Source organism: Niallia sp. Kr1, from assembly GCF_050389805.1.
Classification (GTDB): Bacteria; Bacillota; Bacilli; order Bacillales; family Cytobacillaceae; genus Bacillus_BD.
This window is the reverse complement of sequence record NZ_CP130945.1, coordinates 337,501-395,171: the sequence shown is the minus strand read 5'-3', so window position 1 is coordinate 395,171 and position 57,671 is coordinate 337,501. Positions and strand designations below refer to the sequence as shown.

Genomic DNA, 57,671 nt, shown 5'->3' with positions numbered 1-57,671 from the left:
CACTCCGAATCTACCCGCACGTTCTGCACTCTCAGGCGTACCACCAACACCAATCCAAACAGGGATTTGATCATGGAGTGGTCTCGGAGAAATATCGGCATTGTTTAAAGAAGAACGGAATTTCCCTGACCAAGTAAGCTTCTCATTTTCATTCAGTTGTAAAAGCAAATCCATATGCTCTTCAAAAAGTTCATCATAATCATCAGTGTTATATCCGAAAAGAGGAAATGATTCAATAAATGCCCCTCTCCCAGCTAAAATTTCAGCGCGACCATTTGAAATCAAATCTAAAGTCGCAAAGTCTTCAAATAAGCGAACGGGGTCAAGTGTAGTTAACACACTTGTCGTACTAGTTAATTTAATCCGTTTTGTTGAATTGGCGATTGCTGCCAGAACTACCGCAGGAGATGAGACAGCATAATCAAGTCGATGATGTTCCCCGACTCCAAAAACATCTAATCCAGCCTCATCCGTTAACTGGGCAGCTTTGATGATTTCCTCTATTCTTTGTTTAGCACTTACTGTTTGACCAGTATGAGGATCTGGTCCAATATCTGCAAGTGTGTATACTCCGATTTCAAATTCACTATCATTTCCTTGTTTCAATATGGTTCCCTCCCAACTTAAACAGCAAGTTCAATGGTATTTCCAGAAGGATCATGGGTGATAAATATATTTTTTTCTTCGGTAACCATAGCCCCCATTCTCCGCAAAGCATCGATCGCTTCTTGACGTACTTCTTCGTTTGCATAAATAAGGGTAAAAGCTTTAAGTCCTACACTATTTTCTTGTGGCTTTGGAACTCCAACTCCATTCCAAATATTTACGGCAACATGATGATGATACTTTTCATCAGACATGAAAAGCGCCTGACCAGCAAATCGATTCACCACATCAAATCCAAGACCCTTCACATAGAATTCCTCCGTCTTTGCTAACTCTGAAACATGTAAATGGATATGCCCCATTACCGTTCCCTCTGGCATCCCGCTCCACGACTGACCTGCTACTTGACACATTAGTAAATTTTCAATATCGAGTGGGATCGTTGTCATCTCTACTTCATGATCGATCCAGTTCCATTTAGAAGGATCGCGGTCTGTATAAATTTCAATTCCATTTCCATCTGGATCATATAAATATAGCGCTTCACTTACTAGGTGGTCGGAAGCTGCGAAACGAATTCCCTTTTCTCTAAAATGAACGACAATATTAGCCAAATCGGATCGTTCTGGTAAAAGGATCGCAAAATGATACAAACCCGATGTTCTCCCTTGTTTTGGAACTACATGTTCAGGTTGTTCTAGTGATAGAATGCTTGTTTTCCCATCAGTTGTAAGCCTAGCCGATGACGATGTTCTTTCTAAAATCTTAAAACCGATGACCTCCTCATAAAACGTTATGGATCGTTCCAAATTTTGCACTTTAATTTTGACATGTCCTACAAATGTAGTTGGTTTCATATGAAATCCCATTAATCAATTCCTCCTAGAATGCATTCTTCCTATGATTGATATCATTTCCTTTCCCATCAAATTCATGTTAGCAGAAATGAGTTCGTTAATATAAAGATTACAATTCAAAACTTTTTATTTTCCGTTACTAAGATAAGAAGATTTGAAACAATCATTCTCTATTTTATTAAACAAAAAGAAGTAACATTCACAAGTTTTGTCATCAAGGTTTCAAATAATGAAACTCAATGACTATTTTTTGAGAATACCGTATAAAACATCTATACTTTTGAAGAACGAGGCGATTAAAGTAGTCGTTTCTCATAAGAGAAAGCCAATTTAATAGATTCCCTCGTCAATATTTAACCTTTGGAGGTCAACAACATGAAAGTCGTAGCTATCGTAGGAAGCATTCGTAAAGATTCATATAATTTACAACTGGCAAAACACGTTAAAAAACGTTATGCTGATCAATTTGAAGTCGAGATCTTAGACTTAGCTCCACTGCCAATGTACAACCAAGATATTGAATTAGATGCACCACAAGAAGTTCTTGATTTCAAAGCAAAAGTCAAAGAAGCTGATGCCGTTCTTTGGGTAACTCCAGAATATAACTCTTCGATTCCAGGTGTATTGGGAAATGCAATTGATTGGTTAAGTCGTGTAGACAAAGTCATGAATGGAAAACCATCCATTATTATGGGATCTTCTATGGGTATTTTAGGTTCAGTAAAAGCACAAATGCATTTGCGTGATATTTTATTTGCTGCTGGACTTAACTCTCCAGTTCTTGGTGGAAATGAAGTATATGTCGGTGCCGTACATGAGAAATTTGATGCAGAAGGAAACTTAACGGACGAAGAAACCATCGCCTTCTTAGACAGTGTGATCGCAAACTTCCAAGAATGGATGAAACAATACATTTAATGAATATGGCACCTCTTCAAACACATGAAGAGGTGTTTTTAAAAGGAGAATAAAAAATGAAGGAAAACTACCAAAAACTTTTTCAAGATTTTACATTTAAAAGTGGTGTTCATGTAAGAAATCGACTTATGATGGCGCCCATGACTACTTTTTCTTCTGACGAGAATGATTATGTTTCCCAGGAAGAACTTGATTATTACAAAGAACGAGCAAATGGTGTCGGGACAATTATTACAGCGTGTGCCTATGTTTCAAAAAACGGAAAAGGTTTTGATGGACAAATGGGGATTGATCATGATGGAACCATTGAAGGTCTTTCCAAATTAGCACAGGTCATTCACTCTGGTGGCGCTAAAGGTGTTGTTCAACTTTATCATGGCGGTCGTTTAGCTGTGCCAAGGCTTATTCCAAATGGTGAAACCGTAAGTGCGAGTGCCGTTACTCCTCTTGGAGATCGTGGATTTTATAGCGTTGAGCAAACACCTCGTGCATTAACAACAGAAGAAGTATATGAAATCATAAAAGAATTTGGTGAGGCCACACGTCGCTCAATTGAAGCCGGATTTGACGGGGTGGAATTACACGGTGCAACAGGTTATTTACTTCAACAATTTGTATCACCTCATTCCAATCAGCGAAAGGATGAATTTGAGAATCGTTATTTATTTGCAATAAAACTCATTGATGAAGTGAAGCGTGTGATTAAAAAGTATGCCACAAAGCCGTTCTTAATCGGCTATCGTTTTTCACCAGAAGAACCGGAAACACCAGGAATTACGATGAAAGAAACCTTTGAGTTACTGGATGTATTAATTCAAGCGAATCTCGATTATATTCATATTGCGACAACAAACGCTTGGGCAAAACCACGGCGAGGGATCGTCAGTGAGAAATCACGTACTGAATTAATCTCCCAACATATTAACGGTCGTGTACCAGTCATTGGGGTTGGAAGTATTCATACTCCTGATGATGCTGCACGCTTATTAGATAAGGGTAAAACAGATTTTGTAGCCATTGGACGAGCACTTGTTGTTGATCCCCACTGGGTAGAAAAAGTAAAGAATGATCAAGAAGGAACCATTTCTCAACAATTAACTCAAAACGATCAGCATCAAGCAGTTATCCCAACTCCTTTATGGAGATTAATTTTAGAAGTTGAAGGTTGGTTTCCTGTACAACGATACTAAAAAAAGTAGCTTAACGAGCTACTTTTTTAGTATCGATATATCTTTTTGTTAACTATTTTTAGTTAATTACTTTACCAACCCTTTAGTGATCTCAGTAAGTTTATCGTTAATAGCAAAGATTTTTGTATTGACATTCGTTATCCCAAAGCCCGCTAATCGTTTAGAATGCATATCAAAATATTGTTCAGCGGTTTCTTTTGTTTCAAAAAGATAAATTCCACCCGCTTCATTTGTTTCAGGACTCTCTGTCCAGATTTTCCTAATAAACCCTTCTTCCTCATTGATACTTCTAGCTAGATCAGAAAACGCCTCTGCCATTTCATCTCCAAATGGTCCATCCATTTTAAAATCAACTTGTAATACGTATGCCATTGTTATTCTCCTTTATTTATAGATGTAGTTTGAGCACCTTGACTTGAAACAATCTGTTGATACTTCTTAAATAGAATAAGAACGAATATCAGATGATCCAACATCTATTATTTGTTTCCTCATTAAATTTTAATTCATAATGAAAATCATTAATACCAATAGATCTCTAGATTTGTTGTTTATACAACACTTTAAGGAAAATGTTTAAAAAGTGGCAGTGGAAATAAAATACCCTATTAAAGATTGGCACCGTACACATAAATCTACTTGAAGTCTAATCCCGCATAAAATAAAGTTGTTTTTTGCAAAACCTAACACATTTCGCGAAAAAAATGACCAAATATGCAAAACAATCATTTGAGCTTTTGGAAAAAGAAAGAGGAAAAAATAAGGCGCGCTACTATTTTTCATATAGCATTTTTATAATAAACGTAGATGTTTGCAACAAAATAATCCTTAATTTTACATCACATAAAATTATATTGTCAATAACAAATTTGTGTTTTTTCTAAAAATATGTTACTGTAATAGTAAAGCTATTATTTTAAAGGTCGTATTCAAATTCTTATGTAATCTTTTGCAGAAAGAATTTGGATGCTTTTTTTATATCCAATCTTCAAATCAAAGAGAGTTCGGCTTCAAACAATAAAAGATTTAATCTCAAAGTTAGTTAAACGTAGCTAACAAGTGACTCTAATAGAGTGAACCAACTTTAAGCAAAACAAGGAGGACTAAAGGAATGAATCTAATTAATAAAGAAGTAACGCACAAGCGATTTGGAGAGGGAAATGTTGTAAAGCATGATGGTTCTGTCATAGAAATAAATTTTGCTACGGAAAATAAAAAGTTCGTTTTTCCCGATGCATTTGGAAAATACTTAAAGCTTCATGATAAAAGTGTTGCTCATTCACTTGAAAAGGTTATACAAAAAAAGGAAATGGAACGAGAAAAGCAAGAACAAATAATAGAAGAGAGAAAACTACAACAACGTAAAGAACAGCAACTTCGCTCGGAACATGAAAAACTTATGAAGAATCATAAACTTCATTCCCAATCACAAATGGTTTTTTGGTGTGACTCCGAAGAGCTAAGCAAGGTTTTTACAGAGTGGAATATTTTCACTGGCACAATAAATAGTGGTACTAACAAAGGAAAGCCAAAAAAACCTACTCGTTTATATAAAAATAGTGTTTGCCTTTTAACAGCAAGAGACTCCGCTATCCCTGAAAAAGACAGACGTATCATAGGTCTATATATGGTGAAGGAAGATTTTATCGGTAAGTTTTGTGAGGATGGATATATTCCTGCTCATTCAGAATACAGACTACAACTTACAGAAGAGGAATCCAATAAGTTGCTCTTCTGGAAATACTATGTTAGTGAAAAATCCCCACATAGCATGACTTGGAATACAGGTAAATACCGTTATTTTGATAATGAATGGGTAGCACAAATTCTACGTGATATTGTTTCTTTAAGAAGTGACATGCAAGAACAAGAACTAGCACAGAGCTTTTTTGACCATTTTTGTATCATGAATCAAATCAGAAAAGAAGAATTACCAGAGCCTACCGGTGCATTAACGCGGATATAATTGAAACCTTTGCCGCTAAGATGCGCTCAGTTGTTGAAACATTCATACAAGAATATTTACACACAGACGTTGCCGAAAGGTGTTTTTAGTCTGTGTTCATTTTTTGGGATCTTTACTTGAAGTGTTTCTCCTACCTACTTTTCATCATTTCTAAGCACCTTGATGAACGGGGGTACTGCCAGTTAAGACGGATTAATAAGGTCAAAAAAGGTCACGAGAATTACTCGTGACCTTTTAAAATCAGCATGATGTTTATAAAATAAACTTAAATACTCAACTCTCAAACAAGGAAAATGAGTGCTATCGTTCGCTGTATTTCTTTTTGATTTTGGCTCTACTCCTCGATCTCGATTTCATCGGCCACCCTCATCTCGACTTCGTCGATGCCCTCGACGACGTTTTGGACCATACTGAGGTCCTCCCCAGCATCAATCCTGATACCATTGGCAGTCTGTCGAATGACATTATGCTCGATCCTGATGCCCGATGGGATCCCTTTACCCCGTCCGTTAGTACCACGGTCTTTACTTAGCCGGATGGCCCAGAACCCGTCAGTCCCTCCAGTAATGTGATTACCGAACAACTCCGTACCCGGTGCATTACGGAGTTCAATTCCAACCTTCGAATCCTCCCCGGCGGTGATCCTGTTGTCCTCGATGAGGGTGTCAGGAGTCCCCAGGATAACAAGGATTCCCTGGCGGTTTCCAATCAGGTTGTTGGAGTGTACCCAGTTTCCTGGTCCTGAGGCATCGTGCTTGTTCTTGGTTCCACCGGAGTTGCCCAGTGCGATACCTGCCCGCTTCCCTCCAATGACCGTGTTGTCCCGGATCTCGTTCAGGTATTCACCCTCGCCGTGCAGGTCGATGGCGTCAAGATGGCTGCCGACAATCGTGTTCTCCGCCACAAGATTGTTATGAGTGGGGAACTGCAGCAGAATGGCATGCCGCAGATGCTTGCCATCAAAGGTATTGCCGATAACAACATTATGCCGGGAATCGTTGGTGGCATCCGGATCGTGCTGATTCGCTGAGCCCTCGATTGCAATTCCGTAGCCCTGTCCACCGGGACCGACGGCAGTTGCCTCACTGACATGGTTTCCAGAGAGGGTCACTTCACGGCTGGCCTTAACAGAGATCCCGTGCCTCTCGAACTTGCGGATACCTACATTCTCCACAAGGACTCGAGAGCTAGCCTTCCCTTCTTTGGCTCCGATGTAAATCCCATACATCGGACCTCCACCCGCTTTTCTGTTGTCGGGATCGTCGCCAAGTGGTCCCTCATGACGGGAGGAAATGGTAAAATCAGCGACAATGACATCGTAGACACCGGAGCCACGAATCACCCGACTGTTATCCTCACCGTCGAGGGAGGTCAGCAGAACAGTTTTTTCCTGACCCTCGCCACGCAGATCCACGCCGCTGCGTAACACGATGTTCGTCGACCCGTCGGCTGGGTCAATGGAGCGCAGGTCATACGTGCCGGCCGGCATCACGACCTCATCACCTGGCTCCGCAGCATCTAGTGCCTTCCTGATGGCTGGTGCATCGTCGTGTGAGTCTGGATCTGGATCTGCACCGAAGTCCGTAACGTCCCAGCTTCTACCAGTGACCGGACCTGGCTTCTGCACTTCGATCGGTGCGCCGGACCGATCCACCAAGCCGGGGGCCTCCCAGTCTCCGTGCTCGGACGGTGCTGATCCCTCAGTGTTATCGCCCTCTACAGGACTATCGGATCCCTCGGGGTTATCGCTCTTTATCGACCTGTTGGATCTCTCGACGTTATTGCCCTCTACAGGACTGTCAGATCGTTCGATGGTGCACGCGGTCAAGAGGACCACTAGAACGAGGATCGCCCACCACATATGTGCCGAACTTCTCCGGCTGTTCCGAATGGATTCTTTCATCAGACTTTTCACATCCTTCCTGACTCCTTTCTCGTCTCATTATTACCTATGAAATCATCGAGGAAAAGCAGTGAGCCCACGGACCTCGGCTTGATATGCCGAGCCCGCGGGCTCACTATCTTCGGGATGCTTGACGACCCCTACCGGGTCACAGTCGTCATCCCATGTCCAAAGGTTTAACGTTGGGAGTTATTGTTTCTATTATTTCCCTTTGTTTCCTTTATTACTATTATTTCCGTTTCCTTTGTCCTTACTTAGTTTGAAGTTCAATGGGACGTCCTTTTCTAGTGGCGTGTCTGCCGAAGAACCACCGACATGTACGCGGTACTTTCCATCAACAGTTTCCCACTCACCGTCAGCCCAGTTCGCAAGGTTATCCGGCTCTTCCGGAATGAAATAGGAGAACGGATGGTTAGAGTCAGCTTGGTTAATCTGTACAGTAACTCGCTCACTCTCACCAGGCTCAAGATCAACCTTTTCGAAGTTAACAAGACGCTTAGTCGGCTGTCCTGCTTCGTCTGGTAGAGTCAAGTAGACCTGTGCCGCTTCTTTACCAGCAACATCACCGGTGTTTGTGACAGTGAAGGATACCTCAATACCAGACAATGAGCCGTTGTTGCCTTTTCCTTTACCGCGAACTTTCTTCACCTTGAGATCATCATATTCGAAAGTTGTATATGACAGTCCATAACCGAATGGGAAGATCGGCTTCTTGTTGTTAGCCTCGTACCAGCGGTACCCCATCTCAAGGCCCTCTGTATACTGAGCAATTAACTGATCGGAACCATCACCATAAGGACCCGGACCACCTGGCTTACCGGTGTCTTGACGGGTTCCAGGGAACTGTACCTCGGTTGCGTAAGCTGCCTCACGCTCAGTGGCACCAAAAGTCATAGGCAATTTACCAGAAGGATTGACTTTACCGTAGAGTAAGTTTGCAACGGCATTTCCATCCTCCATGCCTGGGTACCACGCTTGTAGTACTGCAGGGACCTCATCTAACCACGGCATAAGCACCATACCAGAGGTCTTCAGAACCATAACAGTGTTCTCCGCATTCGCTTTTAGAACCGCGTCGATTAGCGGCTCCTGCTCTACCCAATCCTCTCGTTCCTTGTCCTTGTCAAGGTCGATAGCTGGGAAGCCTAGTGTATCACGGTCCACGGTCTCATGTGGGTTGTCACCGACCATGAGAAGTACGACGTCCGACTCAGCAGCCAGTTTTGCTGCGGCCTCTGGGTCACGTCCATCGTTGTACGTCACTTCGGTATCGTAGCCTAGTTCCTCGATAACATTTTCTAAACCTTCTTGTGGTGTGACCATGTAAGGGGTCACAACGTTCTCATTGTTATCACGAACGGAGCGTGGAGACATCTTAGCCTCACCAGCAAACCACTCGATGCCGATTAGTGCAATTGACTTCGGCTCGCCATCTAGTGGCAAGAAGCCGTTATCGTTCTTCAATAGCACGGATCCTTCCTCGGCTATCTTTCGTGCGCTAGCGCCATTAACCATCGGATCGACAATCTCAGGCAAGAACTTATCGTATGGCTCATCCATATGGCCGTACTCAATCATTTTGATATATCGCGGACGAAGTAGATTGTCAATGTCATCCTCAGTCACCTGACCTGAATCAAGTGCCTCCTGGATTTTCTCTTGAGTGTAGTATTGCGGTGCCCAGTCGAGCTCAACATTCGTGCCCGCCTTGATAGCAGCCACCGTATCGTGAATCGCACGACGGTCACTCATAACATAACCGTCAAATCCCCAGTTATCCCTTAGTGCATCTTGTAGCAGTTCAGAACTGTCACAGGCATAGGTACCATTAACATCCGGGAACGAGCACATCACAGAAGCTGGATCAGCATCTTTGACAGTCATCTCGAATGGTAGCATATATAACTCGTTCATGGCCTTTGAAGGAACCTGAACACCCATCGTCCAACGCTCGGTCTCCTGCTCGTTACCAGCAAGATGCTTGAGCTGAGCTTGTACCCCTTGATCCTGTATACCCTTGACTTGCTCGGTCGCCAGAATACCAGTCAGGTATGGGTCCTCACTGAAGTACTCATAGTTACGACCACCGTACGGATGGCGAATAAGGTTCATACCTGGTCCGAGTAACACGTGATGCGCGAAAGCGCGTGTTTCTTCGCCAAGAATTCGACCGACCTCATAGTTCAACTCGCGGTCGAAGGTCGCTGCCATAGCTGGAGTGGATGGCAGACCAGTCGCCACCGGGTCATTGCCACATGATCCACCCTTCACACCCGTACCACCGTTGGTCATACGGATTGTGGGGATACCGAGTTCCTCGATCCCACGGATTTGTCGACCAGTGTCCTGCCACTCGCATCCGGGCAGGGTACCTTGGGGCGCAAATTCGCCATTCTGGTATTTGCTAGTACCGCCCTTGTTGATGACGACCGTGTCACCAGTGTCGTTCTCATTGAAGCGCGAGATAGCGATTTGCTGTATCTTCTGTTCCATCGTCATCGCATCGAGAAGTAGCTCGGTGCGTTCCTCAGCAGAGAGCTTGGTGTTCATCCAAGGGAGAGACCCTTCCGTTCCACCGTTCTCTGCACTAACAGGAATGACTAACGAAGACATGAAGATGATTGCTGTTAAAAAAATTAAAGTAATTCGTTTTTTCAACTTAATATCTTCCTTCCTAATCTATTTGTATATTGTCTATTAGTAATGAAATAATTCGTTTTATCATCTTCATCACTTCCTCACTACCAGACTAGTATGCTAGTATACAGATAAAATATTGCACTCGTATAATCGGTTGATTAAAAAACGGTAACAAAAGACACGAGAATAGTTGTGCCCCTATAGTCCTGAAAGTGACATTAAAACTCTGCAGCCATCAATGACTTTCCATGTAAATATCCAAGGATCAATCAGTTTAAATGGGCATTGCACTTCATTATTCTGAAACATCATGTAAGAAATTCTATCTAGTAAAGAAGTTCTTACTACAACAAGATTTTAAAATCCAATCGAAGGAAGCGTGTAATAAATGAAATAGTTATTGACCTTATTTGTATAATTTTGTCGAAAAACCTCACTTACTTGTGAGGCGACCAAAGATGACGTTCTCTTGTATAAAACCCACTGCCTTTTAAATAAGATTCCTTTATTGAGTAACCAGCAAAAGTAAAATAAGCGGAGACTTTTCGGGTAGATGAAAAATGGAGCTAGTTTCGTGGTATATAGGAGGAGGTTTTCCGATTATGCAAATCAAAATCCCCCATATTCGAATTTTTCTAGTCAACAGACGGACTCTCTTCGTCTATTTAAGCCATTTTTAATATTAGTTTTTTATTAAGTGGAATTTTTCCCTCTATATTATAAGGATGGGTGCTTAACCTGATCCCCAATCGAAATGTGTGGACCCTTATCTTAGTTACAAGTAACAGATGTTGTAAGTTAATAAAAGTTTCGTAGAAACTTAGATAAATAAAGAAGACGTATGCCAATTCATACGCCTTTTAATAAGAAAGCACCCGAAAACGGAACCCTTAAGGCGGGGACAATGGGTGTTTCATTTATTAATAATATTCATGTAAAGATATCGTTAAAATGCAATTTTACAAAAACAGCAGGGCATTGCCTCAAACCCAAGTTCACTCATGTTGTTTCATTAATGGAATAGAATAAAGCTCCCGTTGGACCAGAATAATTATACCTTTAAATAGGAATCTCCAAGATAATCTTTGTTCCCTTTTCTTTAATTGAATTAATGCTCAGTGTTCCTCCTACAGCTTTCGTTCTTTCCTCCATACTAAATATTCCCACACCTCGAGAGATGGTTTCTATGTCAAAACCTTTTCCAAAATCCTCTATTACCACACGGATTTCTTCCTCCATTTCCCGAATCGTGACAGAGGCCTCTTCTGTTTGGGCATATTTTCGAATGTTTGTTAATGCTTCTTGAATGATACGATAAATCGTAACTTCTTTATTTGAATGAAGCCTAGATTTTAAATAACAGTCAAAATGAACATCGATTTGAGTATGATCTGAAAATCGGATGAGATAAGATCGTATCGCCGGAATTAAGCCTAGGTCATCTAAAACGGATGGGCGCAGTTCCCACGAAAGGTCCCTAAGTTCCTCAATAATTTTTGTCGTTTCATCCTGCATCTGATCTAATAGAGGATGGCTTATTTCAGACTGAAGCCTGTTAACGGTAATTAGATGACTGTAAAGATTTTGTCCAATACCATCATGAAGCTCACGAGAGATGCGTTTCCGTTCATCTTCCTGTACATCAATCATTTTGGTCATCATTTTATTAAGTTCTTCTTCGGCATTCTTTCGCTGAGTAATTTCATGGCGAATTGCCAGATACTGGTAAGGTTTCCCCCATTCATCTAGAAATGGGACAATGGTGGTGTCTACCCAATAATAAGTACCATCTTTTGCTCTGTTTTTGATTTCGCCATTCCAAACCTTTCCCTTAACAATGGTCCTCCACAATTCTCCGAAAAACTCTTTTGAATGATAACCAGAATTAATAATGCGATGATCCTGCCCGATTAATTCTTCTTCGGTATACTTGGATATTCGGGAAAACTGTTTATTTACATAAGTGATTGTTCCATATTTGTTTGTTATGACCACAATGGAAGAGGCATCAAGAGCAAACTTAATGTCCATCAGCTCTTGTAATGAACTTTTTAACTCCTCTACAACTTGCTTGTATTCTGTAATTTCTTTACGAATGGCAAGATATTTATATGGCTTTCCAGTTTCATCTAAAAACGGAACAATCGTCGTATCTACCCAGTAATAACTGCCATCTTTTGCCTTGTTTTTTATTTCTCCCCGATAAATTCTTCCGCTTGAAATGGTTTTCCAGAGGTCCCTCATAAATTCTTTTGAATGATATCCTGAATTTATGATTCGATGATCCTTGCCAATTAATTCTTTAGCAGCATACTTAGAGACCTCACAAAACTTTTCATTTACATATTTAATTTTACCTCTTTCATCGGTAAAGGCGACAATGGTTGATTCATCCAAAGCAAAATTCAAATCCACAAATTCATTCAACGGATAGGATTGATGCTTATTTAATCGGGACTGATCTTTTACATGATGGAAGACAATAAGGAAAAAAAGCGTTTCTCCAAGGATAAAGGAATTTAATCTAAAGAACAGTGAAAAGGTATGTCCGTCCCGATGTTTTCCATATTGATGTATGACCTTACCTTCCTCTGTTTCCCAAAGGTTTGCTTCCGGCATCAATTCAGAAAATCCTTTTCCGTTTAATTGATTTTCTGTATACCCAAAATTTTCACATGCTAATTTATTCCCATAAGAGATGATACCAAGTTCATTGACTAAAAAAGTTGCATCTTTGGAATCGGAATTAAACTTATTCCCTTTGATAAAATGTGTATTCCTTTCCACTTTACATCCCCCTAACCATCTTCTCTTCCAAATATTTCGCAGCCTTTAGGACTGCACGCTGCTCACTTTTAGAAAAAGGCTGATTTGTCCTTTTTCCTACTAATAAAACTCCTTTTGGAAGACTGTTAAAATGGATAGGAACAGCAAAAGCAGTCACAAGTTTTTCCGCCAACATAATCGGATATTCAAGCGGTTTACCCAAAATCTGCTGAGGAAAACCTTCAACTATCATAGGACTTCCTGTTGCTATTACTTTTCCCGCTATTCCTTTTCCGTAACGGACTGTAATTCTCATATATTTATTATTACTGTTTCCGGCAGCATAGTGCCATTTAACATCTGGTCCATCATTATTTTGCAAAGCAAGACCAACAAAATCACAATTTATTTCAATTAATACTTTCTCGCAAAACTTCTTAGGATGAAAATCGGTTCTCTCATGACCCCAATCTTTATATTCCATAACCTAATAACCCCTTTTTTAAAGCAAATGCTACAAGCTCCGGTCTTGTTTTCATTTGAAGCTTTTCCATGAGATTGCTTTTATGGGTTTCAACGGTTTTCACACTAATAACCAACTTCTCGGCAATTTCTTTATTAGAAAATCCCTTTGCAATTAATGTTAGAACCTCTTTTTCTCGATCAGATAAAAGATGAAAGGTATCAGAATTTCCCTGTTTTACACTTCCGATATACTCCTCCATTAATCTTTTCGTTGCAGAAGGATGCAAGTAAGCATTTCCATTTGAAACTGAGCGAATAGCACCCAATAGTTCTTCTTGTGGTGCACTTTTTAAAATACATCCTGAAGCGCCTGCTTGAATGGCCCGAAATAAATACTCTTCATCATCATGCATGGTCAAAATAAGGATGGCTACTTCAGGCATAAGTTTCTTAAGTTCCCCTGTTGCAGTTAAACCATCCTTTCCGTGAGGCATACTTAAATCCATAATAACCACATTTGGCTTGAGCTCCTGTGCTAGATGAATGGCTTCATCTCCTTCAGAGGCTTCTCCGATTACTTCAATATCTTTATTGTTATTTAACAACATTTTCAAACCCATTCTTACAACGGCATGATCGTCACAAAGTAAGATTTTAATCAAGCCAGTTCCCCCTATTTTCGTTCACAATTAATTATGAGTTCATATTAAAATAAAAAAGGGATTGCGATCAGCTAATCCCTTATTTCCACTATTATTATCTTATTATATTTAATATATTAACGGAAGGGCAATTTCTATCGTTGTCCCTTCATTTATTTGGGAAGATATTATACATTTTCCATTAATTAAGTACATTCTTTCTATTATAGCAGACAAACCAGTTGCCTTACTCAATGCCTTGCCTACATCAAAGCCACTACCAAAATCCTTTATCACAATTAATAACCTGTCATGTTCCCAAGTAACAGTTAGTTTGGCCTTTGAAGTATCTGCATATAAGGCAATATTTGCTAGTGCTTCCTGACAGACGCGAAATAAGGTAATATTCTCCTTTTCGGAGAGTTGAACTTCATTCCCTAAAACCTCAAGGTCCACCTCAATTCCGTAAGTTGCTGTATAGATAGTTAAATAACTTTTCATAGCAGAAATGAACCCGAGTGTTATAAGGGTAGGAGGATGCAATTCTACAGCCAACAGCCTAACTTCCTGAATCGTCTTTTCCAGTATATGGGTCATATCTTCTACATACTTTTTCATTTCTGGCTGGTCTATTGCACTTTCAATAAACTGCATACCAGAATATACGCTATAAAGAGTCTGACCCACACCTTCATGAAGTTCAAGAGCAATCCGTTTGATTTCTTGTTCCTGCGATTGAATAATATAGGAACTGATTTTATTTTTGTCCGGCTGCATTTTAATCCATCTCTCTTTCCCCATAGTTAACTGCTCAATTACAACATCAATTCGTTATATTTCTTTATCATTCCGATCTTGATATATCACTGAACATCGCAGCGTATTGGACAACCTCTCCAGCATCATTTTTAATGGAGCTAATGGTCAACCATTGACGGTAATTCTCTCCATTCTTCCGGCGATTCCATATGTCACCTTGCCAAAATTGATCTTTTTCGAGCGATTTCCAAAGATTATTGTAAAACTCTTTTGATTGAATTCCTGATTTCAATATATTTGGTTTTTTCCCAATTACTTCTTCTTCTTGATAACCAGTGATTTCATTAAAAGCAGGATTTACGGAAATAATCTTACCGTTTGTGTCAGTAACCATTATTCCTTCGACAGTATGCTCAATTATTTCTTTTGCTAGTCCTACCTTTTGTTGAAAATACATCCAGATCACTAATATTAGACTTGCTAGAGCAACCTGTGATAATGCCATAAAACCAATCGCATAATGACCCGTAACATTAAACAACAATGATAAAAGGATTGGTGGGAAAAATCCTCCTAACCCTCCCATTGCCGATACAATTCCATTTACAATACCAGCCTGTTTTTGGAAATACATGGGTACTAATTTAAAAATAACTCCGTTCCCTACCCCCGCACAAAAAGCAATGGTTAAACATCCTACTGTATAGCGATGGCGCAAACGATAGAATGATAGCTGAAATCGTATAAATTCCAAAGGTGAACATAAGTAGAATTAAAGAATGGAAGCGATCCGCAAGCCAGCCTCCAATTGGTCGCATAAGAGTCGCAACCACGATAAAACCAGCAGTTCTTATCCCTGCATCCACTTTATCTAATTCAAAATTTGAGACTAAAAAATTAGGTAAGTATACGGTAAATGCAACGAATGATCCAAAGGTGATGAAATAAAACAAACTTAATAGCCAGAGCTTTTCATTTTTATAAACCCCTTTTATTTGTTCTAGGAAAGGAGTTTTTACTTTCGGTTCTCTTTTATCCCCTAAGAAAAAGTTTAAGAGGATAAAAATCGCTAAGATAACAAGATAGAACTGAACAGTAACGGTCCAGCCAAATTTTGTAGCTAAAATGGGAGCTGCAAATGTTGAAACAGCTGTTCCTAGATTTCCGGCACCATAAATTCCATTTACAAAACCATGGCGTTCCTTTGGATAATACTTCGGTAGGGAAGTTACTCCAACAGAGAAAACGGCTCCTCCGACTCCAAGAAATAAACCGCCAATCAGTAAATCTATGAGTGAATTGGCAATACTAATATAATAAACTGGGAATAAAAGGAGAATAAAGCTCAAAAGAAAGAGCATCCTTGCCCCGAACTGATTCGCATAAAACCCAAGTGGAATCCTAAGAATAGAACCGAGAATGACTGGAACCGCTGTAACAAGGGCCAGCTGACTTTCAGGGATCATAATATCTTCTTTAATAAATGGAAGCAGGGAAGATATTAATACCCATATCATAAATCCAACAATAAGATTCATGGTTTGTAAGGGAAGTTGAACTTTTTTAATCATGATTTTCACTCTCTTTTCTAACTACATATCGCAATCCTGATTGTTGATCAAAAGCCGACCACTCATTTTCATTTCTAGAAACGGTTGATGTCAGCGGGATGGCAAAAAAGGTACGAGAATCAAAATAAATACGCAAATGAGTGTGATCTGGGCACGGTTGGATTTTTTGTATCGTTTTTGAAATAAAAGGTGCTTGCTCTTCACCATCTTTATCTAGGATCGCAACCTGCACCTTCTCTAAAACATAAGTTTGTAAATCTTCTATCTTAACGGGATCCACAGCTACCGCACCCTCTCTTTGGAGGATATATATACATCTGATACCCTTGCAAATATTCCCAGAATTTTTCTTCTGCATGCTGTTCAATAAATTCAATCGTTTCTTCTTCAGATCCCCATTTACTCATGCCTTTCACTTCAGCGACAACAATTTCGACTCCATCTTTCTTTTTTTCATCTAAATACCAGTTTAGACGAATATCTTTAAAAAGGTCTGTAAGGATCTTATGAATTTCAGCAGCAAAATCACCTTTAGCACCTCTTACAAAACAAAAATCAAGATATGTTTCACTGTTCATTTTCTTCACGCCTTTACGTCTTTTGTTTTTTTGTACACGTAAATTGACACAGGGAATAAAAGGATATTTAATCCCCCAAAGATTAACGTATTTACATAATTTTCGTAGTAATATTGATGAACCATATACTGAGTAAAAATAATATTAAGCATTAAGATGGCACAAAGAATAACGACTCCTGCAACTCTAAGCTTCATATCGTTTCACCCTTACTGCATACACTGCTCCATTTTCTACTTTCACTTGAACTTCAGGAAGTGGACGTCTAGGCGGTCCAGCAGTTGGTACACCTGTCTCGACATTGAATTTACCATGGTGGCACGGACAAACCATTTCCCCCTGTTCTTTTACCCAAAAAACAGGACAGCGAAGATGTGTACAGGCATTTTGATAGGCAACGTATTTATCTTCGGCTAATCGAATCAAAATCGCATCATCGTGCTCTCCAGGGAACGTAAACTCTACTGCGTCCCCAACCGGCAATTTACTAACATCTGTAATTTTTTTATGGGGATATTCTTTATCTCCAAGCCCCATCAATTCCTTCGCTGCTACAGCCCCCCAGGGCAGAGAAGAAACCGCGAAAAGCCCTGCAGCACCGACTAACGTTTTCATAAATCCACGTCTGTCAAGCTTTCTTTCATTATTCCGCTCAATATTATGTGTATAATTATCCTCGTTAAAGGGAACTTGATTATTTTTATCTGACGGCACTGGAATCCCTCCTAAAACAACTTTGTTGTTCCCTGTAAAATGCCAGGGAGATTTACTTTCACGTTTGTTTCGCCTTCAAGATACGGCAAACTTGTGACCCATTTGCCATTATCTAGATTGTATTGCTTCTTCTTGTTTTCAATTTCTTCTTCAGTCAACCATTGAAGGGTATTAGTCGGACAAACACTCGCACACATTGGCGGGATGTTGTCTTTGGTTCGGTCGATACATAGATCGCATTTATACATTAAGTTTTGTTCTGTATCAAATTTCGGGATGCCGTATGGGCAAGCAATGGTACAGTTTTGACAACCGATACATTTTTCCACCAATGCTGATAAAACTGCCCCTGTTTCATGAATTTGAATTGCCTGAGCTGGACAACTTCTTGCACATGCCGGGTTCACACAATGAAGGCACATGAGTGGCATCGTTTGTCGGTTAACAAGTGGATTTACATCATACACATAGTTTCGATTACGTTGTTCATGTCCTCCACATTGTGTACATGCCGCTAGACATGAACGACATCCAATACAGTTTTCTAATTCGATATACAACCTCTTCTGCACTTAAAGCACCTTCTTTGTTTCAACTTTTTCGATTTGAGCGGCACATGCTTTGAATTCCGGCATACGCGACATTGGATCAAGCGCTGCTATCGTTAATAGATTAATAGATTGCTCGTGACCGAAATGATATGGGACAAAGACCGTGTCCTTTCGGATCGCTTCTGTCATTTTCACTTTATAAATAGCCTCGCCTCTTCTAGTAAAAAGACGGACTCTTTCTTCATGTTCAATCCCATACTTTGCTGCTGTTTCCGGATGAACTTCGACATACGGTTCTGGACACATATCACGAAGAAACTGGATTCTTCTCGTTTGGTTTCCTGATAGATAGTGATAAACAACACGTCCCGTTGTTAAACGAAGGGGATACTGTTCATCAGGCTCCTCTGCTGGAGGACGATATGGCAATGCACAGATTTTAGCCTTTCCATCCGGATGATAGAATTTTTTATCTAAGAACATATGAGGAGTTCCTGTATCGTTTTCATCTTTACACGGCCAGAATACGCCGTCTTGTTTGTCAATCTTATCCCATGTAGCACCATAGTAATCGGCGTAACCGCCTTTACTTGCAAGTCTGAACTCATCTGCTACATCTCTAGCTGTTTTCAGATGAGAGAAGTATTTACCTCTGCCTAGGCGTTCTGCAAGCTCTACTTGCATTTGCCAATCTGGCTTCGATTCTCCTATTGGTTCTTGGGCTTTGTTAATTTTTATGATTCGACCTTCAAGATTCGTTACTGTTCCTTCATCCTCAGACCAAGTAACAGAAGGGAGAATTACATCTGCAAACTCGGCAGATTCAGATAAATAAAAGTCTGCACATACCATAAAGTCTAAATTTTTTAAGGCTTTTCTTACAAAATTAAGATTTGGTGCGGAAACCGCAGGGTTTGAGCATAATAGATACAACCCGCGAATTGTTTTTTGTTCCATTAGTTCAAACATTTCGTAAGCTGAAATACCTGGCTCTGGCATTTCTTCTGGAGTAATTCCCCATACCTCACAAACTTCCTCAACATGTTTTGGGTTTGTAATTTTTCGATAGCCTGGTAATAGATCAGACTTTTGACCATGCTCACGCCCACCTTGACCATTTCCCTGACCAGTGAAGGTTGCCACTCCTGCTTTTGGACGTCCGATTTTACCTGTAACTAAAGCCATATTGGTATAGGCTGAAACATTATCAACCCCTTTATGTTGCTGTTCAATTCCACGAGCAAACATCACGACCGCATTTGGAGCTTTACCGTAAATCTCTGCAGCACGAATGATTTTTTCAGGATCTACCCCTGTTAGCTCACTCGTATATTCAGGTGTAAATTCCTTCACTAGTTCTTTTGTTTCTTGGAAACCATTTGTATGATTATTTACAAAATCTTCATCAGCGTACCCATTCTGAATTAATAGATTCAAAATTCCATTTGCCAGTGCAAGATCTGTCCCCGGCATTAAATCTAGATGGACATCTGCTCTTCTTGCCAATGGTGTTTCACGAGGATCGGCAACAATAAGATAACCTCCTCTTTCTTGTACGTTCCACACACGGAACATCGAGGTTGGATGGCATTCCGCCGTATTGCTTCCGGCAATAAATAAGCAGTCTGTTTCATGAATGTCCGTCCAAGGTAATGTTGAACCTCGATCAACGCCGAAAGAACGAAGAAACCCACCAGCGGCACTTGACATACAAAAGCGACCATTATAATCGATATAGCGTGTTCCGAGAGCTACACGAGCAAACTTCCCTGTTAGGTAACATTTTTCATTTGTCATCGAAACACCACTGAAAACAGAAAGGGTGTCTTTTCCATATTTAGTTTGAAGCTCAGTAAATTTGTTTGCGATTAATTCATATGCTTCATCCCAGCTAGCCTCACGAAATCCCTCTTTCGTTCCTTTTAGAGAAGCATCATTCCGAATAAGTGGTTTTAAAATCCGATCATCATGGTTTGTCTGTTGATAAGCTGTAACTCCTTTTGGACACATTTTCCCAAGTGTTACGGGCCAGTCATAACGAGGTTCAACCCCAATGATTTGATTTGTTTTAGTATCGACTCTTAAGTTCATCCCACATTGCATTCCACAGTAGGAACAATGCGTTTTAACTAATGTCTCATTTGGATGTCTTACATTCTCTATTTCTCTAAAAAACTTATCCCTTTGCATTCTGGTTTGCCTCCTTAACTTTTACCTCATGGGTCGCGAAACCGGAGAATTGCGCAATCCGGTATTTTCTTCGGCATGGAAGGCATAGCTCTGCAAGATGGAAGCCTTCCTTCGTTTTAAATTCAATATCGTTCTCTCCAATAACATCAACAACGTCTTTTGATTGTTCGATTGAAACAAATTCATCTCCGCAAACTTTACAATTTTTCATCGATTGTTTGCTATAATGCTCTCTGTAATTTCTAGCCAAAACACTCATTGGACGGAATGGAATATGTGCAAGTTTACCAAATGGAAGATAGATTAAAGTAATAATGACAGACCATTGGTGGATTAACGACATGGCTGGCTGCCCTGCGCCGTGTAAAAAGATATTCATAAATGTAAGTGCTAATCCTGTAATGCTCACTAACAACAGCATATATAATGGAAGAAAGTCATATAGAAATTTTTGTTCCGCTCTTGCCTGCATGTTTTTCAATCGTCGGTAAAGAGCCATACTCACACCCGTGATTACCATCACAGCTGAGATATTCAACGCATTGTATGATAGATTAGCAATAAGGCCATCAGCCTTTACCGTCATAACTTGCATACCTAGCATGATAATGTTGTAGTAGCCATTATCCTCCATTGTGAAGTACATCCAACCGAACACAAGTGGGAAGGTTACTAATATAGCAAGCACACATCCCCAGCCAATTAACACGTGCTGTGTCCATCGGTAAATTCCCCTATTCCAAATAAATCTGTATGTAGCCAGGTGCTCTACTGATGTTTTCGGTGTAGATTTTCTAAATAACAGTTTGATTCCTTTTTTAATGATTAATTTTGTCGGCGGTCTCTCCGCCCAGGCAATAAAGCGATAGAAAAATCCTCCTAGAAAGACAATCGTTCCAACCATATAGCCATAAAGGTTTAGATCGATATGCGTAAACATCCTCGTACCAATAAAAGACAAGATTGCTAGACCACAAACGGCCAAAAACATAGACTTGGCGAAACGGGATGCGAAAGCTTGATTAAGCGATTTTTTCTTTTTTTGATTTGTTTCAATATTTACTTGCATGACGTACCCTCCCAATCACAACTCTTATCCTTATTGTAAGACCCAAGGCATCTTATATATATCGGGGGAACTCCCTATTATGAAAGTGAAATCCCCTTATTTTCATAAATTCAGCCCATGCTCTGTTACATATTGAGCTATAACCAATTATTTGAACCCTTTCAAGCAAAAAAGTAGATTGCAGAAGGCAATCTACTCTATAATTAAAAACTTTCTTAAATAAAAAAATCGTTTATATTTCAGTCAGGGGTTAGATCACTTAGATACATAGGATCATCTAATTTTGTCGATATTTCCCGGGAATTAGTAGAAATTTGAACTTTTATATGATAATAGCGCCACCAAGCTATTTAACAAAACAGAAACAGGTTGGACTCTGTTATTTAGAGGAAATTAGAAGTGGACCAAATAATTAATGTAAAGAAAAAGACCTCCCTCCAGTTTTATTTAACTGATGAAAGGTCTTAATGTTTGTAGCGAATAATAAGCAAGTTTGTATTAAACGAATGGTAAAAACAGGTAGAAAGGGTGAATTTTAATCCGCTTTATGTTTTGTTTGGCCCGTCTTCTCCATTTATTTAATCCTCTTATCCTTCAAATAATTGACTTAGAAAACTAGTACCATGATGTGGCATTTTTACCTTAAAGTTATCTGCGACAGTTGCTCCTAAATCGGCAAAAGTTTGAAGTACTCCAAGGTCTTTGCCGCCTTCTAAACGTTTCGAATAGACTAAGAGTGGTACATATTCACGAGTATGATCTGTTCCTTTATAAGTTGGATCATTCCCGTGATCAGCTGTGATGATCAGCAAATCGTCGTTCTTCATTTTCTCAAAAACCTCAGGTAGGCGAGCATCAAAGGCTTCCAATGCATCACCATATCCAATTGGATCCCTGCGATGACCATACAACGCATCAAAGTCAACTAAGTTTGTAAAGCTCATCCCATGGAAATCACAGTCTAGACATTCTATAAATTTGTCCATACCGTCCATATTGGATATCGTCCGAATCGCATCGGTTACCCCTTCACCATCGAAAATATCAGAAATTTTCCCAATTGCGATAGAATCTAAACCACCATCCTGCAAATGATTCATAACAGTCGGACCAAAAGGTTTGAGTGCATAATCATGACGATTTGAAGTACGTTGGAAATTATCTGCACTAGTACCAATGAAAGGTCTTGCAATGATGCGCCCTAACATATAAGGATCATCACGTGTAATTTCGCGACAGTATTCACAAATTTTATATAATTCATCAAGCGGGATTTTTTCTTCATGAGCAGCAATCTGAAGAACGGAATCAGCTGAAGTATATACAATCAATGCTCCTGTTTTCAGTTGTTCTTCACCTAGTTCTTTAATGATTTCCGTACCGCTTGCTGGTTTATTTCCAATCACTTTTCGACCAGAAAACTCTTCAATCTGGTTGATCAACTCTTGTGGAAAACCATCTGGAAAAACGCGAAACGGCGTATCAATGTATAGACCCATAATTTCCCAGTGCCCTGTCATCGTATCCTTGCCCGCAGATCTTTCCTGCATTTTTCCAAAATAAGCCATTGGCTTCTCCGTAACAGGAACTCCTTCAATTTTACGAATATTGGATAAACCGAGCTTTGCCAAGTTCGGTAAATTTAGTCCTCCCTTTTCTCTAGCTATATGTCCAAGCGTATCAACATCAATGTCATCAAATTGAGCCGAATCAGGTGCCTCACCGATACCAACCGAGTCCACCACAATGACATGAATCCGTTTAAATGAATGTCCCATTTGTTAATCCTCCTATTAGCTTGATTTGAGTATATTTTTCGTCCTACACCAAAAATGTCATATATATAATAATGAATAAAAAATACATACATTTTCTTCAAATGTATGTACATGTATTGAGATAGTCCAAAGAGGTACTTGGCATTCCGAAAAATAGATAGCAGTGGTGTGCTTAGTACCTCTACTTTGAGGGATACCTCAATTTTTTTATTATTTATTATTCAGAAACAATCGCAATTCCTGAACTTGCACCAATTCTTGTTGCACCGGCTTTAATCATAGCCAAAGCGTCTTCTTTTGAATGAACACCGCCTGATGCTTTTACTCCTACAGTTTCTCCTACTGTTTGACGCATTAAAGCAATATCTTCTACTGTTGCACCACCTGTTGAGAATCCTGTAGATGTTTTTACAAAGTCAGCCCCTGCTTGAACAGCTAGAGTACAAGCCTTTTTCTTTTCTTCATCTGTCAATAGGCATGTTTCAATAATTACTTTTACCAAAGCTTTTCCCTTAGATGCTTCAACAATGCCAGCGATTTCATCCTCAACATAGTCGTACTCTCCATCTTTTAACTTACTTATGTTGATAACCATATCTATTTCTTCTGCGCCCTTGGCAATCGCATCTTTCGTTTCAAATATTTTCGTTTCCTTTGTACTAGCACCTAATGGAAAGCCAATAACGGTACAAACCTTTACACCCGTACCTTTTAGTTCTTGTGAAGCTAACTCTACCCATGTTGGATTCACACAAACAGAAGCAAAATGATAGTTCTTCGCTTCCTCTATTAACTTAAGGATATCTTCTTTTTTCGAAGATGCCTTTAAATTTGTATGGTCAATTATTTTTGATATTTCCATGAAATACTTCCTTTCTTACCGTTCTTATTTCATTATAATTTTCTTTTGAACACATGTAAAATTCATCGATACTATTTATGTCCAATTGTTACTAATAATTCTCTTTATATAAATATCTTTTCCCACTATCGGCTTGCGAATTAATTAGTATTTTCACTCATGTTCCGAGTTTATCTTTTACAAACGTTGAATAACATGGTATATTTCTTCTTTAGAAAAAATATCGGAAAAGAGAGAATGGTTTCTAGTAAAACAACTTACATATATCACCATTATAAATTATGTAATAACTTTTTCACAGTTTCCTAAAACTAATCATTGATACCAGAATACCTTCTCTTATTTCTCCATAAAAATCAAAAACAAAATACAAGGAAGTGTTATTTATGAGTACACATATCGGAGCAAAACCAGGCGATATTGCCGAAACCATTTTACTTCCAGGTGACCCTTTACGGGCAAAGTATATTGCTGAAAATTTCTTAGAGAATGTCGTTTGTTATAACGAAATTCGCAATATGCTTGGATTTACAGGTACATATAAAGGTAAAAGAATTTCTGTGCAAGGATCAGGGATGGGGATTCCATCGATTTCAATTTATGCAACAGAATTAATGAAAGATTACAACGTTCAAAATTTAGTCCGTGTGGGTACTTGTGGAGCCTTTGAAAAAAGTGTTAAGATCCGCGATGTCATTATCGCAATGAGTGCTTCGACCGATTCACAAATGAACCGAAAAATCTTTGGAGCAATGGATTATGCTCCAACAGCTAATTTTGATTTATTGAAAAAAGCATATGACGTCGGCACCGAAAAAGGACTGAATTTAAAAGTCGGTAATGTATTCAGTGCAGACATTTTTTATGACGAATATGCAGAACACGAAAAATGGGCTCAATATGGAATTTTAGCAGTTGAAATGGAAACTGCCGCCCTCTATACTTTAGCAGCAAAATATGGTAGAAAAGCTCTGTCCATTTTAACTGTAAGTGACCATATTATAACAGGTGAAGCGACTTCTGCTGAAGAAAGACAAACAACATTTAACCAAATGATTGAGGTTGCTTTAGATGCTGTCATAAAAGAATAAAGAGATAAAAGGAAAGCTAACAGAGTTAGCTTTCCTTTTATCTTTCTTTTCTCTGATGAGAGAACCCCCAAAAACCTACTTAGAAAATTTAATCTATCTCTTTCCTTTATCATAAATCTCACCTAATGCTCTCGGAGCACGATTTGATTTAGAGAAAAAGATTAATAACAATAACGTTAATACATACGGTAGAGTCATGAACAAATCGGTGAAACTACTTGGTAATGCCATTGACTGAGCAATAAATGCTCCCCCGGATTTTGCAAAACCAAATAAAAGACAAGCCACTAAAGTAGGGAGAATTCTCCAATTCCCAAAAATTAGTGCGGCAATGGCTAAGAATCCATATCCCAAATAAATATTTGAAGAAAAGTTAGCTGAAATCGAATAAGCAAAACACATGCCGCCTAAACCTGATAATAGTCCTGAAATAAGAACCGCAGAAAACCTAATTTTCGCTACATTTACACCTGCTGTATCAACTGAATGAGGATTTTCCCCACTCGCTCTTAGGCGCATGCCAAATTTAGTTTTATATAAAAGATACCACGCAAAAAAGGCTATCACGATGATAATCACTTCGAACGGATATACATTCGTAAAGACCGCTCCGATCACTGGAATGTCAGCTAAACCTGCAATCGTAAATCGCTCCGATACACCTAATTGAAACTTATCTGAAGCTGTTCCAAACACAAGTGCATTGATTTGTGTCGTTAAGAAAGTCGTTAGTGCTAACGCTAAAATATTAATTACGACACCACTGATCACTTGATTTGCCTTAAACTTAATACTTAGTAAAGCATGGATGATGGAAAAAAGCATTCCGCCAATCATCGAAAATAGTAACGCCACGTAAAATAGATTCTGAATATCAATACCCGTAGCATTTGCAATTAAAACAGCTGATAGCGCTCCAATGAATGCACCAAAACCTTGGAATCCTTCAAGCGCTAAATTGATAATGCCACTTTTTTCACTATAAATCCCACCAATGGCAATAATAAACAGAGGCAGAGCAAAGGATAATCCATCAATAATTACTGTATCCATTATGATTCACTCTCCTTTCGTTCCACTTCTTTTTCCTTTACCCGACTGACTTTATGCTTCAAGTATTCACCACATGCACTAAACAAAAGAATTAGCCCGATGATAACAGAAGATATTTCTTGTCTAATTCCAGCCTGTGAACTCATATACGTGCTTCCTTGATCAATAATCGATACTAAAAATGATGAAAAAATAACACCTATTGGATGAGAGTTTCCTAATAGTGATACAGCAATGGAATCAAAACCGATACTTGATAATACTTTTGGTTGGATGGAAGAAAAATAACCTAGATAATAGGTGACACCTGCAAGACCTGCCAAACCTCCTGAAATCACCATGGCTAACACGGTATTTCCTCCGACATTAATTCCGGCATATTTTGCTGCATTGCGGTTGTTCCCTACCGCTTTAATTTCATAACCAACCACCGTTTTGTCCATGACAAACTTTAGTATAATAGCGATTATGATCGCTATTATAAAGCCCAATGGAATATCCATTTTCAAGTTGGCTATTTCAACATTGACTAAAGTTAATCTTGCCTCTTCTGAAATATATTTGGATTGTCTAGAAATCGGATCAACATAATACATTTGAATAAAAAAGCTTATAACATATTGAGCAATATAATTTAACATAATCGTGGAGACTACTTCATTGATGTTAAATTTATATTTTAGCCACCCCACTAATCCTCCCATTAATCCTCCAGCGATTATTCCGATTAACAGCACAAGAGGCTTTGCAATTACGGCATCTAAGCCACTGTAACCGACAATAACCGTCGCCAAAAATCCGGAGACGAGCATTTGGCCTGAAACCCCAATATTAAAGAGCCCTGCTTTAAAAGCAACAGCCACTGCCAAGCTGGCAAACACTAGCGGCGTCATGGCATTTAGTAGACTCAAAAAATCAGTCAGCATGCTTTTATAGCCAGCATATGAAGGCTTAGGCAAGATTCCTGACCCTTGTAATAAGTTATAAAATGCCTGCAAAGGGTTTTTACCAATAATCAAGATGACAATAGCTGCAGCAATAAAACTTATTAATATAGAGAATAATGGAAGTGTGATAGGTTGCCACTTCTCATTACTTATTGGTCGAATAAGATTTTTACTTAAGATATTTTTTCTTTTATCTTTATCCATGCTTTGCCCCCATCATATATTCACCGACTTCATTCGTCGTTAATGATTCACTACTAGCAATTTTTGAAGTTGACCATTATAGATAACGCCAATCGTATCCGCTACATTCATAATCTCATCTAATTCTAATGAAACAAGTAAGATTGCCTTTCCTTGATCTCGTTCTTGAATCATCATTCTATGAATATTTTCAATCGCACCAATGTCTACTCCTCGTGTTGGCTGTACGAAAATCATAAGCGGTGATTGTAATTCGATTTCGCGTGCAATAATGGCTTTTTGCTGATTACCACCACTCATTGAGCGAACTTGCGTCTTAATCCCTTGTCCACTCCTAATATCATATTTATCGATCAGCTTACTGCCAAACTGCTCAAATTCCTCTTTGTTTAAGACTCCCTTTCTAGAAAAGGGCTCCCTATAGTACTGTTTTAGTGCTAAATTAGTTGATAAATCAAAATCCAATACTAATCCAAAGCTTTGTCTGTCTTCAGGTATATAGGAAATTCCAGCCTCTGTTCTTTTTCTAATACTTTCATTCGTAATGTCCTTACCCTCAAGGAATATTTTCCCTTCACTAACCTTCGTTAATCCTGCAATGGCATCAGCTATTTCAACTTGACCATTATCAGCAACCCCGGCGATAGCAAATATTTCACCACTACGGATGGTAAAAGATACATCTTTGACTACTTCAAATCCATCTTCATTTCTAATGGTTATATGTTCAACCTTCAATACTTCCTCTTTAAATACAGCAGGGGCTTTTTCAGATTCGAAGTTCACTTCTCTTCCGACCATAAGTCGGGCCATTTGCTTGGTAGAGGTTTCCTTTACATCTAGTACATCAACCAATTTACCTTTGTTTAATACCGCACATCGATCGGCTACTTTCTTAATTTCCTCTAGCTTATGTGTAATTAGAATGATTGTTTTTCCACTGTTGCGCAAGCCTTCAATAATACCGAGTAAGTATTCAATTTCTTGCGGTGTTAAAACAGCCGTTGGTTCATCAAATATAAGGATTTCCGCTTCACGATAAAGCACCTTTAAAATTTCTACCCGTTGCTGCATAGAAACGGTAAGATCAGCTATTTTTTTCGTAGGATCCACTTCTAAACCAAAGTTCTTAGACAATTCTTCAATTTTTCGATTAGCATTTTTAATATCTACGTATGGAAAAAGACCTACTAATTTTTTGATAGGCTCTATCCCTAAAATGATATTCTCTGTAATCGTATAATCAGAGACGAGCTTGAAATGCTGATGGACCATTCCAATATTAAGCTTAGCCGCGTGGTTAGGTGAACTAATTTGCACTTTCTCTCCCCGAATAAAAATTTCTCCCTCATCCGGTTCATACATGCCACTTAGGATACTCATCAAGGTTGACTTACCTGCACCATTTTCCCCAAGCAAGGCAAAAATTTCTCCCTTTTTAATACCAATGGTCACATCGTCATTTGCCACTATACCGGGAAATCGTTTGGTTATATGCTTCATTTCTACAATATAATCAGACATCATTCGTCTCCTTATCTAAAAAATAGGAAAAATAATTTAAAAGAAGTTTATCGTTCCCTATTATACATAAACTTTAGGAAACGATAAACTTCTATAGGGTCAAATTCTATCTTGAGTTAGTATCCCCTATTAACGAGATACAAGACTTCCCTTTGAAGGAAATTCACATTATTTACTTATTGTAACCCCGGAAACTTTTCAGGAGTATGGCCATTAAAATTAGATGCTGGTACGATGGTACCATCTTTAACTAACTCGTAAGCTTCATTCATTTTAGTAAGTGTATCCTCTGATAATTGATGACGACCTTCTTCTTTTATGAAACCAGTTGAATCTGTATCTGCATGAAGAACGACATTTCCACCTTTAAAGCTTCCATCAACAACAGAGTTTAATGCTTTTTCAATATTCATAGCCATAAATTTTACCGCAGATGTTAACACGATATTTTCAGAACCATTTGTACCTTCATCGAATTGGTCAACATCCACACCAATTACTTTGACATCGCCTTTAGCTTCCTTAGCTGCTGTGAATACACCATTTCCAGTACCACCTGCTGCCGGGAAGATAATATCAACACCTTTATCAATTAATGCATTCGCAATAATCTTACCTGTTGCTGGATCTGCAAAAGAACTTGCGTAGTTACCACCTACATCTTTACCTTCTACATCTGTCCCTGCATAACCTGATAATTCTACAACTTCAACATTTTTCCCATAAACCTTATTGGCATAATTTACACCAGATTCAAAGCCGAATTGATAATTTACGTTTGAAGGATACGCTATCCCATTTACAACCGCTACTTTATTGGATTTTGTTTCAAGTGCTGCGGCCATTCCTGCAAAAAATCCACTTTCTTGTTCAGCGAAATTCATCGCATAGATATTATCGAATTCTGTTTGATCCCCTACAGGTGCAGGCTGAGAGTCATTTATAATAAATTTTTTATCAGGGTTTTCTACAGCAATACTAGAAACTCCAGCAAATTGAAACCCAGGTGTTACAATGACATCATAATCAGCTACAATATCAGCAACAGCTTGTACAGCCGCAGCAGGATCACCTGATTCTTCTTTAATTGCCTTCACTGTCGCTGTTGGATGATTTTCAATAAATTTTAATATACCGTTATAGTTATCTTCATTAAAGTTACCATCGTCAACGCCTGAAGGACTTGTCACAATGGCAATTTTTAATCCGTCTTTACTTGTTTCATTTTCTTTAGCTGAGTCATTTCCACATGCAGCTATAATAGCAGTCATGAAAGTAATGATTAATACCATTAACATTCTCTTAGTGCTTTTTTTCATTGAATTAATCCCCCAATATGATTTATGTTGAAATAGATTCCTGTAAAAAAAGAAAAAGCCCCGAGATATACCGGAGCTTGACTTTAGGTAGGTAAATAACAAGAATAAATCATACGTTTATCTCTTTTTATTTACAAAACCTCGTAGTCAAGCTATTTAAGGCAGCTTGGTAGAAACTTTTGGGCCATATCCCCAGGATTATACGAGACTGAATTTAATTTTTACTACCCCATATTAACAGCAGAAATTCCTACTGTCAATAAAACACGAATACTTTTTTAAAAAAAATAATCTAATGTTCGGTAATTGAGTGAGTAGTGCAAATTATTGACCACTAATAAGTCCATCCCGTATCTACATATTAGTATACTCAAAATTTTATATCCTAATATAATGATGGACTAATCAAAAATTTCCCAAAGCGATTCTTCACTTTTCATTTCAACTCACCTAATCAATTACCTATATGAATTTTTGGAAATGGTCCTAAAATTAGATCCCATTTTCCACTAACCATTTCATAATGGTTTCTTCTCTTAGCCTCATATCGTCTTGCAGTGCATCAAATTTACTCATTCTCTTCTGTGCCACAATTTTTCCATCTACCATAAATAAGATTCTTTCCGTTTTTGCTGCTACCTTTACATCATGGGTAACGAGCATTACGGTTGTCCCCTTTTTATTAATTTCTGCAAGGATGGACATGATCTCATCTGTCGATTTGGAATCTAAGGCTCCAGTCGGTTCGTCTCCAAATAAGATATCCGGGTCATTTATTAATGCTCTACAGATGCCGACTCTCTGCAGTTGTCCGCCAGAGCCTTGAGTGATAGTATTATTTGCAAGGTTTTCAATCCCTGTCATTTCCAATAGTATTTTTGCTTTTTCATATACCCTATTTTTATCCGCATCTCTTCGTGCAAGAGCAGGAAACATCACATTGTCAATCAATGATAGGTTTTTTAAGAGATTAATATCCTGAAAAATAAATCCCATGTTTTTCAAACGAAGCTGAGCCAGTTCTTCTTCTGTCAAGCTGGCAATTTCTCTTCCTTTAAATGTCACACTACCAGAGGTCATTCTATCCATACCGCTTATATTATATAGCAGCGTTGATTTCCCACTTCCAGATGGTCCCATAACCGAAATAAATTCGCCTTCTTCTATCTCCAAGTTTACATCCTTTAAGATATGAAGCTCATTCTCTTTTCCTAATTCTACTTTTTTGTTTAAACTTCTTGCTTCTATTATATGGCTCATCTAAATTCCTCCCATGCTAAATATAATAACCAATTCTATTTCCTCAGAGGGCTGGAATGCCTTTTCAAGAAGAAGTAGTTAATGTCTATACCCAGAAGATTTATTCCAAATCAGCAGAAAAAATCCCATCCTACCCGTACCTTTCAGTACTGTTAGCTTCTTAAAATGACAGATAAATCATCTTTTACAGCGATCTTACAGGACATAAATATCGTCAATCCAACTGCTATAATCAGAGCTAACGGACAAAGCAACCAGGTCTGCCAGATAATATGGATAAATTCAATTTTTGCTGCTCCCATCGAGGACATGACCATACTTATCAGAAACTCTCCTAGATAATTCGAAACGAGTACACCAAAAATAATTCCCATTACCAGGACCATCATTGTTCCTGTCATATATTGATGACTAATTTGTTTTGAAGTTAACCCCACGCTTCGCATGATAGCAATTTGAGATATATCCTTTGCTAATAACATTCGAAGGAATAATGTCGTAATTAATACAGCTATAATGATCGCGATGGCGATTCCGCCTATCACTACAGTCCTCATCTGCTCTATGATATTACCAAGCGTCTGCTGCGTATATTCTTTGATATCATTTACTTGCGCCGAGCTATAAGCATGCTGGTAGTGGCTCATCTTTTCATGAATATCAACACCTTGAGCCAAATCCATGCTCACAATGTACCAAAGAACAGCCTCTTCATTTACCCTAAGACTATTATGCGCTTTGGCGGTTTTCCCCCCATTTGTTATATCCTGATAAATACCCGTAACGGTTAATGTATGTTCTTCCCCTCCAACCCTGACAGTTACTTCATCTCCTACTTTCTTGTTTAATCCGTCTTTTCCGGCATTGGCAAAGGAAAGCGAGATTTCTCCTTCACCAAGCGGTGCCCTGCCTTCCAGATATTTTAATGGAAATACGGAAAAATCTCCGATTTCAATATTTATATAGTCCCAGGAACCTTCCACATTTTTAACCTGATAAGAACTTGTAATGTAAGCTGCAAACTTTTCAATATCAACATCATTTTTCAACTCTTCTTGCAGTTTTATAAAATCCTTTGTAATATTATCGGTTCTTCGAAGGTCGATTCTCATATCGTGTTTTCCTATTCCCATATACGTGGAAAATTCCGGTGATTTCATGGTGTTATAAATATTCACAGGGAGTATGACAATAAACGTACAAACAATAAAAATAACAAACAGCAGCCTGTATAATTTAAATCGTTTCCATACATCCCTAAACCCCATGTAAATATTAGTGCTGAAGAGTTTGTTCTTTAGCAGCGGAAAACTGTATTTTCGGTTGTCTCCTTGCTTCATAGAATCTTTTCGTAAAGCTTCCACTGCAGAAATCCTATCAATTCCTTTCAATACATGCTTGCAGTACACCACAATCATAAAATATACAAGAAATGGAGCTACAAGAGATAATACATATTTTAAGTTACCTGATAAATCGGAAGATATATAAAGTCTCAAATTATCGTTTAACAGATTTACCGCTGTAAAGGACAAGAGATAACCGATCATACCTGCTACTATGGAAATGACTCTATATTTATTAAAATAGATTTTTTTTATATCTTTTTTGGATATCCCCATTGCTTTCATAACGCCAATTTCTCTCATATCTTCATCAATCGTTGCTAAAAATGTAAGTCTGATACAAAGTGAAGCAATCGCAATGAGCAGAATGCTGATAAAAATAATAACAATTGCAACGGCCATATCAGACATGGCATTAAACATCGTAAATATCTTACCTTCCATTATAGGACCGTTTGAAGGTAGTCCTGCTTCGTGATAGGCAGTCTGAATAGCAGCAGAGTCCCCGTTTTCATGCAACTTGAATTCAATCAGATATTCTAGTTCCCCAGTATGCTTTTCTAGCATTTGATCATAGTCATTCTGATTGATCACAAACCGTTTTGAAGAAGTAATGGAAGAGTTCATTTCATAATCTCTTGCATAATCTGAAATGACAAAATCCTTCTCATACTCTCCGCTTTTCACCGTAATCGTATCACCTATACTTAAGTCATATAGTTCCATAAAATAGATCGGGACGGCAACGAAACCTTCCTGTATATCTAGCTTTTCATTATTTAGATCCAATATAAAATCAAATTTTTTATTTTGTACGACAAATGAAATATCCTGAATCGTTCCAGCCATCGTTTGATCTTTATCAAACTGAATATTGCCCCCATCTATATTCTGAAGAATCATCGTTTCCTGCATTGCTATATGGTTACGGTATTGATCTGTGAATAGGTCAATTTCAGATTGGTTGTATTCTCCAGCATGCATTACCGTTATATCAGATGGTGACGCACTCTCCTGAAAATCTGACATCCCCTGAATCAAATTACCCATGTTGTTAATAGCACTCGCTGCTAAAATAACGGCCATCGTGATAAATACAAATACGGTCATTGTTACAATCTTGTTTCTGAGGAAATCATTCTTGACTATTTTCAAAAACATTATTTTCTCCCCCTCCCCAAATCATAAAATTCTGATTATTCGACCCTTGTTGTTATCCATCTTTGTCGTTTCTTCAGAAGGATCATTTCCATCTGCTTTTTAAATGAATAATATTCTTACATTCTCGTGTATTATTAGACTTGAATTGAATGATTATTGGACTTACTAGAGTAATCATACAAGATGACACTGGCTAAATTAACCATCTAGAGCCTAACTCGTTACTACGTCCGAAGCCCTATTTTAGCAGATTCACTATAGGGGGATATTAGAGAGAAATTGATTTCAAGGGAGGAAATAGAAAGAGTAACAACAACTGCATGAGGCAAGCCTGATGGAGGGAAACTCGAATTTATTGAAAAATTTTACATGTAAATTCATAGGACACATCCAAGATGAGGAAACATACAAAAGAGACCACTCACAAATTTTTTCACCTTATGAGAGGTCTCTTTTTACTATTCGCTATAATGGCAAAATATTAGTATTTCACTCTCATCTTACTCATAAACCCATTCATATTCAGACTATATTTTAATTCTTACTGTAACATTTTTAATGGGAATATTCTGTTGTTATGTAACCCATTAACCACTATTTGATAAAAAAGGATTTTTCTCGCAAAAATAATTTATGGTATGATGGTTGGGTTGTGTATCTACTACGTAACACATTTACATGCATCTAAGAAAAGAGGTATTTATGCACACCACAAGATTATCCAAGCGACATTGGTTGCTCATTTTAACACTTACTTTATTAACATTTGTTCTTGGGACAAGTGAATTTATTATTGTCGGAATCTTAACAGATATTTCGTCAAGCCTTCATATGACAAATGCAAAAGCAGGCACACTCGTTTCAGCGTTTGCAATTACGTTTGCCATTGGTACACCTATCGTGATGTCAGTAACCAGTCATTTTCCAAAGCGTAAATGGATGTTATGTTTGATAGGAGCTTTCATCATCCTGAATGCTTTATGCGTAATCTCGACGAGCTACATCATGCTCCTTGTACTTCGGATTATGACGGCGATTGTAACTGGGGTATTAATTTCTCTAGCCATGATTGTTGCAAGTGAAACTATGCCGATCGAAAAACGTGGACTTGCTATATCATTTGTTTTCGGTGGTTTCACACTAGCAAATGTCGTTGGAGTGCCCATTGGCACTGTCATCGCCGAATGGTACGGCTGGAATGCCACTTTCATACTCACTACTTTCCTAGGAGGATTAGCATTTTTTGCATCCTTTTTCGTCTTGCCTAATGGACTCAGCCAAATGCGCAGTTCGATACGGGATCAGTTTTCTTTATTGACCAAGCCTCGAATTTTGATGGCTTTTTTCATTCCTGCTCTCGGGTTTGGTGCGACCTATACCGTCTTTACGTACCTTGTTCCTATCTTGAAGGAAATGGAAGCACCCAATCACTTCATTAGTTTAATCTTATTTGGTTACGGATTTATCTCGATTTTCAGCAACATCCTCGCTGGTAAAATTGCCAGCCACAATGCAATCGGTCGCCTCCGGTTTGTTTTTCTCGTTCAGGCAGTTGTTCTAACAGGCTTATTTTGGACTACAAATCATTTTATTTTAGGACTGGTAAACATTGGCTTGATGTCGTTAATGGCCATCCTCTTAACAACATCTACTCAACTTTATTTAATAGACCTTGCAAAAATTTATCAGCCAAAAGCAACAGGACTCGCCGCTTCACTTATGCCAGTGGCTAGTAACGCAGGGATCGCCTTTGGTTCTGCATTAGGCGGAATTGTATACCATCAAGGAAGTTTAATGAATGTAGCCTGGGTCGGTGGGGTAGTTGCAGTATGTGCAAGTCTGCTAACTTTCTTTAGTCATGTTTTAGATCAAAAACAGAAGAAATTAGCATAAATGAGAAGCAACAAACGTTTAGCATGCTTCTTATGGTATCTCCAGAAGGACAAAAATCTTTCCATGCTATACTTAATGAGATTACAGTAATCCCTTTATAAAAAATTAAAAAAGAAGTATCAAGACATTAGTAGTTCTCTGATACTTCTTTTTTAATTACTGACTATTTGCTTACTAATGGTTGGGTTTCGCTTTTATATTAAAGGATCTCTGGTACTAGGGTCGTCACAAAACAATTATTCTTCCATAGAATAGCTTATAAGAAGCATAGAATGGGAGTGGAAAATGTGCCTTCAGTCATCAATTTAGGAGTATTCAATGTCAATTCTCCCCAACCAAACTCAGTAGTGCAAGTAGGCGAATTAGTCGTTAATGGTATGGATGCCAACAGAAAACAAAACCTAAACCTTGGTGGTACGTACGGTTTTGGCAATGCCATCACTGGAAATCTTAATAATATTTCAGATAGCTTTGAAGCAGTAGACGGAGCAATCTTTGATCAAGATATTAAACCTAATTTTGGAGGAAATATCTAAGCTATATGAAATATACATTATTCATCGAATCTAAAAACAACAAACCCTTTCATCAGCCAAGGGTTTGTTGTTTTTTTGTATTTTTATGAAGGTCTGGGTTTATCTTTTGTTCCTGTTGTTTTTTTGATGTTGGACTTTGCTCGTATTTAGATAGTGATGCTTTCATATGAGCAAGGTTATTTTTATCACCATGAATATTTCCAAGTCCCTGGTTATGCTGTTTACTATTTTGAAAGTCTTCAATAAAATTGTTACCGATGCTAAAACACGAGGCACTTTCAATTACCCCAATATTAATCGTTCCAATCTGGAATGTTGGAGATAAAATAGCTGGTTCCAATTATTTATTCTCCCTTCCATTCTAGAATATTTTTAACCCATTTATTTTTTATCACTGTATTTTCCCTGCCAGATAAGTCTCCAACAACTTCAGTGATCACTTTATTTGAACGAAAATTTTTATGTGTATTCGTTTCACCTATAAAAAAACCAGAAGTATCGCCGAGACTTGTTACTACAATATTCCCCAGCTTTAATTTGATCATTTTAACCGTTTCTCCTTTTACTTGAATGTATTTAAATACTTATTACTCGGTAGCCATTTGAAATGCAAAACTTATCATATAACGGCATAACGCCCACTTTTCTTATGTAAGATATTCAAATCTCTAGCGGAATGTCACTCTCATTTTTTGGACCATATCACCATACTCACTTCTTGAACATACAATACAAAAAATGAACTAGAAAATTGATCAAACGTGGTGAATCCTAGATGATAAGATCCAAGAATATTGACTTTACCGGCGATATACATGTACAAACGATGCAAAGGCAATCAGGTATATTTATTGGAGAGCGGAACTCAGCGATTGGCTGGAGTGCCCATGGAAAAGAGAATCGTGTGATTGGAAGTATCAGCGGACAGTCTAATCTGCTCCTATACAATATGTTGATTTTAAATGATCCTGATATGGTAGATACCCCAATTGATGATCGTGACATAAATCTGCATGTTGAACAACCAAACGACAATCATACAACGAATTTTACCCTTGAAAGTGTAAATGTTAACGCAATGTCGCATAGTAACTCCATTAGTATTGGTAAGGGACATATAAATGGAATAGATAGCAATGACAAAATAAATTATTCTGTAGGTAATCTATTTGGGCACGAAAATCAGATTAGTCATAATGTAAATTTCGTACATGACCAGGATATGGTAGATGGAACGATTGATGACCAAGACATTAAAATTACAAACATTGAACATGGTAAAACTTTGTGACAATCATTGAAGTTGATAAATTCATCTAAAGATCATTTCGGAAGCGATAACCTTTAGAGGTTTTCACAATATTTTCTTTGGGGGCGGATGTTTCTGACAAAGATTCTTTTTTCAACAAACTACTATTAATCTTTAGATCAAGTTCAGACAAATTCTCCTTACTCATAATATTATTTCCTATCATCAATTTTCCGCTTAGCACATCAATATCAAGATTATCCAACTGAAAGGTTAGATTTTCCAAATGGTCAATCTGAATGGTTTTATCTTCACTTCCCTTTTCTTTTTGTTCTAACAACTCAATAATTCGATCCAATTTTGTTAATATCAGAGGGTTTATATTTTCTTCTTTTTGTTTTTTTTTAAAGAAAAAGAATTTAAACATAAACTCCCCCATTTCTAATTGATTTGATACAAAATGACATCCATAACTACTTTAAGCATATTATTTATTTATAAAAACTTTATGCGTCTTAATTAGCAGTTAGTATAAAAATCTCTATAACAAATGTAAAGGTGCTCACCACCACCCAACAAAGAATTATCGGAATATAAATAAAAAGGGACATGTTTGCATATAAACATGGGCTTTTTTATTTGTTTGTACCTCTTTCCTACTTCTTAGGCTAATCAATCCTGTACATTTCAAGTTACTTAGAGCAGTTCATGCACGGTTAAGCATTCCGATGATCAAATTTACCAAAAATATGTATCTCTTGTTACGCAAGAAATGAAAAAGAAGCCTCTCAAAAGTTCGGCGAACTTATGAGAGGCCTCCCATCGAGTGTTAGTAAAATGTTAGCATTTTTAGATATTTAGTCTGTTGTAGTTGTTCGCACACTCTGCATGTCTTAAGTCTATGAGGCGGGCAATGCATGAAGTGCTGTGATTTATGTTTCAGGGGATGCTGAAAGCAATTGAATCTTAATCCTTTTAATTTACTAATCTAATTCTGTCTTAAATCAAACCATTTAATTTAAAACTCTTATATATACTATCTTCTTCTGCTTTAGATGTAATTTCTTTTGAAACTTTTTTTAATTGTTCTGAGGCATTTTCCATTGCCACTCCATATGCAACAGCTTCAAACATGGCTATATCATTATTTCCATCACCATATGCCATCGTATTCGTTTTATCCTCACCTAAGTATTAAAGAACAAATTCTATAGCCGTAAATTTATTCACATCTTTTACAGCGATTTCCCCACTTTCTGGACCAAATTGAGGAACAGTTGTACGATAAATTTCAAACTTGTCTTGAAACCTGTTATTTATTTGTTCGAAAGGGAGATCTTTGTTACTAATAAACGAAATCTTATTCACCTTTCTATAATCAACCTTTTTTGGTTTGATACTGGTCTAATAACTCATAGAACCAATGGAACTCCCTATCCGCTTTTAAATAAGCCTCACTATTCTTAGTGATAACCATTGGTAACACTAGCTCGTATAGCCTCTTTACAGTTATCACTTCCAAATAGACCTTCATTAGATTCTATATAATAACCAATTCCATTTTTATCGAAATAATCAATGATTTCTCGGACTGAATCTTCAGCCATTGTTTGGTGATGTACGATATTGCCTCCTATCTCAATATGTCCACCTCCAGCACCAATCACCCCATCAAACCCAATCGATAAGATACGATCTAATATTTCAGGTTTTGAGCGTCCGGTACAAAGATACAATTTATGACCATTTTTTCTAGCTAGTTGTATAGCTTTTTCGGCAGTGTCAGGAACTTCCCCATTTGGAGTACACAACGTACCATCAATATCTAAAAAAATAACTTTTGTTTTCACACTTTCTCTCCTAAATAAATAAAAGGGAGAAAATCCCCCTTCCTGTTGAATAATTATAAATTTTATCCATTAGATGCTATAACTTCTTGGAACCAATAGAATGAATCTTTTCGAATAATTTCTAGAGAACCATTCATATTCATTTCATTAAACGTAATCCAATATTTCACTTTGTTTTTATAACGATTAAACAACGTAATTGCGTATTTTTCAAATAGAGGAATTAATTCACGGCTCATCCAACCATTATACTTTTTCGTTAATTCAAGTGGCATTTCATAATGAGACATGGTTACTAAAGGCTCAATTCCATGTTTTGCACATTCATCAAATACCTTATCGTAAAATTCCAATCCTTTTTCGTTTGGTTCTTCTTCTAGACCAGTAGGGAAAATACGTGGCCATGCGATGGATAAACGAAAAGTTTTAAAACCCATTTCTGCAAATAGCGTAATATCTCCTTTATATCGATGGTAAAAGTCAATTCCCCAACGCTTCGGAAATAAATATTTATCAGGATTCATTAGGTATTCTTCAAGTTCTACAGTATTACCATTAAAGGTGAAATTATCTAAAGACCCTCCAGCTTATGGATCTTTATAGGCTGTCATATCTGATGTAGACAATCCTTTTAGGAGAATTACTCTTCTCCTAAATCTCCTCCGTTTGTTTCAATAACACGTTGATACCAGTAGAATGAATCTTTACGGTAACGATCATAAGATCCGTTTCCTTCATCATCAGCGTCTACATAAACAAATCCATAACGTTTAGTCATTTGAGCGTCTCCCATGCTCACTAAGTCGATACATCCCCATGGAGTGTAACCCATAATGTTACATCCATCACCAATCGCATCTTTGATCGCTTTAATATGGTCACGTAAGTAATCAATACGGTATGGGTCATGAACTTTTCCAACTTCAGTTAAGGTATCACGAGCTCCTAAACCATTCTCTACAATAAAGATTGGAATACCGTTATATCGATCAGTTAAGTCGTTTAAAGCAACACGAAGTCCTTTTCTACTTGACAGGGAGCTGTTCAATTTTGTAATAGTATATTGCGTGACTTCGAGTCTAAACGCTCTTAATTAAGAAAAAATTATTTATCAAAAACTTTTACTTGAACGTCTGCATCGATATGTTCTTTTTCGCCTATTTCTTGTTCAACTGAACCAAATGGCATTTGTGCAATCATTTCGTATGTTTCTGGTAGATTGAACATTTCTCTAGTTGCTTTATCGAAACCTTGTTCATAGCCAATGTTAAAGTGTTGTAAGCTTGCGCCTAAGCCTATTTCTGCAAGAGCTAACCAAACAGCGTATTGTGCGTTTGCATTGTTGTTTTGTTTATAAGCTTCTGTACGTGTTCCTTGTGTCGGCATTTTTTTAGCTGCATCAAGGTCTTCAAAGAATAAAACTGTACCAATCCCATTTTTAGCGCCTGTCATAACTCCTGACATTAGATCCCACATGTCACCTTCAAGAATATCTTTTTGAACATCATAAATATGATCCCAGAATTTATTGTTTGCTTCATCGAATAATACAACAACACGTGTTGTTTGGCTGTTGAAAGCTGTAGGTACTTGTTTAACAACCTCGCGAATTCTATCTGTAATTTCTTTTTTTGAATACTGACTATCGGTTCCTAATACATAAACCGAACGGCGTTTTTCTACTAACTCTACAAATGTTGACATAATCAATCTCCTTTATTTTTCAAAATATAATTGTCTTTCCTTGTTGGTTCTTGGCGATTTGTTGTCTTACAAATGTAAGTTTAACAAATAGAAAAGCATAATCAATTTATGCGCTTCTAGTTTCATATAATGAACTTTTCACTCTACTAGACCCATCTAATTGCACGGGTATCACTAGAAATATGTGTTCACAAACTGCAGTCCGCTCCATCTGTGCTTCTAGTATGTGAGAAGGGATAATTGTGATACTATTCCCAATATATTCCCAATAGACGATTCTGTCCATGATTGTCTGTCTGCAATGAAATCTTCTTAAGAAAACTTTAAAAGCATAAAAAAACCACCTCTCATCATTTTTGAAATCATGAGAAGTGGTAGTTGGTATATTAATTAATTGTAAGTAACACTACTTCATATAAAGAAGTGTTAATACCGAATTTTTCAAGGCTGATTCACGACTCCTTAAAGCCGCGCCACTCTTGATGTTATTACATCATGCCGCCCGTAAGATGAGAGTGTGTAATATCTTTAACTATTTATACGTGAAGTGTGCTATAGCAAGGTGTTGTTAAATTTTTAATGTAACATCTTTAATTTGATATTATCATTTTTCAATTCATTGCGTTAGCAAAATGTTAGCAATTTCAAGCAGATGTATGTTAAAATCTCCACACATTCTATATGGCTTAAGTAGTGATCGCAGACAAAGTGGTGTTCACCTATATATTTCTTTAAAAGCGTTTCAAAGATCTAGCCCGATTTTTCTATTGAATAGTATCGTTTTACTGTTTAACAAATGATCTGCTATGCTCTTGCTTTTCAATTTTCACAATAGCAACCGTTAGCACGAAAAGCATTCCATTTACCTAATGAAATAACCCTTATATCATCCCCGTCATAAAAAGGAAATTATAATCAGGAATATCGATTTGTTATAAAAACTCTAACTACTAGTATTAACTCAATTGAGTTAATACTAGTAGTTACCAAATCAAAATAAGACTGAATCAACATGATTCAGTCTTATCCACAAGCTTTTCTAAGGTAACAATACCTTATCAATAACATGAATCACGCCATTAGACGCTTCTATATCCGCTTTAACAACATTTGCTTTATTGACCATTACAGGATCTAGTGATATTTTCACTTTTTCATCTGCAAGTGTTTTGACCTTCATTCCATCTTTTAAATCTCCAGACATCACTTTACCCGGTACCACATGATACAGTAGGATTTTCTTCAAATCATCCCTTGCTAATAGCTCTTCTGCTGTTATATCTAGTTCCTTTAGTAGCATTTCAAATGCTTCATCTGTTGGTGCAAATACAGTAAAGGGTCCCTCTCCTTTTAAGGTATCAACCAAACCAGCTTTTTCTAATGCTGTAATCAATGTATTGAAATTACCCGCTTCTTTCGCAACATCGACAATATCTTTTTCAGTTTCAGAATTCTCCGCAGCAAATACACCACTTTCAAATGACAGAACCAGCATAACAGCAAACAGCATCATCGCTAACTTTTTCTTTAACATAAATAAATTCCTCCTTTATTGATCTTTTATAGAGTTACACAAATGACTATTGTATTCCTTTATTCAAAATCATCTCTCAAATAAGTTCGCTCTAAAAAGTAGTATTCTAATAATTAATGAATTTATCCTAATTTCAACCAAAAATTTTCTATAATTTTACGTCCTTTTAAATAATTAATTACTGTATCAAAAAAAATCTCTATATTTAATCTGTACTATTCTCCTCTTGTAAATCGAACAATGTCTACAAAAAAATACTCTCTTTAAAGTTAAGTTAATTCCGATACCGTGGAGATAATCTAAAACAATACTAAAACACACTATGTTTAGCACTCAAATACTCTTGTTGGCATGAAAGTAGTAAATGGTGAAGAGGATATTATGATCATGACAACGAGGGGAGTCTTAATCCGGATGGATGTAGATGGGATTTCCTATTCGTCATCTTCAGTATGTTCTGCTTGGTTTGATTCTGATACATCTGATTCAGCTCAGATTTGACATTTGAATTTGCTAAGTCATCCTCAGACTTTGAATCTATATTTTCTCCCTCTTCATCTATATCAGAATCATCTTTTAGGCAGTGGTAAGCAGTCTTCGTCTTTTGGGAAATTCTAGGTCATAGGGGGGGACATTTCAATTGCTGTAATCGAAGAACCGATTAAAACACAATTGTTAAGTATATTAGCCATTGTTATTTGGTTTCAACCAGAAGCAGCAATAAGCATAAATTATTAAGTAGATTGAAGACCATTCGGTGATTATTAAAAATGTATCACCTTCTAACGTAAAAAAAGGCTTCTCAAAAGTTTAATCAACTAATGAGAAGCCTCTTTTATATACCTATAATAGCATTTTGTTACCAAATCACTACAAAATCCTTATATAGCAGGGGGTAAAACGACTTATTACATCATGCGCCCGTAAGATGAGAGTGTGTAATATCGTTAACAATATGTGCTAAAAGTGTGGTATTTCAAGGTTTTTGAAAATCTAGGGTGTAACATCTTTAAAGAGAATTTATCATTTTTCATTGGATTGCGTAGCAAAATGTTAGCATTTTATTAATATTAAAGAGGATTTCATTCTAACTTATATTTGTTAAATAAGGGGCCGCTAAACCCTAAAATACTTTTGTCTATTTTTCCCATCATGGAAGGCATTGCTAGTATTTGTTCAAGCTGCTTTTAATCAATTAAAACTGATTTAATAGGAAAAAATTTTTTACTATTTTCAGGATTTTAGCTGTTGGTTTACGTCACTAATCCAAATATCAACATAAAGGGTACCATCAGGCTGTAGCTGTGCGATTAAGACTTCCTGTAAACTAGTTGCACCTTTTTTCTTTATTTCATCTAAGAGCCAGTCTTTTGAAAGATTGAGTTCTTTTAATACTCCTTCTAAAAGGTAGCCATCAATTATTAAAACACGAGGCTCTTTTTGAGATTGTTCCGTTTGATTTAGATCCGAGACCGTGACATTTCTGGCACTTTTCTTCTGGATAACGCTCACATCCCCGTTCTTCTCCAATATGGCTAGCTCGATATCTTCAAGTTTAAAATTACCGCCTTTACGTAAAAGCAGCATGATGTTGTGAGCTGTAAGATTCTCTTTAATTAAACCTTCTGTACGAAATTTTCCATTTTCAATTACTAGGGTGGGGCTACCTTCCAATAGCCTACGAAATGAAGAACGTTTTCTACTCAAATAACTAAGGAAAATTGGAAGTACCCCCCAGACAGTGATTCCTATGACAGCATCCATCATACGAATTTCAGGTTCGATAACCATACTAGCTGTGAAGTTACCAATGGTGATACCAACGATATAATCAAAATAGGTGAGTTGGGCCAATTGCTTTACCCCCATTAGACGTGTCAATACAAAGAGAAATAAGAAACTAATTATAGCTTTTATTAAAAAAATAATATCAATCAAAATTAGATACCTCCCAAAACATATTATTCCCATTATTGAGTAAAATACGAATAATAATCCAATGGGGGGAAAATTTTGAGAAAAAGTATATCTAAAATGCCTAAAGTTATTCTTCTAGTTATCGTGATTATAAATTTAAGTGTAATTCATACAATGTTAAAGGGTGCTGACAACCCTATAACAAGGCAAATGGAGGAAGTTAGAGATCAAATCGAATCAGAGAATTGGCAGGAAGCAAAAAAAGATGTTGTTAAACTTCACAATTTATTTGAGCAAAAGAGGTGGATGCTTGAGCTTTTTGGACCTTTTGAGCATGTAAGTGTTGTAAAACAAGATATACTTGTATTAATACAAGAAGTTAACTTAGAAGAAAAAAACGATGCACTTATTACATTTACTAGAATAGAAGGAAGACTTGGAGAGGTTGTTGTTTGGTAATTAACTAAGAAAAGAGGCAAGCCAAAAAGTGAGTAAAAGCTGACTTTTTGGAGGCCTTGTTTTTTTGCTTTTTTTCTAAATGATTTAAATCTGTGATGAAGAGAACATTAACGCTTTAAATGAACATAAAATAGTTCAAAATCAATTCTTTAAACAATTAGGGGCTGCTTACTATGACAAAGCCCCATCTTTTCAAAAATGGAGAATGGTTATCCCATCATCATTAAGACCGTTCAAAATCGAATGAAAAGATCGTCAAGCATTGCCAATTTGAATTCAGAATTAACACCGCATTCTTAAACACAGACTCACACATCACTGTTAATAGAAGACAGTGTAGTACCCGAACAAATCATGGACAGACTTGGTCACTCTGATGATTAAATTACAAAAAATGTCTACCTTCCCGTCACCCAAGGAATGGAAAAAGAGGCTTCCCAAAAAGTTCAGTGAACTTATGAGAAGCCTCTTTTACAGTTCTTGGTATGAATAAAATGCTAGCATTACACTCTCACCTTACTCACAACCTCTTATCTTTCATGGGTTGGATAGCGGAACTCGGACTAAACCGCCACGTCCTATGGCAACATCCGAGTGACCGACATCGTGTTGACCTACATCATTCCGCCCATTCCGCCCATGTCAGGCATTGCTGGAGCTGAGCCTGCTGGTTCTGGTTTGTCAGCAATTACTGCTTCAGTTGTTAAGAACATAGCCGCAACACTTCCTGCGTTTTGAAGTGCAGAACGAGTAACTTTAGTTGGGTCAACGATACCAACTTCAACCATGTTTACCCATTCTCCAGTTGCAGCGTTAAAGCCAACTCCTGGTTTTTCATTCTTTAAGTGTTCTACAATAACTGAGCCTTCAAGTCCAGCATTTTCAGCGATTTGACGAACTGGTTCTTCAATCGCACGTAATACGATTTTAACACCAGTAGCTTCGTCGCCTTCTGCTTGAATAGCTGCTACTTTATTATAGATTTCTACTAATGCAGTACCTCCACCAGCTACGATACCTTCTTCAACAGCTGCGCGAGTAGCATTTAGAGCATCTTCAATACGTAGTTTACGTTCTTTTAATTCAGTTTCAGTTGCAGCACCCACTTTGATTACTGCTACACCACCAGCTAATTTAGCTAGGCGCTCTTGTAATTTTTCACGGTCAAAATCAGAAGTTGTTTCTTCTAATTGAACACGGATTTGGTTTACACGAGCAGCGATTTGTGAGCTTTCGCCAGCACCTTCAACGATTGTAGTGTTTTCTTTAGAAACCACTACTTTCGCAGCGCGACCTAATTGATCAATTGTTGCTGCTTTAAGATCTAAACCAAGATCCTCAGTGATTACTTGACCACCAGTTAAGATAGCGATATCTTCAAGCATTGCTTTACGACGGTCACCGAATCCAGGAGCTTTAACCGCTACTGCATTGAATGTTCCGCGAAGTTTGTTTACTACTAATGTAGCAAGAGCTTCACCTTCAACATCTTCAGCAATCAATAATAATGGCTTACCTTGTTGAACAACTTGCTCAAGAACTGGTAAGATTTCTTGAATACTAGAGATTTTCTTGTCAGTGATTAAGATATATGGATTATCAAGAATAGCTTCCATTTTGTCAGAATCTGTTACCATGTATGGAGAAGCGTATCCACGGTCAAATTGCATACCTTCTACTACATCTAATTCTGTTGCAAAACCTTTTGATTCTTCAATTGTGATAACACCATCGTTACCAACGCGTTCCATTGCTTCAGCAATTAATTCACCAACATTTGCGTCATCTGAAGAGATTGAAGCAACTTGTGCAATGGATTCTTTTCCTTCGATTTGTTTGGAAATAGCCTTTAATTCTTCAACAGCTGTTTTAATCGCTTTGTCAATCCCTTTACGGATGCCCATTGGGTTTGCACCAGCAGTTACGTTTTTAAGTCCTTCACGAATCATTGCTTGAGCAAGTACAGTTGCAGTTGTAGTACCGTCCCCAGCAATATCATTTGTTTTGCTAGCTACTTCTGCTACAAGTTTAGCACCCATGTTTTCGAAAGCATCTTCTAATTCGATTTCTTTCGCGATCGTTACACCATCGTTAGTGATTAATGGAGAACCAAATTTTTTCTCAAGAACTACGTTACGACCTTTTGGTCCAAGAGTTACTTTTACAGCATCTGCTAAAGCGTCAACCCCACGTAGCATCGCGCGACGAGCGTCTTCACTAAATTTAATATCTTTAGCCATTATGAATAAACCTCCTATTATTTGTTATAAACTAAGTCAAAAGATGATTATTGAATGACAGCTAGAATATCATTTTCACGTACGATTAAATATTCAGTACCTTCGTATTTAACTTCAGTTCCTGCATATTTTGAGAAGATAATGCGATCACCAACTGAAACTTCGATTGCGACACGTTCACCATTATCTAGTACACGTCCAGTTCCTACAGCTACAACCTTACCTTCTTGTGGTTTTTCTTTAGCACTGTCTGGTAAAACAATACCGCTTGCAGTTTTTTCTTCTGATGCAATTGGTTCAATGATAATGCGATCACCTAGTGGCTTTAACAATTGAAACAACCTCCTCAAATCATTTATGTAATATTTTTAATTTATTAGCACTCAGCGCAACCGAGTGCTAACACAGTTATTATATTAATCAATTTAATTATTTTTTGCAAGTCTGAACATATAAATTTACACAAAAAATATTCTTTACAACTTCTTCATTTTTCAAACATAATAGCTTCTATTTGATGAACCACTGCTATTATTGGTAAAATGGGTTAGAATTGCATAATAAAAGGAGAACTCTCATTTTGAAAAGAGAATATATACTTGTATTAATCATTTACATAGCCATGCACTTATCGGGGATTATTGGGCCAACACTTCTTCTCTTTACTAGTGATATGATTGGATATTCGATTACTCCCGGGAATGCCGTTACCTCATGGATATTGATGAGCTTTAGCATTGCTTTCATTCTTATCCTGATTTCTTTACGAAAAGAGATGTTTGATCCGATTCGGAATCAGGAAGCGGCTTCACCGATTGAATCAATCTATTGGGGAATAGGTGGGGTTTTTCTTGCCTTTTTCGCGCAAACGGTTGCTGCTACGATAGAACTTGCCCTTGGGATAGAAATGGGTTCTGAAAATACCCAACAAATCGTTGGATTAATACAGATGGCACCACTAGTGATCATCATTACATCGATTATTGGACCCATATTAGAAGAAATCGTATTTCGGAAAATTTTATTTGGCGTTCTATATAAAAAGTTAAATTTCTTTCTATCCGCTTTAATTAGTTCCCTTATCTTTTCAATTGCACACGGGGAGCCGGAGCATCTGATTTTATACGGAGCAATGGGTTTTACATTTGCTTTTCTCTATGTTAAAACAAAACGAATACTTGTACCGATTTTTACCCATGTTGCCATGAATACCATCGTGGTGATTCTACAATTAAATCCAAACTTGATGCAAAATTTATAAAAACGATACAAAACATTATTGGAGGACTGAACTTGAGAAGATCACCACTGTTTTCAGGCATCATTTATGTTGTCCTTGGAATCATTTTTACTCTTTTAGCTATTCAATACGTTAATTCAGATGGCGGCTGGAGTTTTTTCTCCATCTTATTAGTTATTCTCGCTACATTTGACTTTGGTTCTGGATTACGAATGATCAAGATACACTTTATCCTAAAAAAACAAAAAAATGAGCCGTAGAGCTCATTTTTTTATTCTTCTTCTACTATTTCCGCTTCTTCTATCGAATAATGTTTTAAAAAGTAAACAAGTGCTTGAAGCTCAACGGCTAAATCGATATGATGAACACGAACATGGGCAGGAACCGTTAAACGAGCAGGTGTAAAGTTAAGGATTGCTCTAACCTTCGCGTCTAATAAACGATCCGTTACAGGTTGTGCGACTTGAGCTGGAATGGTTAGGATCGCTACTTCTATCCCCTGTTCTTCTATTACCTTTTCAATCTCATCCATATGGTAGATCGGTACATTTCCGATTGATTTTCCAACTTTATCTGATGAAACATCAAACCCTACTGCTATTTTGGTATTGTTATTTTTCATGAAATTGTAGTTTAGAAAAGCAGTTCCGAGATTACCAACCCCTATTAAGGCAACTTTGGTTAACTCATCTTGATCCAAAGTTTTACGGAAAAAGCTTAGTAAATATTGGACATTATAGCCATATCCCTTTTTTCCTAATGCACCAAAATAAGAGAAATCCCTTCGTATCGTAGCAGAGTCAACCTTTACAGCTTCACTTAACTCTGCTGATGATACTCGTTGCTTTCCAGAAGCAGCTAAATTTGTTAAAAATCGATAGTATAATGGCAATCTTTTTGCAGTTGCTTGTGGTATTTTAGCCGGTTCATTTGCCATATATACCCCCCTCTCTTTACATTTATTTTTTAAGGTTATTATCTGTTTTCTTCCCTTTTAAAATCACCATTTTTACCGCCAGTTTTCTCTACAAGATAGGTTTTACCAATAATCATCCCTTTATCAACGGCTTTGCACATATCATACACAGTTAATGCGCATACAGACGCAGCGGTAAGTGCCTCCATTTCTACACCTGTACTGCCCTTTGTTTTAACAAAGGCTTGAATATGAAGAATGTATTCGTCATGATTATTTTCCCATGAAAAATCAATGTCAATTCCTGTTAGAGAAAGCGGATGGCACATTGGAATAATGTCCCATGTTTTTTTTGCTGCCATAACACCAGCAACTTGGGCAACGCCTAAAACGTCTCCCTTTTTCATCTGATTATTCGTTATTTTATCATAAATTTTTTGATTTACGATAATACTTGATACTGCTAAAGCGGTTCGAAATGATTCAGGTTTATCACTCACATCAACCATTTTTGCTCTACCTTGATCATTAAAATGCGTAAACTCAGCCATACTCTCACCTCTTTTATTTATCATACATTAATTTAGCTCAGTTGTCCTTTTATTTGTACTTTATTTCACAATAGTTATTTTTATATGAAAATTATTATTATTCACTATGTAAGATTCATTTTCTTTATATTGCTGTGAATTTGTGAATGGGTTAATCTATTACTATAGAGGTGAAAATAAACATGATTTTAATGCAAGTAAATCAGTTATGTAAATATTATGGTGCTGACATCATTTTGTCAAATATAAAACTCGAAGTCCAAACTCGCGATCGAATCGCACTCGTAGGAAGAAATGGTGCTGGTAAATCAACGTTGTTAAAAATAATAGCAGGTCATCTATCCTACGATTCTGGAGAAATCATTAAACCTAAAGATGTTAAGATTGGCTACTTAGCACAAGATACAGGGCTTGAATCCTCCCTTTCCATATGGGATGAAATGCTTTCCGTTTTTGATGAATTACGTAGTCTTGAAAAAACGTTAAGAAAGCTCGAGCAGAAAATGGCCGATCCTTCCTTGTTTGAAAATCCATCAGAATATGAAAAAGTTTTAAAGGAATACGACCTCTTACAGGTTGAATTTAAAGATAAAGGTGGCTACCAATTTGAAGCCGATATTCGCTCGGTTCTACATGGATTAAATTTCCATTCATTTGATTATAGCACTACCATATCTAGTTTAAGTGGAGGTCAAAAAACAAGACTCGCTCTTGGTAAATTATTATTATCTAAACCCGACATTTTGATTCTCGACGAACCGACGAACCATCTAGATATCGAAACATTATCTTGGCTGGAACAATATTTGCAAGGGTACGATGGCGCGATCGTCATTGTTTCTCATGACCGCTACTTCCTTGATAAAGTAGTAAACCAAGTGTATGAAATTTCACGCCATCAAATATCCAAGTACCCTGGGAACTATAGCTATTATTTAGAAAAAAAGGCTGAAAACTATGAACGCGACATGAAATTGTTCGAAAAGCAACAAGATGAAGTTGCAAAGTTACAGGATTTTATCCAACGAAACCTGGCACGTGCCTCGACAACAAAACGAGCACAGAGTCGTCGAAAGCAGTTGGAGCGAATGGAATTGATGGACCGCCCCTTAGGGGATGAAAAATCCGCATCTTTCCATTTTGATATTGAAAAACAATCTGGTAATGAAGTTCTTCAGATTGGAACTGTTAGTATCGGCTACAAAGAAGAAGTCATTTCCACTGACATTAATCTTCGTATAACGAGAAGTGAAAGCATCGCTTTAGTGGGACCAAATGGTGTGGGTAAATCCACATTATTAAAAACCATTGTAGATAAACTTCCAGCTTTAAGTGGCGAGATTAAACGCGGAACGAATGTGTCCATTGGTTATTACGACCAACAACAAGCGGATTTAACATCTAATAAAACGGTCCTTAAGGAACTTTGGGACGATTATCCTTTACATAATGAAAAGGATATCCGTACAGTTCTAGGAAACTTTTTATTTTCTGGTGATGATGTATTAAAAATTGTTTCATCTTTAAGCGGAGGTGAAAAAGCACGATTAGCCTTAGCTAAATTGATGATGGAAAAAGCCAATTTATTAATATTGGACGAGCCCACAAACCATCTGGATTTAGATAGTAAAGAAATACTAGAAAATGCGTTAATTGACTATCCCGGTACAATCCTTTTCGTTTCTCATGACCGTTATTTTATCAACAGAATTGCTTCAAAAGTAGTTGAATTAAGCAACACGGGTGTTACGGAGTATTTAGGAGATTACAATTATTATATCGAAAAGAAGTTGGAGCAGGAGGAGTTACAGGCACTTGAATCCCCCCAACAAAAGGTCACTTCAAATGCACCTGAAAAAAACACTTATCAACAAGATAAGGAAGCGAAAAAATTAGAAAGACAGCGTCAGAGAAGAATTGAACAGATCGAAAACCGAATTGAAGAGCTTGAACAAGCTGTGGATAAAAATGAACAGTTTCTATGCGACCCAGAAGTATTCCAAGACCATGTGAAATCACTAGAGTTAAACGAACAAATAGAGAAATGGAAGCAAGAAATTGAAGAATTAATGGAAGAATGGACGTTATTATCAGAGGAATAAAAGGGTTTAGTTGTAACCACCCCCTACCCTGTACATATATTGTAGGGAGAGGGGGTGGACCATTATGGATCGATTCATCCTATTAATGTTAGCTGGAATCATTGCTGGTTTTACACTCGTAAACGCTCCTTTAACTGGATTTTTTGCAGGTATAGCCCCAGTTACAGACGTTATTGGTGTCCTCGCAATTTTAGTATTCTCCCTTTATCTTATTTATAAAGGAATTAAGGACATCATAGGAAGGTAAAACAACAGGCTGTCTCAGAAGGTGTCACTCTACTTTTGAGACAGCTTTTTTATTTCTTCTGAGAACATACATAGGGGATTTTTCTTTTCCACATACTTATACACAGGGCATTTTATTAATACTCCTGATTCCCTTACACTTTTCCACAAAATCCACAGTTATGCACAAACTTATCCACATTATCAACAGAATTATATGCTTATCAACAAATTTAAACCAAACTATTGACATTTTTTTCTTTTCTATCTTAAAAACTGTTGATAACTCATTTGAAAATTCAAATATCCACAAGTTTTATCCATAAAAAAACTCCTAGAAATAGGAGTTTTACCATTCATTGTATAACGTTATGTCTAATCCAGGATTTGCGTTCAAATTCATTTCCGCACGATGCCCTTTTTCAAATAAGACCGTACCTGCAGCTGCAATCATAGCCGCATTATCCCCACACAACCTTAATGGTGGGATTACTAAATCCAGCTCTGGGATTTCAGCAAATGCGGCAGTTAATGCAGTGCGAAGACCTTGGTTAGCCGCTACACCACCTGCTAGCAATACTTGTTTTACAGGATATTCCTTCACCGCTTGAAGGGTTTTCGTCACTAAAACGTCTACTACACTTTCTTGAAAACTTGCAGCTAAATCTTCCGGTTTAATGGTTTCCCCTCGCTGTTCAGCGTTGTGGACAGTGTTAATAACTGCTGACTTTAATCCACTAAAACTAAAATCATAGGATCCTTCCTCGAGCCATGCTCGTGGTAAATCCACAGTGACCTCACCTGTTGCAGCAAGTCGATCAATATGAGGACCGCCTGGGTATGGCATTTGTAGCGTTCTGGCTACTTTATCATACGCTTCCCCAGCCGCATCATCCCTTGTTTCACCAATCACTTCAAACTGACCATGGTCTTTCATATAAACGAGTTCAGTATGACCACCTGACACCACTAGTGCTAATAACGGAAATTCCATTTCCTTCACAAGACGGTTGGCATAAATATGACCAGCAATGTGATGGACGGACACAAGTGGAATCCCATGTGCAAAAGCCACTGCCTTTGCAGCATTGACACCAATCAATAAGGCTCCCACAAGCCCAGGACCTTCTGTAACGGCGATTGCATCCAGATCTTCATAAGAAACACTCGCCTCTTTCATCGCCTCTTCTAACACAATGGTAATTTGCTCAACATGATGACGAGAGGCAATTTCAGGTACAACGCCGCCAAAACGTTTATGACTTTCAATTTGAGAAGAAACAATATTTGAAAGAATCTCTTTGCCGTTTCTTACAATTGAAACGGATGTTTCATCACAACTTGTTTCAATTCCCATTACCAATAGATTTTTTTTCATTAAAAATTCACCCACATTACTAAAGCATCTTCATGATTATCTGAATAATATCCTTTTCGTAATCCACCTGTTTGAAATCCAAATTTCCGATAAAGAGATTGAGCGATTACGTTGGATGCCCTCACTTCAAGCGTCATGGTTCTTGCCCCTCTCTCTTTAACCGTTTCAATTACGGTCCCCATTAAGGATTCGCCTATTTTCTTCCCCCTGTACTGTGGAAGAATCGCGATATTGGTTACATGTGCTTCATCTAAAACAAGCCACACTCCACAGTATCCAACAACTTGCTCCCCTACAACGGCAACTATATATAAAGCATGATTGTTTTTTGTTAGCTCATTGTAAAAAGCCTCTTTACTCCATGGGATTGTAAATGATTCATGCTCAATGATCATGATCTGATCAAGATCTTCCATTTCCATCCTTCTAAATGTAACTGCCGATTCCATCCTAACATCATCCAATCTTACATAACTACTGTCGCCTATTGCCCTTGTTTTTGTGCTTCTATCCACTTAGCCTCAGCCTCGGCTAACCGAATATAATTCGGGACAAAGGTGTGTATATCTTCACCAGGCTTATCCTTACCAAGTAAAGCCAACTCTGATGGTCGAGGATTATGCTCCGTTACCTCAGCCATCACCGCTAGGTCTCCTAAAGCTTCTTTGAGTCCATCCATATGAAGATGGGTATCTCCACCTACAAAAAGGATCTTCTCTTCATACTTCTTTAATTGTTCTGCCCAATGAACGGAAAGCAGAATTTGATCATTAAGAATCGCTTCAATTTGTCCATTTTTAAATTGGTACAATCCCGTATAAATTTGCCCCCGTCGTGCATCAAACAAAGGAGATACAAAACCACTGAAATGCCTTCCTACGCTCGCGGCTAAAACCTCTAGACTTGATACTCCCACTAATGGAATATTTAATGTCCACGCCAATGTTTTCGCAATCGTAACCCCAATCCGCACTCCTGTGTAAGAACCAGGACCTTTTGCTACGACAATCTTATTAATATCAGAAGGTTTCATATCACAATCACTCAATAATCGCTCGATGGCTGGCATAACACGTACTGAGTGATTTTTTTTCATATTTGTCATATATTCGCCGATTACTTTTTCATCATTGATGAGTGCAACCCCTAATGAATAATTCGATGTATCCAAAGCTAGTACATTCATGAAAAAATCTCCTTACATAACTCCACATATCTTTTACCAAATGGTTTAAACATAAGTTTGCGAGTATCTTCTCCTTGATGGTAGATAAAAATATTTAATCGTTCCTCTGGTAGTTGTTCCTCTATTAAATGAGCCCATTCCACTACCGTAACACCATTCCCATCAAAATACTCATCAAAGCCAAGGTCCTCAAACGCATCCTCTAAACGATAAACATCCATATGGTAAAGAGGCATGGTTGTTCCTTGATATTCTTTTATAATCGTAAAAGTAGGGCTATTCACATTTCTATGTATTCCGAGTCCAAGGGCTAACCCTTTCGTAAAAGCTGTTTTTCCCGCACCTAAATCGCCTTCCAATGTAATGACATCTCCAGGTTGTAGGAGAGTGGCTAGGTGTTTAGAAAAACTCATTGTATCTTCGACTGTATTAGACATCCATTCAAATTCCATACTTGTCCATCACCTTAATTCATACTATCATCTTTTCATATTAGCATCCATGTACTAGAAAAACAAACGAAACTAGAAATGCGGAAGCACCTTTTCCTGCCCCATATGGACTGACATGCAGAGGATATGCAGACATCGACATTCGTCACAGGACGTTGCGGTCTTTAGTCAAAGTTCTACCTTGAGATAAAGGAAACACGATAAGCATGCTAGTGCGAATCGATGTTGATTCAATCGTTGCAGAAGCAGCGGGAAGTTCACTAGGATCTGGTTCTAGACACCAATCTAACTTTAAAAAACTTATACCTTCTAACTACAGAGGGGATAGATGTAAAACCTACCCCCTTCGTTTATTTAATATCAACAAATACATAAAGATCCAACATATAACTTGTTTCTTCAGACATTCTGTCGATATTCACATTTTGAGCGATGATTTTTATAGAGGCACGATCATTTTCTGAAGTAAAGGTAAGCTCTTCAACCGGTAGAAATTCCTTGCTTGTTTGATAATCATAGAACTTATCCATAATTACTTCCGTTTCAAATCGAATAACTTCCTCTTTATCCTCAGTGTACACCGTATAATGAACCTCATCCCCCAATACTTCTTTCACTAAGGTATAGGCTTCTCCATTATTACTCTCAAACTTAATATCATGCACATCGATATTTTTTTCATTAGGATAAAAATAAATATTTGAGTTTATAAGCACATCATATCCAGTAATGGGAATAGCGGTATTTGGATCTAAGGATACATATACAAAGTCTTTCTCCTTTTGTTGTCCATAATACTCTTGAAAACCAAATGTATTTGAAAAATCCTCATAATAATTAAAATCCTCTGGTAGCCATTCTAACTCTTTTACATAATCCATTCGATTTAAATATTCCATGGCTCTTGTAATGATCTGTTTATCATCATTCGAGATATTCCCATTTGGTTGTACTGTATTGTTTTCCAACATATGATTGGCAATCAATACTTCCTCAACGGTTGCACGTTGACTTGATTTACTTATTGTAAAGGCATCAACTGGAGGAAGAGTGGAAAAAAGAGAAAATACGATCAATAAGGCTGCCACAATCCCATTTTTTCTCACAGGCAATAGACTAAAGCACACACTGGCGATTAATGCAAATACTCCATAAAGGATGACATAATAGCGGGTGTGAGTAACCCCTGTATTACTTAAGCTCAAGATTGATGAGACCACTTGGAATATCACAATGGGTATAAGAATTTTAGGTAAAACGCTTCTAAATAAAACCGTGAATTTATTTTTAATTTCGCTTGTTAATAAATAAACGACAATAATCGTTATGGAATAAGAAACAATCATCGGTTCTAGTAAGTTATCGCTCCAAAATTCGCCCCCGATGTTTTGAATGATATAGATGATTAAAATGACTGTATAAACAGCAATCAATGGAATAATGATGTAGGATATTAACACTTCAAAAAACTTTGGACAGTTCGCGGCCCTTTCGACCAAAGTAAGTCGATGATTCTTTACTTCATCATTATTTTCACTGCTTTTTCCTGGAAAAGTCGGAATAAGCGATAGAAAGTACATAGGTGCAAATAAGATAAAAATCAAACTGGCTCCATGTGCGTATGCTTTATAATCCACTGAAAAAATGAGTTGGTCAACGGCAGTAATAATAATCGTAATTCCGCCATAAATCACACCTGAAAAAAACAAAGAGTTAAAAATAGATTTAAAGGAAATCATAAAGCTTTGATTAAAACTGACCTTACTCTTAATGACCGGTATCCAAATAAACGCAAATAATAAAGCAAATAAAGCTACTGAAGTCCGAATCATCAATTCCAATCCTAACGTGGAAGCGGGACCAATAATTAAATAATACCCACCAGTCATAAGGATGACGATTCCCATCAGTAGATAGCGGGTGGATGGTTTTAAAAAGAAGCGTTCAAAACTCACTTGAGCAACTGCACTAAGAAAAACACCAATAATCAATGTTAAAAGAATTTTAGAGAGGTCCTTTTCACTATTAATGTCAATTGCATTAATAATGGACGCTATGATGAGAATTATAGTTGTTAGTGGATAGCGAGTAATGGCGTCCGTTAGTCCTTTGAGACGGTCCTTAAAAAATGTGAGGAACTTCATGTCATTCCCTTCTTCCATCTATTTATTTGTGCTTTAGCAACTAGATTCTACTATTCTGGATCGAGCACTAGATGAGTCGGATAATAATTGAATTTTTTGAGGTTTAGAAGAAATAAGATTCCTTCACCTTCAAATTACACTTATTTTAAGTAATTGTCTATATCGA

At 37.5% G+C, this 57,671-nt stretch carries 54 protein-coding genes, 4 pseudogenes and 1 riboswitch (1 of these 59 running past the window's edge); of the genes and pseudogenes, 13 read left to right on the top strand and 45 right to left on the bottom strand.

From position 1 onward, the window contains the following. Both Q5760_RS02035 and Q5760_RS02030 read right to left on the bottom strand, forming a co-directional pair. On the bottom strand, nt 1–606 hold the 5' portion of the coding sequence (locus Q5760_RS02035) for an LLM class flavin-dependent oxidoreductase (RefSeq protein ID WP_428910621.1). 456 nt of this gene lie to the left of the window's left edge; 606 of the gene's 1,062 nt are visible here — the first part of the coding sequence; the start codon lies at nt 604–606; its stop codon lies beyond the left edge, outside the window. Between the two features lie 17 nt (nt 607–623). Next, nucleotides 624–1,475 carry a VOC family protein gene (locus Q5760_RS02030; RefSeq protein ID WP_428910620.1) on the bottom strand — a complete coding sequence of 284 codons (852 nt, stop codon included), beginning with the start codon at nt 1,473–1,475 and terminating at the stop codon, nt 624–626. A 363-nt stretch (nt 1,476–1,838) separates the two neighbouring features. On the opposite strand from Q5760_RS02030, the gene Q5760_RS02025 reads away from it, so the two are divergent. Together Q5760_RS02025 and Q5760_RS02020 are read left to right on the top strand one after the other, a co-directional pair. Next, nucleotides 1,839–2,381, top strand: a complete 543-nt coding sequence (locus tag Q5760_RS02025; protein ID WP_428910619.1) for an NADPH-dependent FMN reductase — start codon at nt 1,839–1,841, stop codon at nt 2,379–2,381. A gap of 56 nt (nt 2,382–2,437) precedes the next feature. Further along, nucleotides 2,438–3,571 carry an NADH-dependent flavin oxidoreductase gene (locus tag Q5760_RS02020; protein WP_428910618.1) on the top strand — a complete coding sequence of 378 codons (1,134 nt, stop codon included), beginning with the start codon at nt 2,438–2,440 and terminating at the stop codon, nt 3,569–3,571. Between the two features lie 66 nt (nt 3,572–3,637). Here the strand turns inward: Q5760_RS02020 and Q5760_RS02015 are convergent, their stop codons facing one another. Beyond that, nucleotides 3,638–3,943: a monooxygenase gene (locus Q5760_RS02015; RefSeq protein WP_428910617.1), complete on the bottom strand. Its 306-nt coding sequence runs from the start codon at nt 3,941–3,943 to the stop codon at nt 3,638–3,640. Nucleotides 3,944–4,682: 739 nt separating this feature from the next. Between Q5760_RS02015 and Q5760_RS02010 the strand changes: the two genes are divergently transcribed. After that, nucleotides 4,683–5,537: a malate synthase gene (locus Q5760_RS02010; RefSeq protein WP_428910616.1), complete on the top strand. Its 855-nt coding sequence runs from the start codon at nt 4,683–4,685 to the stop codon at nt 5,535–5,537. 334 nt (nt 5,538–5,871) lie between these two features. On the opposite strand, the gene Q5760_RS02005 is transcribed toward Q5760_RS02010, so the two are convergent. The 16 genes and pseudogenes from Q5760_RS02005 to deoC form a co-directional block, all read right to left on the bottom strand. Beyond that, nucleotides 5,872–7,398: a right-handed parallel beta-helix repeat-containing protein gene (locus Q5760_RS02005; protein ID WP_428910615.1), complete on the bottom strand. Its 1,527-nt coding sequence runs from the start codon at nt 7,396–7,398 to the stop codon at nt 5,872–5,874. A 243-nt stretch (nt 7,399–7,641) separates the two neighbouring features. After that, nucleotides 7,642–10,098 (bottom strand): beta-glucosidase, encoded by a 2,457-nt coding sequence (locus Q5760_RS02000; RefSeq protein WP_428910614.1) that lies wholly within the window; start codon nt 10,096–10,098, stop codon nt 7,642–7,644. Between the two features lie 1,041 nt (nt 10,099–11,139). Then, the gene (locus Q5760_RS01995) at nt 11,140–12,867 is read right to left on the bottom strand and encodes a PAS domain S-box protein (protein WP_428910613.1); all 1,728 of its coding nucleotides are present in this window, start codon (nt 12,865–12,867) and stop codon (nt 11,140–11,142) included. A 1-nt stretch (nt 12,868) separates the two neighbouring features. Next, nucleotides 12,869–13,330, bottom strand: coding sequence for a GAF domain-containing protein (locus tag Q5760_RS01990; RefSeq protein ID WP_428910612.1), 462 nt, complete (start codon nt 13,328–13,330; stop codon nt 12,869–12,871). After that, nucleotides 13,320–13,973, bottom strand: coding sequence for a response regulator (locus Q5760_RS01985; protein ID WP_428910611.1), 654 nt, complete (start codon nt 13,971–13,973; stop codon nt 13,320–13,322). The genes Q5760_RS01990 and Q5760_RS01985 overlap by 11 nt, the downstream gene beginning before the upstream one ends. Before the next feature lie 108 nt (nt 13,974–14,081). Next, nucleotides 14,082–14,753, bottom strand: a complete 672-nt coding sequence (locus tag Q5760_RS01980) for a sensor histidine kinase (protein WP_428910610.1) — start codon at nt 14,751–14,753, stop codon at nt 14,082–14,084. 43 nt (nt 14,754–14,796) lie between these two features. After that, nucleotides 14,797–16,282: pseudogene (locus Q5760_RS01975) on the bottom strand (nitrate/nitrite transporter). Then, nucleotides 16,275–16,562: a hypothetical protein gene (locus Q5760_RS01970; protein ID WP_428910609.1), complete on the bottom strand. Its 288-nt coding sequence runs from the start codon at nt 16,560–16,562 to the stop codon at nt 16,275–16,277. Before Q5760_RS01970 ends, Q5760_RS01975 begins: the two are co-directional and overlap by 8 nt. After that, complete coding sequence (locus Q5760_RS01965; RefSeq protein WP_428910608.1) at nt 16,549–16,860, bottom strand: hypothetical protein; 312 nt, start codon at nt 16,858–16,860, stop codon at nt 16,549–16,551. Before Q5760_RS01965 ends, Q5760_RS01970 begins: the two co-directional genes overlap by 14 nt. A 5-nt stretch (nt 16,861–16,865) precedes the next feature. Continuing rightward, complete coding sequence (locus Q5760_RS01960) at nt 16,866–17,057, bottom strand: hypothetical protein (protein WP_428910607.1); 192 nt, start codon at nt 17,055–17,057, stop codon at nt 16,866–16,868. Then, nucleotides 17,047–17,574: a Rieske (2Fe-2S) protein gene (locus Q5760_RS01955; RefSeq protein WP_428910606.1), complete on the bottom strand. Its 528-nt coding sequence runs from the start codon at nt 17,572–17,574 to the stop codon at nt 17,047–17,049. The genes Q5760_RS01960 and Q5760_RS01955 overlap by 11 nt, the downstream gene beginning before the upstream one ends. Nucleotides 17,575–17,585: 11 nt before the next feature. After that, a complete protein-coding gene (locus Q5760_RS01950) occupies nt 17,586–18,146 on the bottom strand; it encodes a 4Fe-4S dicluster domain-containing protein (RefSeq protein ID WP_428910605.1) in 561 nt (186 codons plus the stop codon). After that, nucleotides 18,147–20,315 carry a molybdopterin oxidoreductase family protein gene (locus tag Q5760_RS01945; protein WP_428910604.1) on the bottom strand — a complete coding sequence of 723 codons (2,169 nt, stop codon included), beginning with the start codon at nt 20,313–20,315 and terminating at the stop codon, nt 18,147–18,149. Next, nucleotides 20,302–21,384: a hypothetical protein gene (locus Q5760_RS01940; RefSeq protein WP_428910603.1), complete on the bottom strand. Its 1,083-nt coding sequence runs from the start codon at nt 21,382–21,384 to the stop codon at nt 20,302–20,304. Before Q5760_RS01940 ends, Q5760_RS01945 begins: the two co-directional genes overlap by 14 nt. 587 nt (nt 21,385–21,971) lie before the next feature. Continuing rightward, nucleotides 21,972–23,162, bottom strand: a complete 1,191-nt coding sequence (deoB, locus tag Q5760_RS01935; protein WP_428910602.1) for a phosphopentomutase — start codon at nt 23,160–23,162, stop codon at nt 21,972–21,974. A gap of 217 nt (nt 23,163–23,379) precedes the next feature. Beyond that, the gene (gene deoC / locus Q5760_RS01930; protein WP_428910601.1) at nt 23,380–24,024 is read right to left on the bottom strand and encodes a deoxyribose-phosphate aldolase; all 645 of its coding nucleotides are present in this window, start codon (nt 24,022–24,024) and stop codon (nt 23,380–23,382) included. 386 nt (nt 24,025–24,410) lie between these two features. Here deoC and deoD point away from each other — a divergent pair, with 386 nt between their 5' ends. After that, nucleotides 24,411–25,115, top strand: a complete 705-nt coding sequence (deoD, locus tag Q5760_RS01925; protein WP_428910600.1) for a purine-nucleoside phosphorylase — start codon at nt 24,411–24,413, stop codon at nt 25,113–25,115. Between the two features lie 93 nt (nt 25,116–25,208). Here deoD and Q5760_RS01920 read toward each other — a convergent pair whose 3' ends face one another. The 6 genes from Q5760_RS01920 to Q5760_RS01895 form a co-directional block, all read right to left on the bottom strand. Continuing rightward, on the bottom strand, nt 25,209–26,168 hold the full coding sequence (locus tag Q5760_RS01920) for an ABC transporter permease (protein ID WP_428910599.1): 960 nt from the start codon (nt 26,166–26,168) through the stop codon (nt 25,209–25,211). Then, complete coding sequence (locus tag Q5760_RS01915) at nt 26,168–27,319, bottom strand: ABC transporter permease (protein ID WP_428910598.1); 1,152 nt, start codon at nt 27,317–27,319, stop codon at nt 26,168–26,170. The genes Q5760_RS01920 and Q5760_RS01915 overlap by 1 nt, the downstream gene beginning before the upstream one ends. A 39-nt stretch (nt 27,320–27,358) precedes the next feature. Next, nucleotides 27,359–28,843 (bottom strand): ABC transporter ATP-binding protein, encoded by a 1,485-nt coding sequence (locus Q5760_RS01910; protein ID WP_428910597.1) that lies wholly within the window; start codon nt 28,841–28,843, stop codon nt 27,359–27,361. A 176-nt stretch (nt 28,844–29,019) separates the two neighbouring features. Then, the gene (locus Q5760_RS01905) at nt 29,020–30,162 is read right to left on the bottom strand and encodes a BMP family lipoprotein (RefSeq protein ID WP_428910596.1); all 1,143 of its coding nucleotides are present in this window, start codon (nt 30,160–30,162) and stop codon (nt 29,020–29,022) included. 124 nt (nt 30,163–30,286) lie between these two features. Beyond that, a riboswitch (purine riboswitch) is annotated at nt 30,287–30,388 on the bottom strand. A gap of 266 nt (nt 30,389–30,654) precedes the next feature. Further along, entirely contained in the window at nt 30,655–31,422 is a 768-nt protein-coding gene (locus tag Q5760_RS01900; protein ID WP_428910595.1) for an ABC transporter ATP-binding protein, read from the bottom strand. A gap of 152 nt (nt 31,423–31,574) precedes the next feature. Continuing rightward, the gene (locus tag Q5760_RS01895) at nt 31,575–33,929 is read right to left on the bottom strand and encodes an FtsX-like permease family protein (protein WP_428910594.1); all 2,355 of its coding nucleotides are present in this window, start codon (nt 33,927–33,929) and stop codon (nt 31,575–31,577) included. A 702-nt stretch (nt 33,930–34,631) separates the two neighbouring features. Between Q5760_RS01895 and Q5760_RS01890 the strand changes: the two genes are divergently transcribed. Beyond that, a complete protein-coding gene (locus tag Q5760_RS01890) occupies nt 34,632–35,822 on the top strand; it encodes an MFS transporter (RefSeq protein WP_428910593.1) in 1,191 nt (396 codons plus the stop codon). Nucleotides 35,823–36,109: 287 nt separating this feature from the next. Continuing rightward, nucleotides 36,110–36,358, top strand: a complete 249-nt coding sequence (locus Q5760_RS01885) for a hypothetical protein (RefSeq protein ID WP_428910592.1) — start codon at nt 36,110–36,112, stop codon at nt 36,356–36,358. Between the two features lie 52 nt (nt 36,359–36,410). On the opposite strand, the gene Q5760_RS01880 is transcribed toward Q5760_RS01885, so the two are convergent. Both Q5760_RS01880 and Q5760_RS01875 read right to left on the bottom strand, forming a co-directional pair. Then, nucleotides 36,411–36,698 (bottom strand): hypothetical protein, encoded by a 288-nt coding sequence (locus Q5760_RS01880; protein ID WP_428910591.1) that lies wholly within the window; start codon nt 36,696–36,698, stop codon nt 36,411–36,413. Nucleotides 36,699–36,702: 4 nt separating this feature from the next. After that, nucleotides 36,703–36,903, bottom strand: coding sequence for a hypothetical protein (locus Q5760_RS01875; protein ID WP_428910590.1), 201 nt, complete (start codon nt 36,901–36,903; stop codon nt 36,703–36,705). A gap of 230 nt (nt 36,904–37,133) precedes the next feature. Here Q5760_RS01875 and Q5760_RS01870 point away from each other — a divergent pair, with 230 nt between their 5' ends. After that, nucleotides 37,134–37,649, top strand: a complete 516-nt coding sequence (locus Q5760_RS01870) for a hypothetical protein (RefSeq protein ID WP_428910589.1) — start codon at nt 37,134–37,136, stop codon at nt 37,647–37,649. A gap of 25 nt (nt 37,650–37,674) precedes the next feature. On the opposite strand, the gene Q5760_RS01865 is transcribed toward Q5760_RS01870, so the two are convergent. From Q5760_RS01865 to Q5760_RS01830, 8 genes and pseudogenes are all read right to left on the bottom strand, one after another. After that, the gene (locus Q5760_RS01865; RefSeq protein ID WP_428910588.1) at nt 37,675–38,034 is read right to left on the bottom strand and encodes a hypothetical protein; all 360 of its coding nucleotides are present in this window, start codon (nt 38,032–38,034) and stop codon (nt 37,675–37,677) included. A gap of 572 nt (nt 38,035–38,606) precedes the next feature. Then, nucleotides 38,607–38,786 (bottom strand): annotated as a pseudogene (locus tag Q5760_RS01860) (HAD hydrolase family protein); the annotation flags it as partial. A 15-nt stretch (nt 38,787–38,801) separates the two neighbouring features. Further along, nucleotides 38,802–38,975, bottom strand: coding sequence for a hypothetical protein (locus tag Q5760_RS01855; protein ID WP_428910587.1), 174 nt, complete (start codon nt 38,973–38,975; stop codon nt 38,802–38,804). Nucleotides 38,976–39,070: 95 nt separating this feature from the next. Continuing rightward, on the bottom strand, nt 39,071–39,457 hold the full coding sequence (locus tag Q5760_RS01850; RefSeq protein ID WP_428910586.1) for an HAD-IIB family hydrolase: 387 nt from the start codon (nt 39,455–39,457) through the stop codon (nt 39,071–39,073). Nucleotides 39,458–39,591: 134 nt separating this feature from the next. Continuing rightward, nucleotides 39,592–39,963: pseudogene (locus Q5760_RS01845) on the bottom strand (family 1 glycosylhydrolase); the annotation flags it as partial. Between the two features lie 134 nt (nt 39,964–40,097). Next, nucleotides 40,098–40,481: pseudogene (locus Q5760_RS01840) on the bottom strand (family 1 glycosylhydrolase); the annotation flags it as partial. Nucleotides 40,482–40,561: 80 nt separating this feature from the next. Continuing rightward, nucleotides 40,562–41,161 carry a nitroreductase family protein gene (locus Q5760_RS01835; protein WP_428910585.1) on the bottom strand — a complete coding sequence of 200 codons (600 nt, stop codon included), beginning with the start codon at nt 41,159–41,161 and terminating at the stop codon, nt 40,562–40,564. Nucleotides 41,162–42,200: 1,039 nt separating this feature from the next. Then, nucleotides 42,201–42,695: a fasciclin domain-containing protein gene (locus Q5760_RS01830; protein ID WP_428910584.1), complete on the bottom strand. Its 495-nt coding sequence runs from the start codon at nt 42,693–42,695 to the stop codon at nt 42,201–42,203. Nucleotides 42,696–43,046: 351 nt separating this feature from the next. Here Q5760_RS01830 and Q5760_RS01825 point away from each other — a divergent pair, with 351 nt between their 5' ends. After that, nucleotides 43,047–43,196: a hypothetical protein gene (locus Q5760_RS01825; RefSeq protein WP_428910583.1), complete on the top strand. Its 150-nt coding sequence runs from the start codon at nt 43,047–43,049 to the stop codon at nt 43,194–43,196. A 732-nt stretch (nt 43,197–43,928) separates the two neighbouring features. Here the strand turns inward: Q5760_RS01825 and Q5760_RS01820 are convergent. After that, nucleotides 43,929–44,633, bottom strand: a complete 705-nt coding sequence (locus tag Q5760_RS01820) for a YetF domain-containing protein (protein ID WP_428910582.1) — start codon at nt 44,631–44,633, stop codon at nt 43,929–43,931. A gap of 75 nt (nt 44,634–44,708) precedes the next feature. On the opposite strand from Q5760_RS01820, the gene Q5760_RS01815 reads away from it, so the two are divergent. After that, nucleotides 44,709–45,071 carry a DUF4363 family protein gene (locus Q5760_RS01815; RefSeq protein ID WP_428910581.1) on the top strand — a complete coding sequence of 121 codons (363 nt, stop codon included), beginning with the start codon at nt 44,709–44,711 and terminating at the stop codon, nt 45,069–45,071. A gap of 614 nt (nt 45,072–45,685) precedes the next feature. On the opposite strand, the gene groL is transcribed toward Q5760_RS01815, so the two are convergent. Further along, complete coding sequence (gene groL / locus Q5760_RS01810; RefSeq protein ID WP_428910580.1) at nt 45,686–47,311, bottom strand: chaperonin GroEL; 1,626 nt, start codon at nt 47,309–47,311, stop codon at nt 45,686–45,688. A 47-nt stretch (nt 47,312–47,358) separates the two neighbouring features. After that, nucleotides 47,359–47,643, bottom strand: coding sequence for a co-chaperone GroES (gene groES / locus Q5760_RS01805; protein ID WP_428910579.1), 285 nt, complete (start codon nt 47,641–47,643; stop codon nt 47,359–47,361). A 248-nt stretch (nt 47,644–47,891) separates the two neighbouring features. Here groES and Q5760_RS01800 point away from each other — a divergent pair, with 248 nt between their 5' ends. Beyond that, nucleotides 47,892–48,572, top strand: coding sequence for a lysostaphin resistance A-like protein (locus Q5760_RS01800; RefSeq protein ID WP_428910578.1), 681 nt, complete (start codon nt 47,892–47,894; stop codon nt 48,570–48,572). A gap of 32 nt (nt 48,573–48,604) precedes the next feature. Further along, on the top strand, nt 48,605–48,811 hold the full coding sequence (locus Q5760_RS01795) for a YdiK family protein (protein ID WP_428910577.1): 207 nt from the start codon (nt 48,605–48,607) through the stop codon (nt 48,809–48,811). 11 nt (nt 48,812–48,822) lie between these two features. Here the strand turns inward: Q5760_RS01795 and Q5760_RS01790 are convergent, their stop codons facing one another. Continuing rightward, nucleotides 48,823–49,488 (bottom strand): redox-sensing transcriptional repressor Rex, encoded by a 666-nt coding sequence (locus tag Q5760_RS01790; RefSeq protein ID WP_428910576.1) that lies wholly within the window; start codon nt 49,486–49,488, stop codon nt 48,823–48,825. Nucleotides 49,489–49,526: 38 nt separating this feature from the next. Then, entirely contained in the window at nt 49,527–50,018 is a 492-nt protein-coding gene (moaC, locus tag Q5760_RS01785; protein WP_428910575.1) for a cyclic pyranopterin monophosphate synthase MoaC, read from the bottom strand. Between the two features lie 182 nt (nt 50,019–50,200). Between moaC and Q5760_RS01780 the strand changes: the two genes are divergently transcribed. Both Q5760_RS01780 and Q5760_RS01775 read left to right on the top strand, forming a co-directional pair. Then, complete coding sequence (locus Q5760_RS01780) at nt 50,201–52,120, top strand: ABC-F family ATP-binding cassette domain-containing protein (RefSeq protein ID WP_428910574.1); 1,920 nt, start codon at nt 50,201–50,203, stop codon at nt 52,118–52,120. Between the two features lie 64 nt (nt 52,121–52,184). Continuing rightward, the gene (locus Q5760_RS01775) at nt 52,185–52,367 is read left to right on the top strand and encodes a hypothetical protein (protein WP_428910573.1); all 183 of its coding nucleotides are present in this window, start codon (nt 52,185–52,187) and stop codon (nt 52,365–52,367) included. A 327-nt stretch (nt 52,368–52,694) separates the two neighbouring features. On the opposite strand, the gene tsaD is transcribed toward Q5760_RS01775, so the two are convergent. The 5 genes from tsaD to Q5760_RS01750 form a co-directional block, all read right to left on the bottom strand. After that, on the bottom strand, nt 52,695–53,723 hold the full coding sequence (gene tsaD / locus Q5760_RS01770) for a tRNA (adenosine(37)-N6)-threonylcarbamoyltransferase complex transferase subunit TsaD (RefSeq protein ID WP_428910572.1): 1,029 nt from the start codon (nt 53,721–53,723) through the stop codon (nt 52,695–52,697). After that, nucleotides 53,723–54,172 (bottom strand): ribosomal protein S18-alanine N-acetyltransferase, encoded by a 450-nt coding sequence (rimI, locus tag Q5760_RS01765; RefSeq protein WP_428910571.1) that lies wholly within the window; start codon nt 54,170–54,172, stop codon nt 53,723–53,725. The genes tsaD and rimI overlap by 1 nt, the downstream gene beginning before the upstream one ends. 35 nt (nt 54,173–54,207) lie before the next feature. Continuing rightward, entirely contained in the window at nt 54,208–54,909 is a 702-nt protein-coding gene (gene tsaB / locus Q5760_RS01760) for a tRNA (adenosine(37)-N6)-threonylcarbamoyltransferase complex dimerization subunit type 1 TsaB (RefSeq protein WP_428910570.1), read from the bottom strand. Beyond that, nucleotides 54,906–55,361, bottom strand: a complete 456-nt coding sequence (tsaE, locus tag Q5760_RS01755) for a tRNA (adenosine(37)-N6)-threonylcarbamoyltransferase complex ATPase subunit type 1 TsaE (RefSeq protein ID WP_428910569.1) — start codon at nt 55,359–55,361, stop codon at nt 54,906–54,908. Before tsaE ends, tsaB begins: the two co-directional genes overlap by 4 nt. Before the next feature lie 350 nt (nt 55,362–55,711). Further along, a complete protein-coding gene (locus tag Q5760_RS01750) occupies nt 55,712–57,523 on the bottom strand; it encodes a DUF4153 domain-containing protein (protein WP_428910568.1) in 1,812 nt (603 codons plus the stop codon). Nucleotides 57,524–57,671 lie beyond the last annotated feature (148 nt).

Bases quoted from the DNA above. Each gene is read 5' to 3' on its own strand.
- groL (WP_428910580.1), bottom strand. From the start codon at position 47,311: ATGGCTAAAGATATTAAATTTAGTGAAGACGCTCGTCGCGCGATGCTA.
- Q5760_RS02015 (WP_428910617.1), bottom strand. From the start codon at position 3,943: ATGGCATACGTATTACAAGTTGATTTTAAAATGGATGGACCATTTGGA.
- Q5760_RS01780 (WP_428910574.1), top strand. From the start codon at position 50,201: ATGATTTTAATGCAAGTAAATCAGTTATGTAAATATTATGGTGCTGAC.
- Q5760_RS01890 (WP_428910593.1), top strand. From the start codon at position 34,632: ATGCACACCACAAGATTATCCAAGCGACATTGGTTGCTCATTTTAACA.
- rimI (WP_428910571.1), bottom strand. From the start codon at position 54,172: ATGGAATCGGCAGTTACATTTAGAAGGATGGAAATGGAAGATCTTGAT.
- Q5760_RS02025 (WP_428910619.1), top strand. From the start codon at position 1,839: ATGAAAGTCGTAGCTATCGTAGGAAGCATTCGTAAAGATTCATATAAT.
- Q5760_RS01910 (WP_428910597.1), bottom strand. From the start codon at position 28,843: ATGTCTGATTATATTGTAGAAATGAAGCATATAACCAAACGATTTCCC.
- tsaE (WP_428910569.1), bottom strand. From the start codon at position 55,361: ATGGAATTTGAATGGATGTCTAATACAGTCGAAGATACAATGAGTTTT.
- Q5760_RS01830 (WP_428910584.1), bottom strand. From the start codon at position 42,695: ATGTTAAAGAAAAAGTTAGCGATGATGCTGTTTGCTGTTATGCTGGTT.
- moaC (WP_428910575.1), bottom strand. From the start codon at position 50,018: ATGGCTGAGTTTACGCATTTTAATGATCAAGGTAGAGCAAAAATGGTT.
- Q5760_RS01825 (WP_428910583.1), top strand. From the start codon at position 43,047: ATGAAAGTAGTAAATGGTGAAGAGGATATTATGATCATGACAACGAGG.
- deoC (WP_428910601.1), bottom strand. From the start codon at position 24,024: ATGGAAATATCAAAAATAATTGACCATACAAATTTAAAGGCATCTTCG.
- Q5760_RS01920 (WP_428910599.1), bottom strand. From the start codon at position 26,168: ATGGATACAGTAATTATTGATGGATTATCCTTTGCTCTGCCTCTGTTT.
- Q5760_RS01835 (WP_428910585.1), bottom strand. From the start codon at position 41,161: ATGTCAACATTTGTAGAGTTAGTAGAAAAACGCCGTTCGGTTTATGTA.
- Q5760_RS01900 (WP_428910595.1), bottom strand. From the start codon at position 31,422: ATGAGCCATATAATAGAAGCAAGAAGTTTAAACAAAAAAGTAGAATTA.
- deoD (WP_428910600.1), top strand. From the start codon at position 24,411: ATGAGTACACATATCGGAGCAAAACCAGGCGATATTGCCGAAACCATT.
- Q5760_RS02020 (WP_428910618.1), top strand. From the start codon at position 2,438: ATGAAGGAAAACTACCAAAAACTTTTTCAAGATTTTACATTTAAAAGT.
- tsaB (WP_428910570.1), bottom strand. From the start codon at position 54,909: ATGAATGTACTAGCTTTGGATACATCGAATTATTCATTAGGGGTTGCA.
- Q5760_RS01980 (WP_428910610.1), bottom strand. From the start codon at position 14,753: ATGGGGAAAGAGAGATGGATTAAAATGCAGCCGGACAAAAATAAAATC.
- Q5760_RS01875 (WP_428910590.1), bottom strand. From the start codon at position 36,903: ATGATCAAATTAAAGCTGGGGAATATTGTAGTAACAAGTCTCGGCGAT.
- Q5760_RS02010 (WP_428910616.1), top strand. From the start codon at position 4,683: ATGAATCTAATTAATAAAGAAGTAACGCACAAGCGATTTGGAGAGGGA.
- Q5760_RS01895 (WP_428910594.1), bottom strand. From the start codon at position 33,929: ATGTTTTTGAAAATAGTCAAGAATGATTTCCTCAGAAACAAGATTGTA.
- deoB (WP_428910602.1), bottom strand. From the start codon at position 23,162: ATGGGACATTCATTTAAACGGATTCATGTCATTGTGGTGGACTCGGTT.
- Q5760_RS01905 (WP_428910596.1), bottom strand. From the start codon at position 30,162: ATGAAAAAAAGCACTAAGAGAATGTTAATGGTATTAATCATTACTTTC.
- Q5760_RS01945 (WP_428910604.1), bottom strand. From the start codon at position 20,315: ATGCAAAGGGATAAGTTTTTTAGAGAAATAGAGAATGTAAGACATCCA.
- Q5760_RS01790 (WP_428910576.1), bottom strand. From the start codon at position 49,488: ATGGCAAATGAACCGGCTAAAATACCACAAGCAACTGCAAAAAGATTG.
- Q5760_RS01775 (WP_428910573.1), top strand. From the start codon at position 52,185: ATGGATCGATTCATCCTATTAATGTTAGCTGGAATCATTGCTGGTTTT.
- Q5760_RS02005 (WP_428910615.1), bottom strand. From the start codon at position 7,398: ATGTGGTGGGCGATCCTCGTTCTAGTGGTCCTCTTGACCGCGTGCACC.
- Q5760_RS02030 (WP_428910620.1), bottom strand. From the start codon at position 1,475: ATGGGATTTCATATGAAACCAACTACATTTGTAGGACATGTCAAAATT.
- Q5760_RS01940 (WP_428910603.1), bottom strand. From the start codon at position 21,384: ATGCAAGTAAATATTGAAACAAATCAAAAAAAGAAAAAATCGCTTAAT.
- Q5760_RS01865 (WP_428910588.1), bottom strand. From the start codon at position 38,034: ATGTTTAAATTCTTTTTCTTTAAAAAAAAACAAAAAGAAGAAAATATA.
- Q5760_RS01870 (WP_428910589.1), top strand. From the start codon at position 37,134: ATGATAAGATCCAAGAATATTGACTTTACCGGCGATATACATGTACAA.
- Q5760_RS01965 (WP_428910608.1), bottom strand. From the start codon at position 16,860: ATGAACAGTGAAACATATCTTGATTTTTGTTTTGTAAGAGGTGCTAAA.
- Q5760_RS01960 (WP_428910607.1), bottom strand. From the start codon at position 17,057: ATGAAGCTTAGAGTTGCAGGAGTCGTTATTCTTTGTGCCATCTTAATG.
- Q5760_RS01750 (WP_428910568.1), bottom strand. From the start codon at position 57,523: ATGGAAGAAGGGAATGACATGAAGTTCCTCACATTTTTTAAGGACCGT.
- Q5760_RS01915 (WP_428910598.1), bottom strand. From the start codon at position 27,319: ATGGATAAAGATAAAAGAAAAAATATCTTAAGTAAAAATCTTATTCGA.
- Q5760_RS01990 (WP_428910612.1), bottom strand. From the start codon at position 13,330: ATGGAATATAAAGATTGGGGTCATGAGAGAACCGATTTTCATCCTAAG.
- tsaD (WP_428910572.1), bottom strand. From the start codon at position 53,723: ATGAAAAAAAATCTATTGGTAATGGGAATTGAAACAAGTTGTGATGAA.